Origin of the sequence: Leifsonia sp. Leaf336 (assembly GCF_001423695.1) — a bacterium.
In the GTDB taxonomy this organism is placed as follows: domain Bacteria; phylum Actinomycetota; class Actinomycetes; order Actinomycetales; family Microbacteriaceae; genus Leifsonia.
The window spans coordinates 1184609-1238557 of the sequence record NZ_LMOZ01000002.1; the positions used below are offsets into that span (position 1 = coordinate 1184609).

Annotated in this window: 59 protein-coding genes and 2 tRNA genes (2 of these 61 only partly in view); 38 read left to right on the top strand and 23 right to left on the bottom strand. The window is 70.4% G+C overall.

Annotated features, from left to right (window positions below; translation table 11 throughout):
- On the top strand, positions 1 to 433 hold the 3' portion of the coding sequence (locus ASF88_RS14495) for an RNA polymerase sigma factor (RefSeq protein ID WP_055919789.1). The gene continues 815 nt to the left of window position 1, outside the view; the window shows 433 of its 1248 coding nt (coding positions 816-1248); its start codon lies beyond the left edge, outside the window; it ends in the stop codon at positions 431 to 433.
- A gap of 4 nt (positions 434 to 437) precedes the next feature.
- Here ASF88_RS14495 and ASF88_RS14500 read toward each other — a convergent pair whose 3' ends face one another.
- On the bottom strand, positions 438 to 1022 hold the full coding sequence (locus tag ASF88_RS14500) for a TetR/AcrR family transcriptional regulator (protein WP_055919792.1): 585 nt from the start codon (positions 1020 to 1022) through the stop codon (positions 438 to 440).
- Between the two features lie 67 nt (positions 1023 to 1089).
- Here ASF88_RS14500 and ASF88_RS14505 point away from each other — a divergent pair, with 67 nt between their 5' ends.
- The 3 genes from ASF88_RS14505 (at position 1090) to ASF88_RS14515 (ending at position 4915) form a co-directional block, all read left to right on the top strand.
- Entirely contained in the window at positions 1090 to 2634 is a 1545-nt protein-coding gene (locus tag ASF88_RS14505) for an MFS transporter (protein ID WP_055919795.1), read from the top strand.
- 71 nt (positions 2635 to 2705) lie between these two features.
- Positions 2706 to 3761, top strand: a complete 1056-nt coding sequence (locus tag ASF88_RS14510; RefSeq protein ID WP_055919798.1) for a 3-isopropylmalate dehydrogenase — start codon at positions 2706 to 2708, stop codon at positions 3759 to 3761.
- 23 nt (positions 3762 to 3784) lie between these two features.
- Complete coding sequence (locus tag ASF88_RS14515) at positions 3785 to 4915, top strand: branched-chain amino acid aminotransferase (protein ID WP_055919801.1); 1131 nt, start codon at positions 3785 to 3787, stop codon at positions 4913 to 4915.
- Between the two features lie 102 nt (positions 4916 to 5017).
- On the opposite strand, the gene ASF88_RS14520 is transcribed toward ASF88_RS14515, so the two are convergent.
- Positions 5018 to 6091: an aminotransferase class V-fold PLP-dependent enzyme gene (locus ASF88_RS14520; RefSeq protein ID WP_055919804.1), complete on the bottom strand. Its 1074-nt coding sequence runs from the start codon at positions 6089 to 6091 to the stop codon at positions 5018 to 5020.
- 82 nt (positions 6092 to 6173) lie between these two features.
- On the opposite strand from ASF88_RS14520, the gene ASF88_RS14525 reads away from it, so the two are divergent.
- The 5 genes from ASF88_RS14525 to ASF88_RS14545 are packed head-to-tail and all read left to right on the top strand — an operon-like array spanning position 6174 to position 11300.
- Positions 6174 to 7115: a LysR family transcriptional regulator gene (locus ASF88_RS14525; protein ID WP_235493461.1), complete on the top strand. Its 942-nt coding sequence runs from the start codon at positions 6174 to 6176 to the stop codon at positions 7113 to 7115.
- Between the two features lie 20 nt (positions 7116 to 7135).
- Complete coding sequence (locus ASF88_RS14530; RefSeq protein WP_055919810.1) at positions 7136 to 8044, top strand: ketopantoate reductase family protein; 909 nt, start codon at positions 7136 to 7138, stop codon at positions 8042 to 8044.
- The gene (locus ASF88_RS14535; protein ID WP_055919813.1) at positions 8041 to 8808 is read left to right on the top strand and encodes a fumarylacetoacetate hydrolase family protein; all 768 of its coding nucleotides are present in this window, start codon (positions 8041 to 8043) and stop codon (positions 8806 to 8808) included. Before ASF88_RS14530 ends, ASF88_RS14535 begins: the two co-directional genes overlap by 4 nt.
- A gap of 12 nt (positions 8809 to 8820) precedes the next feature.
- Positions 8821 to 10353 (top strand): glutamate--tRNA ligase, encoded by a 1533-nt coding sequence (gltX, locus tag ASF88_RS14540; protein WP_055919817.1) that lies wholly within the window; start codon positions 8821 to 8823, stop codon positions 10351 to 10353.
- An 8-nt stretch (positions 10354 to 10361) separates the two neighbouring features.
- Positions 10362 to 11300 (top strand): NAD(P)/FAD-dependent oxidoreductase, encoded by a 939-nt coding sequence (locus ASF88_RS14545; protein ID WP_235493463.1) that lies wholly within the window; start codon positions 10362 to 10364, stop codon positions 11298 to 11300.
- 98 nt (positions 11301 to 11398) lie between these two features.
- Here ASF88_RS14545 and ASF88_RS14550 read toward each other — a convergent pair whose 3' ends face one another.
- Positions 11399 to 11845 carry a MarR family winged helix-turn-helix transcriptional regulator gene (locus ASF88_RS14550; protein ID WP_055919819.1) on the bottom strand — a complete coding sequence of 149 codons (447 nt, stop codon included), beginning with the start codon at positions 11843 to 11845 and terminating at the stop codon, positions 11399 to 11401.
- A gap of 92 nt (positions 11846 to 11937) precedes the next feature.
- On the opposite strand from ASF88_RS14550, the gene ASF88_RS14555 reads away from it, so the two are divergent.
- The 3 genes from ASF88_RS14555 to ASF88_RS20490 all read left to right on the top strand — a co-directional run bounded on the left by ASF88_RS14555 (position 11938) and on the right by ASF88_RS20490 (position 14106).
- The gene (locus ASF88_RS14555) at positions 11938 to 13017 is read left to right on the top strand and encodes a hypothetical protein (RefSeq protein ID WP_055919821.1); all 1080 of its coding nucleotides are present in this window, start codon (positions 11938 to 11940) and stop codon (positions 13015 to 13017) included.
- Positions 13018 to 13122: 105 nt separating this feature from the next.
- A tRNA-Gln gene (locus ASF88_RS14560) sits at positions 13123 to 13194 on the top strand.
- A 255-nt stretch (positions 13195 to 13449) separates the two neighbouring features.
- Positions 13450 to 14106, top strand: a complete 657-nt coding sequence (locus tag ASF88_RS20490; RefSeq protein ID WP_157498359.1) for a hypothetical protein — start codon at positions 13450 to 13452, stop codon at positions 14104 to 14106.
- 394 nt (positions 14107 to 14500) lie between these two features.
- On the opposite strand, the gene ASF88_RS14565 is transcribed toward ASF88_RS20490, so the two are convergent.
- Positions 14501 to 15307, bottom strand: coding sequence for a hypothetical protein (locus ASF88_RS14565; RefSeq protein ID WP_157498360.1), 807 nt, complete (start codon positions 15305 to 15307; stop codon positions 14501 to 14503).
- Positions 15308 to 15430: 123 nt separating this feature from the next.
- On the opposite strand from ASF88_RS14565, the gene ASF88_RS14570 reads away from it, so the two are divergent.
- Complete coding sequence (locus ASF88_RS14570; RefSeq protein WP_055919827.1) at positions 15431 to 15655, top strand: hypothetical protein; 225 nt, start codon at positions 15431 to 15433, stop codon at positions 15653 to 15655.
- A 135-nt stretch (positions 15656 to 15790) separates the two neighbouring features.
- Here the strand turns inward: ASF88_RS14570 and ASF88_RS20980 are convergent, their stop codons facing one another.
- Positions 15791 to 16720, bottom strand: a complete 930-nt coding sequence (locus ASF88_RS20980) for a hypothetical protein (RefSeq protein WP_235493465.1) — start codon at positions 16718 to 16720, stop codon at positions 15791 to 15793.
- 191 nt (positions 16721 to 16911) lie between these two features.
- On the opposite strand from ASF88_RS20980, the gene ASF88_RS14580 reads away from it, so the two are divergent.
- Positions 16912 to 17382 carry a hypothetical protein gene (locus ASF88_RS14580; protein ID WP_055919829.1) on the top strand — a complete coding sequence of 157 codons (471 nt, stop codon included), beginning with the start codon at positions 16912 to 16914 and terminating at the stop codon, positions 17380 to 17382.
- Positions 17383 to 17400: 18 nt separating this feature from the next.
- On the opposite strand, the gene ASF88_RS20495 is transcribed toward ASF88_RS14580, so the two are convergent.
- The 4 genes from ASF88_RS20495 to ASF88_RS14595 form a co-directional block, all read right to left on the bottom strand.
- Positions 17401 to 17538: a hypothetical protein gene (locus ASF88_RS20495; RefSeq protein WP_157498361.1), complete on the bottom strand. Its 138-nt coding sequence runs from the start codon at positions 17536 to 17538 to the stop codon at positions 17401 to 17403.
- Between the two features lie 116 nt (positions 17539 to 17654).
- A complete protein-coding gene (locus ASF88_RS14585; RefSeq protein WP_055919832.1) occupies positions 17655 to 19064 on the bottom strand; it encodes an MSCRAMM family protein in 1410 nt (469 codons plus the stop codon).
- Positions 19031 to 19606 (bottom strand): hypothetical protein, encoded by a 576-nt coding sequence (locus tag ASF88_RS20985; RefSeq protein WP_055919835.1) that lies wholly within the window; start codon positions 19604 to 19606, stop codon positions 19031 to 19033. Before ASF88_RS20985 ends, ASF88_RS14585 begins: the two co-directional genes overlap by 34 nt.
- 68 nt (positions 19607 to 19674) lie before the next feature.
- Complete coding sequence (locus tag ASF88_RS14595) at positions 19675 to 19872, bottom strand: hypothetical protein (RefSeq protein WP_055919838.1); 198 nt, start codon at positions 19870 to 19872, stop codon at positions 19675 to 19677.
- 104 nt (positions 19873 to 19976) lie between these two features.
- Between ASF88_RS14595 and ASF88_RS14600 the strand changes: the two genes are divergently transcribed.
- Together ASF88_RS14600 and sufU are read left to right on the top strand one after the other, a co-directional pair.
- Positions 19977 to 21257 carry a cysteine desulfurase gene (locus ASF88_RS14600; protein WP_055919841.1) on the top strand — a complete coding sequence of 427 codons (1281 nt, stop codon included), beginning with the start codon at positions 19977 to 19979 and terminating at the stop codon, positions 21255 to 21257.
- The gene (gene sufU, locus ASF88_RS14605) at positions 21254 to 21691 is read left to right on the top strand and encodes a Fe-S cluster assembly sulfur transfer protein SufU (RefSeq protein ID WP_055919844.1); all 438 of its coding nucleotides are present in this window, start codon (positions 21254 to 21256) and stop codon (positions 21689 to 21691) included. Before ASF88_RS14600 ends, sufU begins: the two co-directional genes overlap by 4 nt.
- Before the next feature lie 28 nt (positions 21692 to 21719).
- Here the strand turns inward: sufU and ASF88_RS14610 are convergent, their stop codons facing one another.
- Positions 21720 to 22040, bottom strand: coding sequence for a hypothetical protein (locus ASF88_RS14610; RefSeq protein ID WP_235493467.1), 321 nt, complete (start codon positions 22038 to 22040; stop codon positions 21720 to 21722).
- Positions 22041 to 22086: 46 nt separating this feature from the next.
- Complete coding sequence (locus ASF88_RS14615) at positions 22087 to 22584, bottom strand: MarR family winged helix-turn-helix transcriptional regulator (RefSeq protein WP_055919851.1); 498 nt, start codon at positions 22582 to 22584, stop codon at positions 22087 to 22089.
- 39 nt (positions 22585 to 22623) lie between these two features.
- Between ASF88_RS14615 and ASF88_RS14620 the strand changes: the two genes are divergently transcribed.
- Positions 22624 to 23574, top strand: coding sequence for a DMT family transporter (locus ASF88_RS14620; protein ID WP_200935283.1), 951 nt, complete (start codon positions 22624 to 22626; stop codon positions 23572 to 23574).
- Here ASF88_RS14620 and ASF88_RS14625 read toward each other — a convergent pair.
- On the bottom strand, positions 23484 to 24452 hold the full coding sequence (locus ASF88_RS14625) for a Dyp-type peroxidase (RefSeq protein ID WP_055919853.1): 969 nt from the start codon (positions 24450 to 24452) through the stop codon (positions 23484 to 23486). The two genes, ASF88_RS14620 and ASF88_RS14625, sit on opposite strands and share 91 nt — an antisense overlap.
- A 344-nt stretch (positions 24453 to 24796) precedes the next feature.
- On the opposite strand from ASF88_RS14625, the gene ASF88_RS14630 reads away from it, so the two are divergent.
- The 3 genes from ASF88_RS14630 (at position 24797) to ASF88_RS14640 (ending at position 28781) form a co-directional block, all read left to right on the top strand.
- The gene (locus ASF88_RS14630) at positions 24797 to 26110 is read left to right on the top strand and encodes a quaternary amine ABC transporter ATP-binding protein (RefSeq protein ID WP_055919856.1); all 1314 of its coding nucleotides are present in this window, start codon (positions 24797 to 24799) and stop codon (positions 26108 to 26110) included.
- Positions 26107 to 27837 (top strand): ABC transporter permease/substrate binding protein, encoded by a 1731-nt coding sequence (locus ASF88_RS21125; RefSeq protein ID WP_055919859.1) that lies wholly within the window; start codon positions 26107 to 26109, stop codon positions 27835 to 27837. The genes ASF88_RS14630 and ASF88_RS21125 overlap by 4 nt, the downstream gene beginning before the upstream one ends.
- A 77-nt stretch (positions 27838 to 27914) precedes the next feature.
- Entirely contained in the window at positions 27915 to 28781 is an 867-nt protein-coding gene (locus ASF88_RS14640; RefSeq protein ID WP_055919862.1) for a hypothetical protein, read from the top strand.
- A 9-nt stretch (positions 28782 to 28790) separates the two neighbouring features.
- Here the strand turns inward: ASF88_RS14640 and ASF88_RS14645 are convergent, their stop codons facing one another.
- The 3 genes from ASF88_RS14645 to ASF88_RS14655 all read right to left on the bottom strand — a co-directional run bounded on the left by ASF88_RS14645 (position 28791) and on the right by ASF88_RS14655 (position 30167).
- Positions 28791 to 29585: a nuclease-related domain-containing protein gene (locus ASF88_RS14645; RefSeq protein WP_235493470.1), complete on the bottom strand. Its 795-nt coding sequence runs from the start codon at positions 29583 to 29585 to the stop codon at positions 28791 to 28793.
- A gap of 64 nt (positions 29586 to 29649) precedes the next feature.
- The gene (locus ASF88_RS14650; protein WP_055919865.1) at positions 29650 to 29877 is read right to left on the bottom strand and encodes a hypothetical protein; all 228 of its coding nucleotides are present in this window, start codon (positions 29875 to 29877) and stop codon (positions 29650 to 29652) included.
- A gap of 41 nt (positions 29878 to 29918) precedes the next feature.
- Complete coding sequence (locus tag ASF88_RS14655; RefSeq protein ID WP_055919868.1) at positions 29919 to 30167, bottom strand: SCO4226 family nickel-binding protein; 249 nt, start codon at positions 30165 to 30167, stop codon at positions 29919 to 29921.
- 109 nt (positions 30168 to 30276) lie between these two features.
- Between ASF88_RS14655 and ASF88_RS14660 the strand changes: the two genes are divergently transcribed.
- On the top strand, positions 30277 to 33099 hold the full coding sequence (locus ASF88_RS14660; RefSeq protein WP_162242579.1) for an ATP-binding protein: 2823 nt from the start codon (positions 30277 to 30279) through the stop codon (positions 33097 to 33099).
- A gap of 19 nt (positions 33100 to 33118) precedes the next feature.
- A complete protein-coding gene (locus ASF88_RS14665) occupies positions 33119 to 33382 on the top strand; it encodes a hypothetical protein (protein WP_082518979.1) in 264 nt (87 codons plus the stop codon).
- Here ASF88_RS14665 and ASF88_RS14670 read toward each other — a convergent pair.
- On the bottom strand, positions 33370 to 34758 hold the full coding sequence (locus tag ASF88_RS14670; RefSeq protein WP_055919877.1) for a cryptochrome/photolyase family protein: 1389 nt from the start codon (positions 34756 to 34758) through the stop codon (positions 33370 to 33372). The genes ASF88_RS14665 and ASF88_RS14670 overlap by 13 nt on opposite strands.
- Positions 34755 to 35393, bottom strand: a complete 639-nt coding sequence (locus ASF88_RS14675; RefSeq protein WP_055919881.1) for an MBL fold metallo-hydrolase — start codon at positions 35391 to 35393, stop codon at positions 34755 to 34757. The genes ASF88_RS14670 and ASF88_RS14675 overlap by 4 nt, the downstream gene beginning before the upstream one ends.
- 38 nt (positions 35394 to 35431) lie before the next feature.
- Between ASF88_RS14675 and ASF88_RS14680 the strand changes: the two genes are divergently transcribed.
- From ASF88_RS14680 to ASF88_RS14690, 3 genes are all read left to right on the top strand, one after another.
- Complete coding sequence (locus ASF88_RS14680) at positions 35432 to 36346, top strand: diacylglycerol kinase family protein (RefSeq protein ID WP_055919884.1); 915 nt, start codon at positions 35432 to 35434, stop codon at positions 36344 to 36346.
- Between the two features lie 82 nt (positions 36347 to 36428).
- Positions 36429 to 36504: transfer RNA gene (locus tag ASF88_RS14685), tRNA-Glu, on the top strand.
- Positions 36505 to 36650: 146 nt separating this feature from the next.
- Positions 36651 to 36977 (top strand): hypothetical protein, encoded by a 327-nt coding sequence (locus tag ASF88_RS14690; RefSeq protein ID WP_157498362.1) that lies wholly within the window; start codon positions 36651 to 36653, stop codon positions 36975 to 36977.
- A 24-nt stretch (positions 36978 to 37001) separates the two neighbouring features.
- Here ASF88_RS14690 and ASF88_RS14695 read toward each other — a convergent pair whose 3' ends face one another.
- Both ASF88_RS14695 and ASF88_RS14700 read right to left on the bottom strand, forming a co-directional pair.
- Positions 37002 to 37271, bottom strand: coding sequence for a hypothetical protein (locus tag ASF88_RS14695; RefSeq protein ID WP_157498363.1), 270 nt, complete (start codon positions 37269 to 37271; stop codon positions 37002 to 37004).
- A gap of 818 nt (positions 37272 to 38089) precedes the next feature.
- Positions 38090 to 38854 (bottom strand): hypothetical protein, encoded by a 765-nt coding sequence (locus tag ASF88_RS14700; RefSeq protein WP_055919893.1) that lies wholly within the window; start codon positions 38852 to 38854, stop codon positions 38090 to 38092.
- A gap of 225 nt (positions 38855 to 39079) precedes the next feature.
- On the opposite strand from ASF88_RS14700, the gene ASF88_RS14705 reads away from it, so the two are divergent.
- Positions 39080 to 39517 carry a GNAT family N-acetyltransferase gene (locus ASF88_RS14705; protein ID WP_055919896.1) on the top strand — a complete coding sequence of 146 codons (438 nt, stop codon included), beginning with the start codon at positions 39080 to 39082 and terminating at the stop codon, positions 39515 to 39517.
- Between the two features lie 360 nt (positions 39518 to 39877).
- Here the strand turns inward: ASF88_RS14705 and ASF88_RS14710 are convergent, their stop codons facing one another.
- On the bottom strand, positions 39878 to 40675 hold the full coding sequence (locus ASF88_RS14710; protein WP_055919899.1) for a helix-turn-helix domain-containing protein: 798 nt from the start codon (positions 40673 to 40675) through the stop codon (positions 39878 to 39880).
- 76 nt (positions 40676 to 40751) lie between these two features.
- Here ASF88_RS14710 and ASF88_RS14715 point away from each other — a divergent pair, with 76 nt between their 5' ends.
- Positions 40752 to 41240, top strand: a complete 489-nt coding sequence (locus ASF88_RS14715) for a VOC family protein (RefSeq protein WP_055919902.1) — start codon at positions 40752 to 40754, stop codon at positions 41238 to 41240.
- A 10-nt stretch (positions 41241 to 41250) separates the two neighbouring features.
- Here ASF88_RS14715 and ASF88_RS14720 read toward each other — a convergent pair whose 3' ends face one another.
- A complete protein-coding gene (locus ASF88_RS14720) occupies positions 41251 to 41463 on the bottom strand; it encodes a KTSC domain-containing protein (protein ID WP_055919905.1) in 213 nt (70 codons plus the stop codon).
- Between the two features lie 184 nt (positions 41464 to 41647).
- On the opposite strand from ASF88_RS14720, the gene ASF88_RS14725 reads away from it, so the two are divergent.
- The 8 genes from ASF88_RS14725 (at position 41648) to ASF88_RS14760 (ending at position 50106) form a co-directional block, all read left to right on the top strand.
- Positions 41648 to 42754 (top strand): TerC family protein, encoded by a 1107-nt coding sequence (locus tag ASF88_RS14725; protein WP_055919909.1) that lies wholly within the window; start codon positions 41648 to 41650, stop codon positions 42752 to 42754.
- Positions 42751 to 43482, top strand: a complete 732-nt coding sequence (locus tag ASF88_RS14730; RefSeq protein ID WP_082518980.1) for a PP2C family protein-serine/threonine phosphatase — start codon at positions 42751 to 42753, stop codon at positions 43480 to 43482. The genes ASF88_RS14725 and ASF88_RS14730 overlap by 4 nt, the downstream gene beginning before the upstream one ends.
- 182 nt (positions 43483 to 43664) lie before the next feature.
- Entirely contained in the window at positions 43665 to 45179 is a 1515-nt protein-coding gene (gene leuC, locus ASF88_RS14735) for a 3-isopropylmalate dehydratase large subunit (protein ID WP_235493471.1), read from the top strand.
- Positions 45179 to 45778 (top strand): 3-isopropylmalate dehydratase small subunit, encoded by a 600-nt coding sequence (gene leuD, locus ASF88_RS14740; protein ID WP_055919912.1) that lies wholly within the window; start codon positions 45179 to 45181, stop codon positions 45776 to 45778. The genes leuC and leuD overlap by 1 nt, the downstream gene beginning before the upstream one ends.
- Entirely contained in the window at positions 45775 to 47145 is a 1371-nt protein-coding gene (gene murA / locus ASF88_RS14745; RefSeq protein WP_055919915.1) for a UDP-N-acetylglucosamine 1-carboxyvinyltransferase, read from the top strand. The genes leuD and murA overlap by 4 nt, the downstream gene beginning before the upstream one ends.
- A gap of 19 nt (positions 47146 to 47164) precedes the next feature.
- Complete coding sequence (locus ASF88_RS14750; protein ID WP_235493472.1) at positions 47165 to 47962, top strand: lysophospholipid acyltransferase family protein; 798 nt, start codon at positions 47165 to 47167, stop codon at positions 47960 to 47962.
- Positions 47955 to 49112 carry an NAD(P)H-dependent glycerol-3-phosphate dehydrogenase gene (locus ASF88_RS14755; RefSeq protein WP_055919921.1) on the top strand — a complete coding sequence of 386 codons (1158 nt, stop codon included), beginning with the start codon at positions 47955 to 47957 and terminating at the stop codon, positions 49110 to 49112. Before ASF88_RS14750 ends, ASF88_RS14755 begins: the two co-directional genes overlap by 8 nt.
- Positions 49009 to 50106, top strand: coding sequence for a D-alanine--D-alanine ligase family protein (locus ASF88_RS14760; protein ID WP_055919924.1), 1098 nt, complete (start codon positions 49009 to 49011; stop codon positions 50104 to 50106). Before ASF88_RS14755 ends, ASF88_RS14760 begins: the two co-directional genes overlap by 104 nt.
- A gap of 1 nt (position 50107) precedes the next feature.
- Here ASF88_RS14760 and ASF88_RS14765 read toward each other — a convergent pair whose 3' ends face one another.
- Positions 50108 to 50677: a DUF3515 family protein gene (locus ASF88_RS14765; protein ID WP_055919928.1), complete on the bottom strand. Its 570-nt coding sequence runs from the start codon at positions 50675 to 50677 to the stop codon at positions 50108 to 50110.
- Between the two features lie 26 nt (positions 50678 to 50703).
- On the opposite strand from ASF88_RS14765, the gene thiL reads away from it, so the two are divergent.
- Positions 50704 to 51699 (top strand): thiamine-phosphate kinase, encoded by a 996-nt coding sequence (gene thiL / locus ASF88_RS14770; protein ID WP_055919931.1) that lies wholly within the window; start codon positions 50704 to 50706, stop codon positions 51697 to 51699.
- A gap of 107 nt (positions 51700 to 51806) precedes the next feature.
- Here thiL and rsmD read toward each other — a convergent pair whose 3' ends face one another.
- Positions 51807 to 52397, bottom strand: a complete 591-nt coding sequence (gene rsmD / locus ASF88_RS14775; protein ID WP_055919934.1) for a 16S rRNA (guanine(966)-N(2))-methyltransferase RsmD — start codon at positions 52395 to 52397, stop codon at positions 51807 to 51809.
- An 83-nt stretch (positions 52398 to 52480) separates the two neighbouring features.
- On the opposite strand from rsmD, the gene ASF88_RS14780 reads away from it, so the two are divergent.
- Entirely contained in the window at positions 52481 to 53290 is an 810-nt protein-coding gene (locus tag ASF88_RS14780) for a tetratricopeptide repeat protein (protein WP_157498364.1), read from the top strand.
- Positions 53287 to 53949: the beginning of an ATP-dependent DNA helicase RecG gene (locus ASF88_RS14785; RefSeq protein ID WP_055919937.1), read on the top strand. 1551 nt of this gene lie beyond the right edge of the window; 663 of the gene's 2214 nt are visible here — the first part of the coding sequence; it begins with the start codon at positions 53287 to 53289; the stop codon falls past the right edge of the window. The genes ASF88_RS14780 and ASF88_RS14785 overlap by 4 nt, the downstream gene beginning before the upstream one ends.

The following is a 53949-nucleotide window of genomic DNA, read 5'->3' on the forward strand; positions in this document are numbered from 1 at the left end:
CGAGGGCCTCGCCACCGCGGCACTGAACCGTGGCGCTGCGAACGGCGACGGCCGGTACGCCCTGCAGGCGGCCATCGCGGGCGTGCACGCCATCTCCCCGTCGTGGGAGGCCACCAACTGGCCGGCGATCGTTCGCCTCTACGACGGGTTGGTGCGGGTGTGGCCGAGCGCTGCCGCACGTCTCGGCCGGCTGGTCGCGGTGGGCCACAGCCCGGACGCGGGGCCGGAGGTCGCGCTGGCCGGGCTCGACGCCGACCCCGAGCTGTTCCGGGGCCCGCTGGCGCCGCGGGCGCACGCCGCTCGCGCGGAGCTGCTCCGGCTCGCCGGCGCCACCACCGCGGCGGCGGTGGAGCTGCGCCGGGCGATCGCCGCCTCCGACGACGACCGCACGCGGCGATCGCTGCAGCGGCTGCTGGACGCCGGGGGAGTGTGATCGCTCAGTCGCGCGCCGACAGGCGTTCGACCAGCGCGACGAGCTGCTCCACGTCCGTCTCGTCGCGGAGGACCGCGTTGGCGGCGGGGAGCAGCGCGCTGTTGTAGTACATGCCGTCGCCGATCAGCATGATCGTGCGAGCGACCATCCGGTCGCCGACGACGGCCTCCAGTTCGCTGAGCCAGAGACGCTGCGCGTCGGCGAGGGCGTCGCTCGCACGGGCGTCCGACGCCTGCGCGAGCCGTGCGATGGCGACGATGACCCGCTCGAGGCGGTTGTCGGAGGGGATGGAGGTGCGCAGGAAGTACGACACCGGTCCGTCGGGGGCGGCGCGCATGTGCTCGATGTCCTGGGCGAGGTCGTCGGCGAAGCGCTCCAGGACGCCGTCGACCAGGGCGTCCTTGGAGGCGAAGTGGTAGAGCAGTCCGCCCTTCGAGACGCCGGCGCGGGCCGCGACGGCCTCCAGGGTGGCCGCACGCTCGCTCTGCTCGGCGAGGAGGTCTTCGAAGGCGTCGAGGATGCGGTCGCGCGCCGACCGGGCCGGTGCGGCGGGCGTCGCCGCGGATGCGGGAGCGGCGGGGGAGGGCATGGGGCCATGCTAGCCGCCGTCGGTCTCGATCTTGATTACTATACCGTCCAGACGGTACAGTAAACGTATGTCCGCGACCATCCGCCCTGCAACCGCACCCGTCACCGCTCCTGCCGCTCCGGCACGCGGGGGCGCCCGCGTCTGGGTGGCGCTGGGCGTGCTCATGCTCCCAGTGCTCCTGGTCTCTGTCGACAACACCGTCCTCGGGTTCGCGCTGCCGGCGATCACCGAGGCGCTGCGGCCCTCCGCCACGCAGATGCTCTGGATCGTCGACGTCTATCCGCTCGTGCTCGCGGGCCTCCTGGTCGCCATGGGCAGCCTCGGCGACCGCATCGGCCGCCGACGGGTGCTGCTCATCGGAGCAACCGGCTTCGCCGCGGTCTCGGCTGCCGCGGCGTTCGCGCCGACCGCGGAGCTGCTGATCGCCTCGCGCGCCGCCCTGGGGTTCTTCGGCGCCATGCTCATGCCGTCGACGCTGTCGCTGCTGCGCAGCGTGTTCCAGGACCGCGAGCAGCGCCGCCTCGCCATCGCGATCTGGGCCGCAGGGTTCGCCGCAGGCTCTGCGCTCGGCCCGATCGTGGGCGGCCTCCTGATCGAGCACTTCTGGTGGGGCTCGGTGTTCCTGCTGGCCGTGCCCGTCCTGATCCCGCTGCTCGTGCTCACCCCGCTGCTGGTGCGGGAGTCGCGCGACCCGAACCCGGGTCCCGTCGATGTCCTGTCGATCCTGCTCTCGCTGCTGACGATGGCGCCGATCGTGTACGGCATCAAGGAGTTCGCCGTGCACGGGCTCGCGCTCGTGCCGGTGCTGGCCGTGGCCGTCGGCGTCGCCGCCGGGGTGCTGTTCGTGCTGCGGCAGCTGCGGCGGCCGATCCCGATGCTCGACATGCGGCTGTTCCGCCGTGCCGCGTTCAGCGGAGCAGTGCTCATCAACCTGCTGAGCGTGATCGCCCTGGTCGGGTTCCTGTTCTTCGTGTCGCAGCACCTCCAGCTCGTTCTCGGGATGCCGCCGGTGCAGGCGGGGATGGTGCTGCTGCCGGGCCTGGCGACCATGATCGTCTCCGGGCTCGTCGTGGTGCCGGTCGCGCGGAGGCTCGCGCCCGGCTACGTGATCGCCGGTGGCCTCTGCGTCTCCGCGACCGGGTACCTCCTGGTCGCGCTGACCGGTGGTGACGCCTCGTGGGGTGTTCTGCTGGCGGCGTTCCTGCTCCTCGGTGCGGGCATCGGCGCAGCAGAGACGGTGTCCAACGAGCTCATCATCTCCACGGCGCCGTCCGACAAGGCGGGTGCCGCCTCCGCGGTCTCGGAGACGGCGTACGAGCTCGGCGCCGTGCTCGGCACGGCCACGCTCGGCAGCATCATCATCGCGTCGTACCGCGCCGCGATCGTGCTCCCGGCGGGCCTCAGCCCGGCGGACGCGACGGCGGCGGCCGACACGCTCGGCGGCGCGGTCACGGTCGCCGAGGGCCTCCCTGCGCGGGCGTCCGCCGAGCTGCTGGCGTCGGCGCGGCACGCGTTCGACAGCGGGATCGGGCTCACGGCCTCCATCGGCGTCGCCCTCATGCTGACCGCGGCCGTGCTCGCCGTGCTCACCCTCCGCCGCGTCCGCGGCTGAGCCGCTCTCGCGTTCGCGGGCGACGATAGGGTTAGGTGAACCGTCCGCCCACCGATCAGTGCAGGAGCGTCATGAGCACAACCGTCCAACTCGCCGTCATCCCCGGGGACGGAATCGGTCCGGAGGTGATCGCAGAGGCGGTCAAGGTGCTCGACGCGGTGACCGGCGGCAGCGACCTCGCCTTCGAGAAGACGCACTTCTCCCTCGGCGCAGACCGCTACCTGGCGACCGGCGACGTGCTCACCGACGACGATCTGGCCGCCATCGCGGGCCACGACGCCGTCCTACTCGGCGCAGTCGGCGGCAAGCCGGGCGACCCGCGGCTGGCCGGCGCCAACATCGAGCGCGGGCTGCTCCTGAAGCTGCGGTTCTCGCTCGACCACTACGTCAACCTCCGCCCGACCACGCTCTTCCCCGGCATCGCGAGCCCGCTCGCGAACCCGGGGGAGGTCGACTTCGTCGTCGTGCGCGAGGGCACGGAGGGCCCGTACGTCGGCAACGGGGGCGCCATCCGGCAGGGCACGCCGCACGAGATCGCCAACGAGGTCTCGGTCAACACCTCCTACGGCGTGGAGCGCGTGGTGCGCTACGCGTTCGAGCAGGCGGAGCAGCGCCGCAAGAAGCTGACCCTCGTGCACAAGACCAACGTGCTGACCTTCGCGGGAGGCCTCTGGAAGCGGATCGTCGACGCCGTCGCCGCCGAGCACCCCGACGTTGCGGTCGACTACCTCCACGTCGACGCTGCGACGATCTTCCTGGTCACGGATCCTGCTAGATTCGATGTGATCGTCACGGACAACCTCTTCGGCGACATCCTCACCGACCTCGCGGCCGCGATCAGCGGCGGCATCGGACTGGCCGCCTCGGGCAACATCAACCCCGCGGGCGAATTCCCGAGCATGTTCGAACCGGTTCACGGATCGGCTCCCGACATCGCCGGACAGCAGAAGGCCGACCCCACCGCCGCGATCCTCTCCGTCGCGCTCCTCCTGCGCCACCTCGGCGCCCGGGAGCTCGCGGAGCGCGTCGAGCAGGCGGTGACGTCCGACCTGGCCGCCCGCAGTGGCGACGCGCGCACGACCTCCGAGATCGGCGACGCGATCGCGGCCCGCGTGGCGCAGAATTGACGCATCGCAGCAAAGGACACTCCATGACCTCCACCAGCATCAACCTCACCTCCGGCCCCTCCGAGACCGCGGGGCTCCTCTGGAACGTCACTCGCAACGAGTCGGCACGCAGCGCGGCCGAACGTGAAGAGATCCTGGCGAACCCGGGCTTCGGCAACTACTTCACCGACCACATGGTCGACCTGTGCTGGTCGGCCAAGGGCGGCTGGCACCGGCCCAGGGTCTCCCCGTACGGGCCGATCCAGCTCGACCCGTCGGCGGCGGTGCTGCACTATGCGCAGGAGATCTTCGAAGGCCTCAAGGCCTACCGTCACGCGGACGGCTCGATCTGGAGCTTCCGGCCGGAGGCGAACGCGGCGCGCATGCAGCGCTCGGCCTACCGGCTGGCGCTTCCCGAGCTGCCGGTCGAGCACTTCCTCGACGCGCTCAAGCAGCTCGCGGCGGTGGACGGCGACTGGGTGCCCGAGCGCGAAGAGACCAGCCTCTACCTCCGGCCGTTCATGTTCGCCAAGGAGGCCTTCCTGGGCGTGCGTCCGGCCAACAAGGTGGCGTTCTACCTGATCGCCAGCCCGGCCGGCGCCTACTTCCCGAGCGGTGTCGCCCCGGTGTCGATCTGGCTGTCGGACCACTGGTCGCGTGCGGGCAAGGGCGGCACGGGAGCGGCCAAGACCGGCGGCAACTACGCGTCGAGCCTCCTGCCCCAGGCCGAGGCGTACGAGCACGGCTGCGCGCAGGTGCTGTTCCTCGACTCGGTGGAGGGCAAGTACATCGAGGAGCTCGGCGGCATGAACGTCGTGCTCGTGTACAAGGACGGCACGCTCGTCACGCCCGAGTCCGACAGCATCCTGGAGGGCATCACCCTCGACTCGGTGCTGCAGCTCGCGCGCGACCGCGGCCACAACGTGGAGCGTCGTCGCGTGACGATCGATGAGTGGCGCGACGGCGTGGAGTCCGGCGACATCGTCGAGGTGTTCGCCTGCGGCACCGCCGCGGTCATCACCCCGATCGGCGAACTGAAGTCCGACACGTTCACCGTCGGAGACATCACGGCGCCTCCCGGCGAGCTGACGATGTCGCTGCGCAAGGAGCTGACCGACATCCAGTACGGCCGTGAGCGGGACCGTCACAACTGGATGTTCCGCTTGGACGCCTGACGCACCTCGCCTGACGCAGGACGCCTGACGCACCTCCCGAGGGGCACGTTGTTGTCCCCTTCGCGCTCCGAAGGGGACAACAACGTGCCCCTCGCGCGTGCCTCAGCGTGCGAGCGCGGCGATGACGCGGTCGACGTCGTCGAGAGTGTTCCAGAGGTGGAAGGCGACGCGGGCGCGCCCGGCTCGACCTGACGCGCGGAGGCCCGCGTGCGTGAGTGCGGCGAGGTCCGCGCCCGAAGGGTCAGGCCAGGTGATGATCGCGCGCCCACGGCCGGGGAGCCCGAGCGCGTCGGCGAGTCGGTCGCCCAACCCGGTCGCGTGCTCGTGCACGGCGCGCGGGTCGAGCGACGCGAAGAACTCCAGCGCCGCCGCGGTTCCCGGCCAGACCGGCCACGCGGGGGAGACGTCGAAGCGTCGCGCCGACGCCGCCGGAGCGTCGAGCGGCCCGTAGCACGAGCTCCACGGATCCTCGCCCGCGAACCAGCCCGCGTGCACCGGGTTCAGGGTGTCGCGCACCTCCGGACGCACGGTGAGGAACGCACTGCCGCGCGGGGAGCACAGCCACTTGTACGCGTGCGTCACGGTGAGGTCGAAGCGGGAGGCCTCCACCGGGAGCCAGCCGAGCGCCTGCGTGAGGTCCGCGAAGCTCAGCGTGCCCGCGCGCGCGCACGCGGCGAGGATCGAGTCGGCGTCGGCGTGCTCGCCCGTCGCCGACTGGACGAGCGAGAAGGCGATCAGCCAGGTGCTGTCGTCGACGGCGTCGGCGAGCTCGGCGAGCGGTACCTCGATGACTCGGACGCCGCGATGCGCCTGCGCGTGGAACGGTGCGACCACCGACGCGAAGTCGCCCTCGGCGCACACCACCTCCGCGCCGTCGGGAGCGGACGCCGCCACCAGGGAGGCGAGCACCGAGACCTGCGAGCCGATGGCGATGTCGTCGGCGGCGACCCCCGCGATCCGTGCGAACGCGGCGCGCGATCGCGCGATCGCCGTGTCGTAGTCGCCGGGGGAGGCGTCGCCGCGTGCCCAGCGCTCGAGGTCGTCGCGCGTCGCGTCGACGGTCGAGCGGGTCGGGAGTCCCTGGGTGCAGGCGGCGAGGTAACCGGGCCCCGCCTCGAACGCATCGCCGAACGCCGGCGGCGTGGCGACGGCGTTCGGACGGACAGCTGAGTGCATGCCCTCAGCTTGCAAGAGCGCGGATGCATCACACCAGTGCAGGTGTTGAATCCAATGCATGCCAACCGGTTATGATTCACGCATGCTGCTCGACGACCTCGACTCCCACAGCCTCCGTGTCGTGCGCGCCATCGCCGACCTCGGCTCCATCACGCGGGCGGCGGAATCGCTCGGCTACAGCCAGCCGGCGATCAGCCAGCACCTGCGGCGGCTGGAGGGTCGCATCGGGATGCCCCTGGTCGCCCGCGCCGGCCGCGGCGTGCGCCTCACCGAAGCCGGGCGTGTGCTCGCCCGCCACGCGAGAGCGGTCACGACCGCTCTCGACGCCGCGGCCGGCGAGCTCGCCGATCTGCGCGGCCTGCGGACCGGCCGCGTGCGGCTTGCCGGGTTCCCGTCGGCGTCATCGTCACTGGTCCCGCGGCTGCTCAGCACGATGGAGGCCGACCATCCCGGGGTGCGCATCACGTATCTGGAGGCCGAGCCTCCGGAGGCAGTCGCCGCCGTGCGCACCCAGACGGCCGACCTGGCGATCACGTTCAGCTACCCCGGAGATCGCGCCGACCCGCACCGCGAGAGCACCAGAGGCCTGGCCGTCGTGCCGCTCTGGAAGGACGAGATGCTCGTCGCGCTCCCGGCCGGTCATCCGCTCGCCGCGGCCGAGCGGGTCGACCTCTCCGGGCTGGAGGCCGCATCGTGGATCGGCGGCTGCCCCCGCTGCCGCGGCCACCTCCTGGAGCTGACCGACGCGTCCGGATACGCGCCGCGCATCGCCTACGAGACCGACAACTTCATCGCGGTGCTGCGCATGGTGGCCGAGAGCGTCGGGGTCGCTCTCCTGCCGGCCCTCGCGGTCGGGTCGGCCGGCTCGGTGCCCGGCGTGGTGCTGCGGCCGACGGCCAATCGCGACCACCGCACCATCAACCTGGTCGCCGCCTCGGGCACCGACGCGGTGCCGGCGATCGCCGCGACCGCGGACGCGCTGCTCGCCCTCGACGGCGCCCCCTGGGGGCTGTCCGGGCTCTGATCGCTGGCTACGATCGAGCCATGAGCGATCCCGAACCCGCCGCTGCCGAACCTGTCTTCGCCGTCGTCGGCCCCGGTGCCGTGGGCGGTCTGCTCGCCTGGCTGCTGAGCCGGGCGGGGCACGAGGTGGTGGCGGTCGGCCGGCCGGCGACGGTGGAGGCCATCCTGGCAGACGGCATCGAGGTGCGCAGCGCCGCCTTCGGCGACGGCGTCGAGCGCGGCGCCGTCGAGCGGATTGCGGCCTCCACCGAGGTGCCGCAGGGTGCGAGCGTGATCGTCGCCACGAAGGCCTACGGGCTCGACGACGTCCTCCCGGGCATCGTCGCGTCGCGTCCCGCCGAGGTGCTGTCCGTGCTCAACGGCGTCGAGCACATGGCGTCGCTGCGGGCCGCGCTTCCGGGCGCCGCCGTCGCGGGCGGTTCAGTGACGGTCTCGGCCTTGCGGGCCTCCCGGACGGTGATCGACCACCGCAGCCCGTTCCTGAACGTCGAGGTGCCGGATGCCGCCGGCGACTTCGCGGTGGTGCGCGCACTGGCCGACGCGGGGCCGCGCGTGCGAACCGGCGGCACGGAGGCCGAGGTGCTGTGGGCCAAGTTCCGGCTGCTCTCCGCGCTCGCGCTGCTGACCTCCTATTGGCGGCAGTCCGCCGGTCCTGCGCTGAGCGAGGACCCGGAGCTGACCGAGGCGGTCGTCTCGGAGATCGTGGCGTGTTCGACCGACGAGGGCGTGCCGACCTCGTCGCTCGACCTCGTGCGCGCGCTGCACAGCGTTCCCGGCGGCTTGCGCACGTCGTTGCAGGAGGATCTCGCCGCCGACCGGCCGAGCGAGCTCGACGCGCTCGGCGGCGCGCTTCTGCGCGTCGGGGCCCGGCACGGCATCCCGACTCCGGCCATCGCGCGCATCGTCACGGCGCTAGGCTCGAACGCGTGAAGATCGCACGGTTCAGCCACGACGGGAAGATCGACTACGGGATCGTCGACGACGACGCACTGGTGGTGCTCGCCGGCGACCCGATGTTCACCGGGTTCGACACCACGGGGGAGCGGGTGCCGCTCGGCAAGGTGGGGGCGCTGCTGGCGCCGGTCATCCCGCGGTCCAAGGTCGTCGCGGTGGGCAAGAACTATCGTGATCACGCGGCCGAGATGGGCGGGGAGGCCCCCGAGGAGCCGTTGCTCTTCCTCAAGCCGAACACCTCCGTGATCGGCCTCGGCGACGCGATCGTCGTGCCGCCGCAGTCTGAGCGCGTCGACTTCGAGGGCGAGCTGGCGGTCGTGATCGGCACGATCGCGCGCAACGTGTCGGAGGCCGACGCGGCGAGCCACATCTTCGGCTACACGGTCGCCAACGACGTCACGGCCCGCGACCTCCAGCAGAAGGACGGCCAATGGACGCGGGCGAAGGGCTTCGACACCTTCTGCCCGCTCGGCCCGGTCATCGAGACCGACCTGCCCGCCGGGGCCGTGCTGCGCACGCGCCTCAACGGCGAGCTGAAGCAGGAGGCTCCGATCAGCGACATGGTGCACGACATCCCGTCGATCATCGCCTACGCCTCCAGCGTCTTCACGCTGCTGCCCGGCGACGTCATCCTCACCGGCACCCCGTCCGGCATCGGCCCCATGAAGCCCGGCGACACCGTCGAGGTGGAGATCGACGGCGTCGGCTCGCTGGTGAATCCGGTGCGCGCTCCCAAGTAGGATTCCAAGGGTATGTCTGACAACGATTCGCACCCCTTCACGACCGCGACCGGCGCCGATGTGCGCGTGCGGTTCTGCCCGTCGCCCACCGGCACGCCGCATGTCGGCCTGATCCGCACCGCCCTGTTCAACTGGGCGTACGCGCGGCACACCGGCGGCAAGCTCATCTTCCGCATCGAGGACACCGACGCGGCCCGCGACAGCGAAGAGAGCTACGCGATGATCCTCGACGCGCTGCGCTGGCTGCGCCTCGACTGGGACGAGGGGATCGACGTCGGCGGCCCGGACGGCCCGTACCGGCAGTCGCAGCGGTACGACATCTACCGCCACCTCATCGAGCGGCTCAAGGCCTCCGGCCACATCTACGAGAGCTTCGCCACCGGTGAGGAGATCGAGGCGCGCAACGTCTCGCTCGGCCGCGACCCGAAGCTCGGCTACGACAATTTCGAGCGCGACCTCACCGACGACCAGAAGGCCGCCTATCGCGCCGAGGGCCGCGAGCCCGCGCTGCGGCTGCGGGTTCCCGACACCGACCTGAGCTTCGACGACCTCGTGCGCGGCGAGATCACGTTCCCGGCCGGGTCGTTCAGCGACTTCGTGGTCGTCCGGCCCAACGGCCACCCGCTCTACACCTTCGTCAACCCGGTCGATGACGCGCTGATGGGCGTGACCCACGTGCTGCGCGGTGAGGACCTCCTCTCGTCGACCCCCCGGCAGATCGCGCTGTACCACGCGCTGATCGACGCCGGCGTGACGACCTTCGTCCCGCGCTTCGGCCACCTCCCGTACGTGATGGGCGAGGGCAACAAGAAGCTGTCCAAGCGCGACCCCGAGTCGAACCTCTTCCACCACCGCGACCGTGGCTTCATCCCCGAGGGGCTCGTCAACTACCTGGCGCTGCTCGGCTGGTCGCTGAGCCACGACCGCGACGTCTTCTCGATCGACGAGCTGGTGGCCGCGTTCGACGTCGCCGATGTGAACCCCAACCCGGCGCGGTTCGACCAGAAGAAGGCCGAGTCGATCAACGGCGACCACATCCGGCTGCTGGAGGTCGGCGACTTCACCGAGCGCACCATCCCGTACCTCGTCGCCGCCGGCGTGCTCGCCGAACCGCTCACCGACGGGCAGCGCACTGTGCTCGCACAGGCCGCCCCGCTGGTGCAGGAGCGCGTGCAGCTGCTCGGCGAGACGCCTGGAATGCTGGGCTTCCTCTTCACCGACTCCGCCTCGCTGATCGTCGAGGACGACGCGCGGGCCTCCCTGCCCGAGAACGCGGGCGAGGTGCTCGCGGCGTCGATCGGCGCGCTGGAGGTCGTCCCCGAGTCCGAATGGACGCACGACGCGATCGAGGCCGCCCTGCGCGACGCCCTGGTGGAGGCCCTCGGGCTGAAGCCGCGGGTCGCCTTCGGCCCGCTGCGTGTGGCCATCTCCGGGCGCCGGGTCTCGCCTCCGCTCTTCGAGTCGATGGAGATCCTCGGCAAGACCGAGTCGATCGCGCGTCTCGACGCGCTCTCGGCATCGCTCGCCGGCTCCTCCGGAGCATAGGGGCGGCGGTGGCGGCCAGCGTCGAAGTCATCGTCGTCGGGGGAGGCCCTGCCGGGCTGAGCGCCGCGCTGAACCTCGCTCGTGCCCGGCGCCGGGTGCTCGTGGTCGACGGCAACCGCCCGCGCCATGCGGCGACTCTGCAGGCGCATGGATTCCTCACGCGCGACGGAGTCGCCCCGTCCGAGCTGCGCCGGCTCGGGCGTGAGGAGGTCTCCGGCTACGACGACGCCGATGTGGTGTTCGCGCAGGTGAGCGCGGTCTCGATCGAAGACGACGGCTTCCGGGTGCGCGGCCGCGGCGTGCGCGGCGCCGCCGACGTGGATGTCCTCGCGTCGACGGTCGTGATCGCGACGGGCGTGACCGAGACGATGCCGGCCCTCCCGAGCCTGCGCGCCTTCTACGGGACGCAGCTGCACAGCTGCCTGGAGTGCGACGGCTTCGAGAAGGCGGGGGAGCCGCTCGCCCTCATCGGCGAGACGACCGACCTGGTCGAGCGTGCGCTGCTGCTCACCCAGTGGACCGACGACCTGATCGTCTTCACCAACGGCGTCGCGGCGGTGAGCGGCGACGAGGAGCGCGCGCTCGCACGACTCGGCGTGCGCGTCGAGCGGCGCGCCATCGACGACGTGGTGGGAGAGAAGGGCGTCATGACCGGCATCCGGCTCGCCGACGGCACGGTCATCGAGCGCGCGGGCGGTTTCGTCCGGCCGGTGTGGACGCCTGCCCTGTCGTTCGCCGACGACCTCGACCTCGACAGGGACTCCGACGGCTACCTGGTCACGGACGCCCAGGGCCGCACCTCCGTGCCCGGCGTCTACGCGGCGGGCGAGACGACCACGCCGGGGCCGCAGCAGCTCATCGTCGCGGCCGGGTCGGGTGCGGTGGTGGCCGCGGCCGTCAACCGCGACCTCATCGGCATCGCCGTGGACGACGCCGCCGTCCTCTGAGTCCGGCCTCGCCGGCGGGCCTACTCGTCGGCTCTACTCGGCGGCTCTACTCGTCGGCTCTACTCGTCGGCTCTACTCGTCGGCTCTACTCGGCGGCTCTACTCGTCGGAGGGGGAGTTGTAACGCTCGAGCATCCGCGCGAACGCCTCCAGGTCGGCGTGCGACCAGCCTTCGAGGCGGCGGGCGACCGAGTCCATCACCGCGCGCGACGACGTCTGGTACGCGGCGCTTCCCGCTTCGGTGAGCCGCAGCGCGATGCCCCGGGGACCTCCAGGCTGCTCCTCCTCGGCGGCCACGTAGCCGTGATCGAGGAGGGCGCCGAGCTGCCGTGAGACCGTGGACCGGTTGAGCTGAAAGTGGGTCGCGATGTCGACGGCACGGCAGCCGGGATGGTCCTCGATGTAGGTCAGCAGCGACCGGTCGACGACCGAGAGCACCTCGTCCTCCCGGCGCACGCGGGCGGTTCCGCGACGTCCGAGGGTGACGAGCTCGCGCTGCACGCGGGCGATCGGGTCGCCGCTGTCGGCGTGGCCGGAGGTCGTCATCCCCTCAGCCTAGCGACTGTGAGTTGCACAATACAACGATCCGTCGTATGTTGCTCTCTGCAACTCTGCGATCGAGAGGATCCCGCCGCCGCATGTCCGCGCACCGCATCACCCCCGTCCCCGCCGCTGCCCGAGAGCCGAGCGTCTGGCCGCCCGCGGCCTTCTGGAAGACCCTCGGCTCGCACATCGTCATCCCGCTGTTCCTGGCGGCGGGGATGGCGCTCGCGTATCTCGGCGCCTTCCACGCCGCCCAGCCCACCAACATCCCCGTCGGGATCGTCGGGGAGGGGCCGGCGGCGGAGGTATTCGCCCAGACGCTCAACGACAAGGCGCCCGACGCCCTCGACGTCCGCACGGTGGCGACCGTGAAGCAGGCCGAGCAGAAGGTCGCCGACGGCACGATCTCGGCCGCGTACGCGACCGACCCCTCGCACGCGACGATCATCCTGTCGACCGCGGCATCGCCCGCCGAAGCGAGTGCGGCGGAGGAGCTCCTGCTCCCGGTCGCATACCAGCAGCACCTCCCGGTGACCGTCGACGACGTGCATCCGGTTCCCGCCGACGACATGACCGGTCAGGGCCTGTTCTTCCTGATGGTCGCGATGAGCGTCGGAGGCTACTCGAGCGCGATCGCCATCGCCGCGGTGACAGCGAGTCTCGGCATCGGCTGGCGCATCGCGGTCTCCGCGGCGACCGCGGTCGTCGTCGCGGCGGTCGGCACCGTCGTCGCCTGCCCGCTCTTCCACGTGCTCACGGGCAACGAGTGGAGCATCGGCCTGCTCGGCGCGCTCTACACCTTCGGGATCATCACGATCGGGGTCGGCCTCCATCCGATGCTCGGCCGCTGGACCACGCCGGCGCTCGTCCTCCTGTTCGTCATGCTCAACGTGACGACCTCCGGAGGCATCTTCCCCACGAACATGATGCCGCCGTTCTTCGCCGGCCTCAGCACCTTCTGGACGGGCGCCGCCTGGCTCGACGCCGCCCGCGCACTCACCTACCTGCCCGGCCAGGCGTTCGGCTTCGACGGCCTCCGCCTGGCGCTCTGGGCGACGGCGGGCCTCGCGCTGATCGGCATCAGCCACCTCCTCACGCTGCGCCGTCGGCAGGCGGCCGACGACACTCTCGCCGCCACCGCGGAAGAGGAGGAGACGGCCGCGGTCGCCGCCTGACGCAAGGGCCGGGCGACGGCTCGCCCGGCCCCCGCCGCGTTTTGTGGAAGCGGCGACGCATAGGCTAGAGTTGTTACTCGTGCCCGGGCCTTGGCCCGAAGCCCTTGGGGTATGGTGTAATTGGCAACACGGCTGATTCTGGTTCAGTTGTTCTTGGTTCGAGTCCAGGTACCCCAGCTCAAGAGCCCCGGTTTTCCGGGGCTTTTTTGTTGGGCGGGTCATGACGATTTGATCCGCTCGATGTTTAGTCGATGAATAGGTTCCGACAACTAGCTGCGCATGACTCTGATGAACTGCGTTGGCGGCGATACGTCGACGAGCGCAAGCGGCGGAGCTGGATGAAGTCATCGGAATATTCAGACAGAAGGGACGGCGATCGGTCGGCTCCTCCCGCCAATGGCACGATTCGGCGCGGAAGCGGCCGTGCGCTGGATGACGAAGCGCAAGGCTGTCGTTGAAACTGCTCCGGACATACTTCGAACGATTCTTTTCGTCCGGGTAGTAAGGCTGGCGCGCCAGCGATATCCGAAGCAGAAATCCGTACCGCACTACTGTCGACCTGTGAGCTACCAGGAACTCGTTGCGCCGCCCTCCGACGAGGTTCAGAGTATTGAGGTTCTCTGGGCGGATAGTATCGCCACTTTGATCTGCCTTGGCCTTTTCATGTCGGGTCCTTTTGTCGTTGTCCGGCGCTTCGTCTCCTCTGTACACGCGAATGGTCACCTCTCCGCGAGCCTGCTAATCGAGGCCGCCCGAACCTACGTTTCCGGTCTAGGAGTGATTTGGCTGGCTGCCGCTGCGTTGTTGCTAGGAGCAGCCTTTGTCGTTAAAGACCAAGCCGGTAAGCGCAGCCGAAGAGCGTACGCGGGGGTCCTCAAGCGGAGGCTCAGCGGACCGGTGGCAGAGTCGAGTCGAAACCTCGCCGACTATGAACGGCTAGAGTCGCGAGCTGAAGAGCTTGCCGAAAAACGCGCTGCTGTTGTTAGTGCAGCGTGGGGTCGGTCTGGGCGTAGGTTCGAGCGGTTCTCGGTCGGTCTGGGGATTCTGGGCGCGCTATTCATCCTGGTCGGATGGTGGCTGTTCGGCTAGACGCGCCGGACTTGCGAGCTGCGAAAATCTGATTGAAGCCTCGAACTAAGGAGCGTTACAAAGCTCTCGACGAACGAGAACAGGTGCATCGCATTCACGAGTTTCCCCGCACCCGACGGCGACAAACGGGCCTGGAGTCGCTACGTGATCTTTCACACGAGCGCTGAGTCGATCCCGACGAGGTGCATCTGGACGCGGCTGGCACGCTCACCCACACAATTGCGAGACCCGCTCCCCAGCTGGGAGTTCGGGTCTCGCGGGTCATCAGCACGACGGCGGGCGACTTCGATCAGGCACAGAGGCCGGTACGGCTTCCGAAGGCGTTCACACTCGCGGGCCCCGCGAAATCCCGACCGAATTGATCCCGTGATCAAGCAGGCGGTGAAGTCGACTACTAACCTCTGAGGCTTGTGATGTAGCTGTCTAGCGCATTGTGGGCTAGATCCAGGCACCAGGCGATGGTGAAGAGGACTGTTGTTCCCACCAACAGCGCGGCGAACAAACCGAATGCGACCGGGTACCCCCAGTGGGCGAGGTGGGGCAGCCACGCGGCCTTCCTCTCGGAGCTGGGTTGCCGTCGGAAGGATTCCTCCAGCGCCGCTCGACGCCCTTCAGTCCTGGCGAGGAGCAGACGATAGGTGAGCCAGCCCGGGAGGACGTAAAGGACAAGGAAGGTGAAGAGGAGAAATGCCCCCACCATCCAGCTGTAGACCAGGTCGACCATCTGTATGTTCGCGGTGATCGCAGCGTTACTCAGCGGAGCCGGGACATACGCGGTAGGCGAGGGCGTGATCGATGGAGCGGATGCGACATACGTTTCGTTGATCGAGCCGATTTGGTAGGCGATCGCTCCACCAACGATCCCGGAGATGATCAAGAGAGCGGTGGCCCACGTAACTCGCGCCAGCCAGGTAACTCCGAACCACAGGACGTTTCGCTCGCGGAGCGGAACGGGCGGCGCCAGATGCAAGGTGATCCTGAGCGCAACGACGTAGACATATACGCACCAGAGCACCACCAGGAACGGCGGGACCAATCCGAGCGTCGCGAGCGCAATTCCGACCCCGATATCGGACCGACTCGCGGGTCCCGCAATAGTCGCAATCACCACGACACTGATCAGCGCAAGACCCGCAACCGCTCCACTGACCCAGCCGAGCCGCGTGAGGAACTGCCTGGGTCTCGATGCGTCGAGCCACACTCGCTCATCCGACATAGCCGCTCCCCTGCGTGGCCCCTCGGGTTGGGCCGCCGTAAGAGCACCCTAGGGGTGAGATGCAGCCAAAGCCACAATTGAAGCGCGTCGAGTATTGATGCGCGTCGCTTGGCGGGTGCGAATGCGACGATTCGCGATGTCACGGTCGTCGTCGACGAGGGTCGTGCGCGGGCCGACGGGGTCGACGAAGACGGAGGGAACGGCGAACTCTACCCGCACCTCTACGGAGCGATCCGGCCCGACTGGGTCATCGACGTCCGCCCGGCCGGCTTCGACAGCGAGGGCACGTTCCACTCTTCAGCCCTATCCCCGCCTCCGTTCACCCGCGCGTAACCCGCGCGGGGGACACTGATGCGACCGGTGTTCGCGGATCCGGGGGGTTCCGCCCGAGCCGAAGGTCGCCCCATGATGCGGGCGACAGTGCGGCCGGTCTCATCCACAGGACGGGGTGAGACCGGCCGCACCTGTTCAGCGGACCGTGCCCGCTGGGCCGGTGTCGACTCGCGTGCCGTCGGTGGTCGTGCGTGCGGGGGCGGTGCCGTCCGCCGCGTACGCCGGATCGGTCGAGAAGCCGACGCGGTCGACGCGGCGGTGGTAGCGCATGCCGGCGAGGCCTCCCAGCATGGCGGCGACCAGGCTGACGACAGCGACCACCACGGTCGTGATGACGCCGGTCAGGGTCAGAGAACCCTCGTCGAGCGGGATGCGCGGGAAGCTGTTGAGGTTGCCCAGGATGTTGTACTGGCTGCCCAGGATGAGGCTCAAGATCGCCACGACGACGGCGATGATCACGGCCCAGATCCACACCGCCACGCCCTGGCGCAGCCCGTTGAAGCGGGCCATGCGGCCCGCGACGTAGCCTCCGCAGAAGTACGAGAGGAACAGGATCACGACGAGGGCGATGGCGCCGGCGAGGCCGACGGTCGCGGCGTTCTTGTTCGCCTGATCGGCGGCGGCATTGGCACTGCCCGTCGCGCCGACGCCGACGGCGGCGCCCGCGGCCGCGACCAGAGCGGTGAGCAGAACGGCCATTCCGGTGGCGCTCAGCCAGCCGAAGAACGCGGCGCCGAACTTCATTCCGCCGAACTCGCTGCGCTCGCGCGCGACGACGTCCTCACGAAGAGCCCGGTTGTCGACGACCGGTTCGGCCGCGACAGTCTCGGCCGGATACCGAGGAGGGCGGGTCCCGTCGTCGACAGAACGCTCGTCGAGGGGTACGGCGCGGTCGCCCGCAACGGGCGCGTCGTGCGCGGGGCGTCCCGGCTCGAAAGCGCGGGTCTCAGCGTCGTCCGCGCGAGTCGACGGGGCGTACGACCCGGGCTCCCGTTCGTACGCCCGGGTCGCCCGGTCGGGTTCAGCAGCGGTCGGTTCATCCGCGGGGGGAGTGCGGTCGGTCATCTCGGAGCCTCCTGACGGTCCGCCCGCGGGATCGCGAGCGCGTGGGTCGATCTGCCTCAACGGAGGCTAGACGCGTCACTGCGCCGTGCCCAGGGCGTTGCATCGGGTGCCGGTCGGGTGTAAACGCGGCTGCGGATGCGGGTCCCCGAGGCGTACAATCGGTCCCACTTCGGCGGAGGGAGGGCGATCCGATGGGATGGTTCGTCCGCCAGAACAAGTCCGATCCTGCCCCGGATCCGCTCGAGGACGGACTCGGTGGCGTCACCTTACTGGCGGTGCTCGAAGAGGCCGTCTGCCAGCTCGACGCCGTCGAGGCCCTCCTGGAGCGGTGCGCGATCGCGGGCGATCCCGGTCACGCCGCCGGCGTCAGGTCGGCGGACCGGAGGCTGGGCGCGGCGGAGGCCCGCCAGGGACTCCGACTGCGCGTCACCTTCACCCAGCTCGCGCGCTGGCTCGACGGGATGGTCTGCGAGCCGGAACAGGAGCGCTTGCGCGCCGCCACCTCCCGGCTGTTGCGGTTCTACCTCTTGATGATCAGCTCGGCGCTCGACGCCGCCTTCACACCGACGTCGCGCCAGCACATCGCCGTGCGCGGAGGGCGCGGCGGCACGGCCGGTCGCCTCATCGAACTGCGCGACCTCGCGCGGGCGGCCGTCGAGTAGCCCTCGCGCGGAAGGCGCTCAGGGCGTCCTGTGCATGCCCGGCGATTGCGGCGCGCCCGAGAGCGAGTCGATCACGGCGACGGATCCGAAGCCGACCAGCGCGGCTGCGATCACCGACAGCAGGACAGCGACCAGCACGGACTGACGACGATTCATGTTCCCCCCATGAGCAGATGCTCGGAACCCAATGCTCGGTCAGGCTAGCACCTGGACGCGCGTAGGCAGAATCGCCGTTCCACCCCGGGCGATCTGCGCCTCCCAAAGAGCGTTGCTTACGCTCTCCGGCGGATCCGGGAGGCGATCAGGGCCAACACTCCGCCGGCGATCGCCGCCACAGCCGCCGCGAATCCGGCCGCGATCGCGAGGCCGTCGCCCCCGCCGGTGTCCGCCAGCTCGGTCGTGGTCAGCCCGGCGGTTCCTGTATCAGCGCCCGAGCCTCCCGTCGACGGAGGAGGGGGCGGTGGCGCGGTGACAGGCGCCAGCGCGAAGTCCTGCGCGCCGATGGTCTCGCCGGCGTCGGTGATCGTGATCGTCCGCGTCGCATTCCCGTCGACGACGAACCCCGGCGGAGGCGTCACGGTGATCGTGTACGTGCCGGAGGACAGGTCTCCCGTGGCGTACATCCCGTCCGCTTGCGTCGTCAGAGCGGTCGTTCCCGTCGGCCCCTGGATGCTGATCCCGACGTCAGCGACCGGCCCGGACGGCGACGTCACGGCTCCCTCGACGGCGCCCGTCCGCGCGAGCGCGAAGTCGACTCCGGTGACATCCGACATCCCGACGGTCTCGGCCCGGCTTGCGGCGCCGGTGACCGTGTAGCCCGGCGGCGCGGCCACCGAAATGGTGTAGGCGCCGGCGGCGAGACCGTGGAACAGGTAGCTGCCGTCCGCCTCGGTCACCACACTCTCCGTGCCTCCCGCCGACGTGGCGGTGACGACCACCCCCGCCACACCGCCGCCGGCGTCGAGGACCCGCCCGGACAGGTCGGGGTTCGCCCGCAGGGTGAAGTCCACGCCGACGATCGGCGTCTCCGAGCTCGCCGGCACGGTGACCGGCACCGGTCCGCCGATGACCGAGTATCCGGCTGGGACGCCGACGACCTGCACCTGGTACGTCCCGACCGCCGCCGTGTCGAACAGATACGTCCCGTCGGGGCCGGTGGTCGTCGTGATGCCGGGCGCCAGCTGGACGGTCGCGTTCGGCACGGGGGTGCCCTCGGTATCGCGAACGGTCCCACCGATGGCCACGGGGACGATCACGTGCATCCCGAAATCCACGACCGCGTCGGTCGCGGCCAGGTCGGCGGGTTTGGTGCGAGCGCCCTCGGCGATCATCCCGGCGGGAGGGCTGAGCGTCACGGTGTATCCGTCGCTCGCCTGCACCCCGGTGAACGCGTAGCTGCCGTCGGGCGCGGAGGTCGTGGTGGCCACGACGGCGCCCTCGGCATCGCGCAGCGTCAGGGTGGCGCCTCCCGGCGAGCCGGTCGTTGCGGCGACGGTGCCCGTGATGTCCCTCGCCAGGGAGGCGAACCAGGTCTGGTAGACCGGCAGCCCGGAACGCTGGGTGAACACGAAGGTCAGCGCTGAGATCGGCGCGTTCGGCTCGAACCAGCCGGCCGAGCCGTTGGTGTCGGTGGCGGCCGCGTTGCCCGTCAGCGTGAGGGAGGCCGGGTCCCACGCCGGCACATCCGCCGCGGAGCCTGTGCACGACGGCTTGCCGGCGATGCCCGGCGCGCAGTAGTTGAAGCCGCCGCGATAGCCGAGCTGAGCCGCCGACAGAAGGGCGCCGTCGGGGCCGATGCCCGCACCTGCACCTTGTCGGCGTCGATGTCGCCGAGCACGAACGTCCAGCCGGAGGTCGGAGTGGGAGCGGCGAACGAATATGTCGTCGTCGACGGCGCGGTCGGGGAGTCGGCCTTGGGGCGGAGGTTCAGGTACGGCCGGCCTTGGCTCGAGCCGTACTTCGCGCCGACGGGCGTACCGGCGGCCAGCCAGGTCGAGGCTCCGCTGATCACGCCGATCTGGCCCTGCCGCGAGTCGGTCCTCACGGTCGCGGTCATCGCCGGGAGGTTCGCGACCTGAACGCTGAACGCGTTGGTCCCCGTCGTCGCCCAGCCCGCCCAGAGCCCGGTCGTCGCCGCGCTGGCGGGAGAGGCGAGCACCGCGGGCATCGCGAGCGCCGCGAGCGCCACGACCAGCGCGACGGGCACGAGCGAACGGGAGCGCACCCGGAGAATCTACGCCGCTCGCGCGGACGCGTCCAGGGTCGACAGCCGCACGTGCGGAGGACCTCCGCTCAGCGACCGCGACGTCTCCGAAGGCCGAACCCGATCAGCACTCCGCCGCCGACGGCCACCAGCACGCCGACTCCGCGGACGATCCACTGCACCTCGCCGGTGGCCGCCTCGACCAGCAGGGGACCCGCGAGGCCGACGACCACGAGCAGGATGCCGACGACGAAGAACCAGGGGGAGCCGTTGGTGCGTTCGACCATGGCATCGAGCCTACCGGCGGGTCGGAGGCCCACCTCGAGCGTGACGTCACAGTTCCGTGATGCACGGCGGGATTGCAGCGAACCCCGGTAGCGTTGAACCCAGTATGCGCACCGACACCCTCGACCCGGTCCGGCTCCGCTCGGACTTCCCGATCCTCGCCCGCGAGGTCAACGGGCACCCCTTCGTCTACCTCGACTCGGGAGCCACCTCGCAGAAGCCGCGCCAGGTGCTCGACGCCGAGCGCGCGTTCGCCGAGCGCTACACGTCGGCCGTGCACCGCGGCGCGCACACCGTCGCCGGGGAGGCCACGGAGCTGTTCGAGGAGGCCCGAGCGCGCGTCGCCGGGTTCGTCGGAGCCCGGCCGGAGGAACTGGTCTGGACCTCCAACGCCACCGAGGGCATCAACCTGCTCGCCTACGGCATGTCGAACGCCTCGCTCGGGCGCGGCGGCACGGCGGCGGAGCGCTTCCGGCTCGGCGCGGGCGACGAGCTCGTCGTGACCGAGGCCGAGCATCACGCCAACCTCATCCCCTGGCAGGAGCTCGCGGCGCGCACCGGTGCGACCCTGCGCGTGATCGGGCTCACCGACGACGGGCAGCTGCGGCTCGACCAGGCGGCCGAGCTGATCGGCCCGCGCACGAAGGTCGTCGCCTTCAGCCATGTCTCCAACGTGCTCGGCGCGATCAACCCGGTCAGCCCGCTGGTCGAGCTGGCGCACGAGCACGGAGCGCTCGTCGTGCTCGACGCGTGCCAGTCGGTCCCGCACCTCGCGGTCGACTTCCCGGCGCTGGGCGTCGACTTCGCCGTCTTCTCCGGGCACAAGATGCTCGGCCCGACCGGCATCGGCGCGCTCTACGGCCGCACCGAGCTGCTGGACGCGCTGCCGCCGTTCCTCACCGGAGGGTCGATGATCACGACGGTCACGCTGGAGGGCGCCGAGTACCTGCCTGCTCCGCAGCGCTTCGAGGCGGGCACGCAGCGCGTGTCGCAGGCGGTGGCGCTGGCCGCCGCGGTCGACTACCTCGACGAGGTCGGCATGGCAGCGATCGAGGCGCACGAGGAGGAGCTGGGCGCCCGCCTCGTCGACGGGCTGTCCGCGATCCCGGGCGTGCGCGTGCTCGGCCCCGGTGCCGGCGCACCGCGGGTCGGCCTGGCGAGCTTCGTGGTGGAGGGCATCCATTCGCACGACGTCGGCCAGTTCCTCGACGACCGCGGCATCGCCGTGCGGGTCGGCCACCACTGCGCCCAGCCGGTGCACCGGCGCTTCGGGGCCACGGCCTCCACCCGCATCAGCACCTACCTCTACAACACCGCCGACGAAGTGGATGCGGCCATCGAGGCCGTCGCCGACGCGCGCGACTTCTTCGGGGTGATCGACCGATGAGCGACCTCCAGAACCTCTACCAGCAGGTCATCCTCGACCATGCTCGCGAGAAGCACGGCTTCGGCCTGCGCGACGACGCCGCGGCGAGCTCGCACCAGTACAACCCGACCTGCGGCGACGAGGTGACCGTTGGCGTGCACCCGGACGCCGACGGCCGCATCCACGCGATCAGCTGGGAGGGCCACGGCTGCTCGATCTCGACCGCGTCGGCCTCCCTGTTGAGCGACCTGGTGCACGACACCGACCGGGCGTCGCTGACGGCGTCGATCGGGGCGTTCCGCGAGCTGATGCAGTCCAAGGGCGCGCTGGAGGGTGACGAGGAGCTGCTCGGCGACGCCGTCGTGCTCTCGGGCGTCTCGCGGTACGTGACGCGCGTGAAGTGCGCGATGCTGCCGTGGGTCGCGCTCGAGGACGCTCTCCTCAAGTCCGCCTGACCGCGGCGTCCTGCGGCTCGGTGCGGTCTCAGGGGACGGGTGCGAGGTCGACCTCGTCGGCGATGGCCTCCAGGGCGGACGGCAGGGTCGGGAACGTCGTGCCGTAGATCAGGCCGGAGGGGCCGGCCGCGGTCCAGGTCTCCGTCTGCTTGGCGACCTTGCCCACGAGGTAGCGCTTGTGCCCGCCGAGCACCTGGCGCTGCGCGATGGGCAGCGTGAGCGGAAAGGCGTAGACATCGCCGCGCGGACTCACCACCAGCTCCCAGCGGGCGCGGCCCGGGTTGAACTTGCTCGTGAAGATGCGCGACATGATGGCCTTTTGTACCTCGCCGACGGTGTCCGTCGCCACGAAGATGACGGCCTGTTGCGGCGAGCGGGCGCGCAGGGCCCGCTCGTCAGTCGCCGAGGTGCGCGAGCCACGCCGTGAGGATGCGCTCCAGCGCTCGCGCGTCGGCGGGGGAGAGCTCGTCGAGCAGCCTCCGCTCGTTGGCGAAGTGTTCGGTGACGGCCGCGTCGATCCGCTCGACCCCCTCCGGCGTGAGCGCGACCACCCGGCTGCGGCCGTCGGAGGACGACGCCCGGCGCGAGACCAGCCCGGCCTGCTCGAGCCGGTCGATGCGCTTGCTCATGCCGCCGGTGGTGACCATGGTGTGCTGCGCGAGCTCGCCGGGCGTGCGTTCGTAGGGCGCGCCGGCGCGGCGGAGGGTCGCGAGGACGTCGAAGTCGCCCTCGGTGAGTCCGTGGCGGGCGTACACCGCGACGAGCTGCTCCGTCAGCAGTCCGGCGACGCGGTGGAGGCGGCCGATGACGCCCTGGGGCGCCGGGTCGAGGTCGGGGCGCTCGCGGCGCCATTCCTGCTGGATGCCGGCGACACGGTCGGATGCGGGGCTCATCTCTTCACAATACCTTCCATGGAAGCTAAAGTAGCTTCCATGGAAGATAAATGGCGCTGGATCGTCCTCACCGCGATCGCACCCGTGGCGTGGGGCTCGACCTACGTCGTGACGAGGGCGGTCCTCCCGGATCTCCCGCTCTGGGGAGCAGTGCTGCGCGCGCTCCCGGCAGGGCTCCTGCTGCTCGCCGTCGCACGCCGGCGTCCGCACGGGGCGTGGTGGTGGCGGGCGTTCCTGCTGGGCGCGCTGAACGCGGGCGGGTTCTTCGTGCTGGTGTACGCGGTCGCACAGCTGCTGCCCTCCGGCATCGCGTCCACGGTCATGGCGACCTCGCCGCTCGCCCTGATGGGATTCGGGTGGATGCTGCTGGGCCAGCGGCCACGATCGCTATCGCTCGCGGGGGCGCTCGCGGGTGTCGTCGGCGTCGCGGTCATGCTCTACGGAGGAGGCGACGCGGTCGATCCGCTCGGGCTGGTCGCCGCGGTCTCCGCGATGCTGCTCTCGGCGGTCGGCTACGTGCTGGCGACCCGGTGGCGCGATGTCGACGTGCTGTCCTCGACCGCGTGGCAGCTGGTGGCGGGCGGCATCCTCGTCGTCCCGTTCGCGGTGGCGGTGGAGGGCGCACCTCCCGCGCTCGATGCTGCGGCGATCGCCGGCTTCGCGTACGTGTCGTTGGTCGCGACGGCGCTGGCCTATCTCGTGTGGTTCGCCGGGATGCGGCGCCTCGGGCCGGCCATGACGGGGCTGATCGGGCTGCTCAACCCGGTGGCGGGCGTCGCGCTCGGAGCGCTGGTGGCGGGGGAGGCCCTCACCGCGCGGCAGTTCCTCGGCCTCGCGATCGTCCTCGTCGGCATCGGCGTCGGCCAGACCGCGCGTGGTGGCCGGGTCGCAGCCGACGGTCAGTCGGCGAGAGCCTCCAGGAAGCCGCGGGTCGGCACGAAGAACGTCGTGCCGGTGACCGCCGCCGAGAAGTCGAGGATGCGGTCGTGACTGCCGATCGGGTCGCCGACGAACATCCGCTCCACCATCTTCTCGATCACCCAGAGCCGGCGTGAGTAGCCGATGAAGTAGGTGCCGAACTCGCCCTGGCCCGGCCGTCCGAAGGGCATGTTGTCGCGGAGGATGTCGTGCTCGACGCCCTGGTCGTCGGTGATCGTCGTGAGCGTCTTGTGCGCCTTCTGCCCGTTCTCGACATCATCGAGTTCGATGTTCTCGACCTTCGTGCGGCCGATGACGCCCTCCTGCGACGGCACCGGCAGGCGGTTCCACGTGCCCAGGTCGTGGAGGTACTTCTGCACGACCACGTAGCTGCCCCCAGCGTGCTCGGGGTCTTCGTCGCCGACGATGGCGGCCTCCCGCATGTCGCCTCCGGTCGGGTTCGCGGTGCCGTCGACGAAGCCGAGGAGGTCGCGCGAGTCGAAGTAGCGGAACCCGCTGACCTCGTCGACCACGGCGACCGCGTCACCGAGCATGTCGAGCAGCTGCCGCTCGAACTCGAAGCAGAAGTCGCCGCGCTCGGCGCGGATGTGGAACAGCAGGTCACCGGGGGTGGACACCGCGGTGTGGACCGCTCCGCGGACCTCCGCGAAGGGGTGCAGCTCCTGCGGCGGCGCGACCGGTGTCAAGCGGCTCCAGAATCGCGCGCCGATGCCGATGTTGCACGACAAGTGCGCGTTCAGATCGCGGAAGCCGACGGTCTTCACGAGGTCGGAGATCCCCGAGACGATGTCGCGCACGTTCGCCAGGGCCTCCGGGGTGTCGGCCACCGTGACGACCAGGAAGACGGCTGCGCCGGAGAGCGGCGCATCCACGCTCTGCGGCTCGATCGGGACACGCTGCCACGGGTGATCTCCGGTGCTATTCGCCATGCGCCAACTCTGCCGGAATAGCGGCGCGGGCGGTAGCACCGCGGCGGCGGGAGCGTGTGGATGCTCGCAGGCTCGATTGGCGATCGCTGCGAGAACACTGATAGCGTCGAAGGCGCCCCGGCGTGCCGAACGGTATGGCGCACCGGGTGAACCAGCCCGCGATCCCGGGCCGTGTGGCCGCACAGGTGGCCCGGCGGGATCGTATGGTCGGCTGGCATGGGCGCACCCCGATGGTCGCGCCAGCGATGGCGATTCGCGTGGAGGGTCCGCGCTCGAGTCGTGCTGCCGTCGCCGCATGCCTCCGCCCCGGGCGCGACCACTGTGCGTGACTCGCGGGGGCGAGCATGCCTGGGAGTACAGAGTTGAGCGACACGATCGCCGTCGAGGCGAGGAACATCTTCAAGGTCTTCGGACGCAAACCGCAGGAGGCCGTGCGCCGTCTGCGGAACGGCGCGACGAGAGGCGAGGTCACGGGTCTCGGAACGGCCGCCGTCATCGATGCTGGGCTGACGGTCCGGCGCGGCGAGATCTTCGTCGTGATGGGGCTGTCCGGCTCGGGCAAATCGACCCTCATCCGGCTGCTGAACGGGTTGCTGGAGCCGACCGCCGGCGAGGTCGCGGTCATGGGCACGACCATCACCGGCCTCCCCGCGAAGCGTCTGCGGGCCGTGCGGAGGAAGCACGTCTCGATGGTGTTCCAGCACTTCGCGCTGCTGCCGCACCGTACGGTGCTCGACAACATCGCGTACGGGCTGGAGGTGCAGGGCATGCCGGCCGCCGAGCGTCGCGCCCGCGCCGCCGAGGTGCTCGAGCTGGTCGGGCTCGCCGGCTGGGGCGACAAGCTCCCCTCCGAGCTCTCGGGCGGGATGCAGCAGCGCGTCGGGCTCGGGAGGGCGCTGGCCGCCGACACCGACGTGCTGCTGATGGACGAGGCGTTCTCCGCGCTCGACCCGCTGATCCGGCGCGAGATGCAGGAGCAGCTCCTCGAGCTGCAGAGCTCGCTGGGCAAGACCATCGTGTTCATCACGCACGACCTGAACGAAGCGATGTTCCTCGGCGACCGGATCGCGGTCATGCGCGACGGCCGCGTCGTGCAGACCGGCACCCCGGAGGAGATCCTCACCGACCCCGCCAACGACTACGTGGCGAGCTTCGTGCAGGACGTCGACCGCGCCCGCGTGCTGACGGCCGCGAGCGTGATGGAGCCCGCACGTGCGCTGGTCACCGTGGCGGGAGGCCCGCGCGCGGCGATGCGCACGATGCGCGACCTCCAGACCTCCGCCGCCTTCGTCGTCGGCCAGGGCCGCCGGCTGCTCGGGGCGGTCCGCGACCGCGACGTGATGCGCCAGGTGCGCGACGGTCGCTCCGACCTCGCCGACGCGATCGACACAAACATCGCGATGGTGTCTCGCGACGAGGTGCTCAGCGAGCTCGTGGAGCCGTCCGTCGGCAGCGCCCTCCCGCTCGCGGTGGTCGACGACCAGCACCGCCTGCTCGGGGTGATCCCCCGGGTGACGCTCCTCGCGGCGCTCGGCAATGTCAGCAGCGATACGACCGAGATCCCGGTGGTGGTCGAGCCTCCGGCGACCGTTCCGGTTGACGCCATGACTCTGGCGCTGCGGGAGACCGCGGGCGACGAGGCGGAGGCGCTCGCATGACCGCCGTCGCACTCGCAACCGCCAAGGTCATCCCGCTCGGGGATGCGGCGACCCACGTCGTCGGCTTCGTGACGACGACCTTCGGCGGCCTGTTCGACGTCATCCGCATCGTCTTCACCGGCATGTACGACGGCGTCGACTGGGTGCTGCAGACGCCGCCGTTCTGGGGCGTCATCCTCATCTTCGCGATCCTCGGTGTCTGGCTGCGCGGCTGGGTGTTCGGCGCGGGGACCGTCGTCGGGCTCCTGCTCATCGCCGGTATCGACCAGTGGTCGAACGCGATGGACACCCTGGCGCTGGTGCTCGTCTCCGCGGCCATCGCGGTGGCGCTGAGCGTCCCGCTCGGCATCCTGGCCGCGCGGTCGAAGACGGCGTCGGCCATCGTTCGGCCAGTGCTCGACTTCATGCAGACGATGCCCGCGTTCGTGTACCTCATCCCCGCGCTGATCCTGTTCCGGGTCGGTGTGGTTCCGGGCATGGTCGCGACGATCGTCTTCGCCATGGCTCCAGGGGTCCGGCTCACCGAGCTGGGCATCCGCGGTGTCGACTCCGAGCTGGTGGAGGCCGGGAAGGCGTTCGGCTCGCCGCCCGGGCGAATCCTGCGCCAGATCCAGCTGCCGCTGGCGATGCCGTCGATCCTGGCGGGCGTCAACCAGGTGATCATGCTCTCGCTCTCGATGGTCGTCATCGCGGGCATGGTCGGCGGGGGAGGCCTCGGACGCGACATCGTGCAGGCGCTGAGCCGCGTGGATGTCGGCCTCGGCTTCGAGGCGGGCGTCGCCGTGGTGATCCTGGCGATCATCCTCGACCGGCTGACCGCGGCCGCCGGACGGGCGCGTCTCCGGATGCCGAAACGTGCGCTGGCCGTGCTCGGCGCGGCCCTGCTCGTCGTGATCGGCGGCACGGCCGTCACCGCGGCCTCCACCGCCGGCGGCGACAAGGGCACGGTGAAGGTCGCGGTCTTCAACGGCTGGCCGGAGGGCGAGGCGGCCTCCTACCTGTGGAAGCACGTGCTCGAGAAGGAGGGCTACACCGTCGACTTCGAGTACGCCGACGCCGGCCCCGCCTTCGCCGGCCTGAGCACGGGCGACTACGACATCGCCTTCGACGGCTGGCTGCCGACCACCCACGCGCAGTACCTGAAGACCTACGGCAAGAGCCTCACCGACCTCGGCGCCTGGAACGACGAGGCGAAGCTCACCATCGCCGTGAACAAGGACGCCCCGATCGACTCGCTCGACCAGTTGGCGTCGCACGCGTCGACGTTCGGCAACCGGCTGGTCGGGATCGAGCCGGGCGCGGGCCTGACGGAGGCGGTGCAGAAGAAGGTCATCCCGCAGTACGGCCTCCAGAAGCTGGACTTCGTGACCTCCTCGACGCCCGCGATGCTCGCCGAGCTGTCGAGCGCCATGAAGAAGGGCGACGACGTCGCGGTGACGCTCTGGCGCCCACACTGGGCCTACGACCAGTTCGACCTGAAGGACCTGAAAGACCCGAAAGGCACGCTGGGCGCGGCCGAGTCCATCCACTCCATCGCGAGCGCGGACTTCCCGAAGCAGCAGCCGCAGATCGCGGAGTGGGTGAAGAAGTTCCGGATGAAGTCCGACCTGCTCTACTCGCTCGAGAACGCGATGTTCAACGGCGGCGCCGACTCCGGCCAGTACGACCGCATCGTCGCGAAGTGGATGGACGAGCACGCCGCGTACGTGGACGGCCTCACGCGGTAGGAGGGGCTGGGCTGCGCGTAGACCGCCGCATCCCGGTGCGCCCCGACACGCCGTCAGCCTAGCCGTAGTCTGAGAGCATGAGCCTTCCCGCCCGCGACACCGTCGTCACCTATCCCGACGGCGACCTCGCCTCCACCGGAACCGTGCTGCACGTGCAGCCGCTCGGCGACGGACGCACCGCAGTGATCCTCGACCGCACGGCGTTCCACCCCGTCGACCCGGTCTGGCCCGACCAGCCGGCCGACACGGGCGTGCTCGTCGTCGACGGACGCCGCGTGCCTGTCATCGACGCGGTGGTCGGCGCGACCGACGGAGCCACCCTCCACGTGGGAGACGCCCCCGTGCGCACCGGCACTCCCGGGTGGGCCTTCGTCGTCTGCCACCTGGTGGAGGACGCCGCGGGCATCGAACCGGGCGCCACGGTCGGGGTGGAGGTCGACCCCGAGCTCCGACGCGCGCTGTCGACGGGCCACACGGCGTGCCACCTCGCCTCCCTTGCACTCGACGACGCGCTCGCCGCGCTGTGGACCAAGGAGGTCCCGCTCGACGGACGCGGCAAGTCGGCGTTCGATCAGCTCGCCATCGCGTCCTCCCGCATCTTCCCCGACGGCTCGGTCGACGAGTACCGCATCGGCAAGAGCCTGCGGAAGAAGGGCTTCGCCGCCGCAGAACTGCCCGTGGCGCTCGCCGGGGTGACGGACGCCGCCGACGCACTGCTCGCCGAGTGGGTGAGCGCCGACGTGGCCATCGCGATCGAGCGTGACAGCGACGGGCTGGGCGAACGCCGCCGCTGGCGCGCCGACCTCCCCGACGGCACTGTCGAGATCCCGTGCGGCGGAACGCACCTGCGGTCGCTGGCCGGTGTCGAGGCGATCCGCGTCGACCTCGCCTACGACGTCGACGCGGCCTCCCTCACGATGCGCACGACCGTCGAGCGCGCCTGACTCCGTCGCCTAGTGCGGGAGGAACGGCAGCGCCACGGCGATCGCGGCGAGCCCGACGGCGCAGGCCCACCCGGCGCGCACCAGCTGAGCCGAGCGCACCTCCCTCTCGATGAGAGCGAAACGCTCCAGGGTGTCCGCCGACGACTCCGCCGGCCGCCACGTCGACGGGTCGTCGAACAGCCGTGAGACGGCGGCAGTCGTCGCCGCGTCGATCACCGCGGGACGGCGGATCAGCCAGCGCAGCAGCGCCTCCGACCGGAGGACGCGCACGCGACGCGGCTGCTGGCGCACCGTGACCTCCTTCGTCCCGACGAGGACCACGAGCGCCGTCACCGGGGCGACGAGCCCCGCCTGGGCGAGAACGCCTCGCACGCGGGAGGCCTCCAGGTCGGAATTGCGCAGATACGGCTGCTTCTGACCGGCGACCAGGACCGCTCGCTCATGGACCCAGACGCGCTGGCCGCGATGGTGCTTGGTGTTGATGACGAAGACGCCCGCCGGACCGACGACCACGTGGTCGACGTCGGCGACCGCACCCGACTCGTCCGGCCGGGTGCCAACGGGAACGGCGTGGAAGACGCTCCAGCCGTCGGGGAGGCGGTCAAGGAGCGCGCCGACCTCCCGCTCGCCGAGAGCGCCGGCGAACCAGGGCTCCGTCTCGGCGCCCAGGGGTCGCGCCCCGAGCGCCCGCGCGAGCGGCGAACGCGGCGGAGACTGGGTGTGCAGTCGCACCACCTGCTCCATCACCGCGGCCCCGGGGGCGCGGTCGCGCATGCGTGCCGTGCGCCGTCCGTCGTCGTCCATCCCTGACAGCGTAAGGACCGCGAACGGGCCCTTGAAGTCCCCACAGAGGGACGAAATCCGTGGCCTACCCCTGGCCGGGTGCCCCCTCGCCGCGGGGTAGATCCTTCGTACCGCGGGCATCGGCGTCGGTGTCGGCGTCGCCGCCACCTTGGTCCGCACCCGGGAGGCGCTCCTCCAGCGACTCGTTCCGGCCGGCGACCTCCTCGAGGGCGTCCTCCGGGGTGTCGCCGAGCTCGGAGACCCGGTCGACCAGGTCGTGAGCGTCGCGCGGCTGATCCTGTCTGTCCGTCATGCCGGGAACTGTACGCCGGGCGCTCACGACCCGGGGCCCGGTCAGACCACGATGTCGACCGCGTACACCTGCTCGGTCGGGTGACCCGCCCGTTCGTGCACGCGCATCACCGCCTCCTTCGACGGACCGGTGGAGAGGCAGAACACCTTGCCGCTCTCCGGGTCGAGCCAGGCCTGCTCGAAATGCACGCCCTCCTCGCCCTCGATCGCCAGGTCGGCGTCGTGCGCCTCCGCCAGCTGGTCCCGCGTGACACCGACGAACCCGTCGTGCACATCCATGAATCGCGCCATGATCGGCTCCTTTCCCGACACCCAGCGTGACGGCGGCACGGCAGCCGGTGCATCGGTCATCCGACCGATCCCGGTGCTGCACGCGCGCCCCCGGCGCTATGCTGCGGCCATGGATGCAGGCGCCGCCTCATCGCACAGCCTCGAACGGGTGTGTCCCGTCTTCGTCGGCCGGGAGGACCTCCTCGCCCTCGCGGCCCGCCGCACGGCCGCAGCAGCCGATGGCCACGGGGGAGTGCTCCTCATCTCGGGCGAGGCGGGCATCGGCAAGTCCCGCCTGATGGACGAAGCGGTCGCGGGCGGCAGGGCCCGCCGCCTCCGCGCTGACACCTACGCCGACGACAGCGAGACGCCCGGCATGCTCATCCTCGACATCGCGACGGCGCTGGAGGACGCGGGCGACGCCGCAGCCGCAGCGCACATCCGCGACCTCGTCCTCGGCGGGACGCCGACCGGCACGCCGGCGCCGCGCACCGAGCGGCCGCGCCGGCTGGTGGTCGCGCAGCTCGCGTCGACGCTCGCCGCCGTGCTCGCGACGCCGACCCTGCTCACGCTCGAAGACCTGCACTGGGCCGACGAGCTCAGCCTCGACGTGCTGCGCCGGGTGGCCGTCGCCGTGCGCGAGCGCCCGAGCCTCGTCGTCGCCACATTCCGCACCGAGGACGCGGAGGTGTCGGCCGAGGCGACGGCCTGGCGGCTCGACCTGGTGGCGCACCGGCTGGCCGAGGAGGTGCGACCGGTCCGCCTCGACGCAGACGGGGTCGCGCAGATGATCGCGGCGATCCGCCGCAGCCCGGCCTCGGCCGACGAGGTCGCCCGCCTCGTCGCTGTGAGCGACGGAATCCCGCTGCACGTGGAGGAGCTGCTCGCCGCGGAGGCCGACGGCGCTCCCGACACCATCGCCGCCGCTGTGTTGGCGCGGATGGGTGGTCTTCCTGCGCAGACGATCGCGGTCCTGCAGGCGGCGGCCGTGATCGGCCGCGACTTCGACAGCAGGATGCTCGCTGTGGTCATCGGCGACGAGGTGGACCGCGGAGCCCGGGAGGCCGCCGTCGACGAGCTGGTCGCCCGGCACTTCCTGGTCAGCGCGCCGGCCGGATCGTTCGACTTCCGGCACGCGCTCATCCGCGACGCGGTGTACGCCGAGCTGCCGTCGGGTCGTCGGCGTGTGCTGCACGGGCGGGTGGTCGACGCGGGCGCAGGCCTCTCCGACGCCCTCCTGTCGCTGCACAGCGAGCGGGCGGGCCGTGCTCGCGAGGCCTACTCACTGGCCCGCCGTGCTGCCGCCAGAGCCTCGGCGCTCTCCGCCCATCGCGAGGCGGTCGATCTCTACCGGCGGGCGCAGCGTACCCTCCCGCTCGGAATGGACGTGCGGGAACGCGCCGACCTCCTGCGCAGGCTGGGAGCCGAGCTCGCGGCCGCTGACGCGAACGCGGAGGCCGAGAAGCAGCTGGCCCGCGCAGTCGAGCTCTATCGCACGGCGGGCGCCGAGGTGGAGGCCGCGGCCGTGGTCCCGGCGCTGGTCGCCTCCCGTCATCTGCTGGGCGCGGACTATGCGGCGCGCGTCGCCGCCATCCGCGCGGGGCTCGGCTGGATCGACGGCGACGACAGTGCGGAAGCGCGGCAGGCGCGCGGCCGGTTGCTGGCGGCGCACGCCGCTGCCGCCATGCTCGAACGGCGGCTCGACGACTCGCGACGCGTCGCCGAGGAGGCACGCGGTCTCCTCACCGCCGAGAGCGACCGCATCGCGATCGACGCGACCCTCGGCTCGGTGCTCGTGTTCGCCGGAGCGGGCGAGCCGGCCTGGGAACTGCTGCGTTCCGCGGCGGAGGACGGCGCCGCGCACGGTGAGGAGGAGGCCGCCGCCCGGGCGTACCGGATGCTCGGTTCGAGCGCGTCCGTGCTCCTGCAGTACGAGCGAGGGGCGGAGTGGCTGGCCGACGGGATCTCGTACGCCGAGCGCATCGAGCGCTGGAACGACGCGCACTACCTCGCCGCGCACCTGGCCCACGTGCGCTGGGCGACGGGCGACCTCCCGGGAGCGGAGAGCCTCGCCGGCCGCACCCTGGCCGACGGACGCGGCGGGATCACCACGGAGGTGACCGCGCTGCACGTGCTCGGCTACCGGGCTCTGTCGGCGGGCGAGCTGCCGCGCGCGCAGGAGCTGCTGACGCGCGCCCGCGAGATCGGCGAGCGGATGCAGGAGCTGCAGCGGCTGTCGCCGGCGCTCTGGGGTCTCGCCGAGGTGGCGCTGCGCTCGGGCGATCCGCGCACGGCCGTGCGGCTCAGCGAGCGCGGAGCGCAGGAGTCGCGCCGCGTGGAGGACTCGGCGTACGTCTTCCCGTTCGCGGTCACCGGCGTGCGGGCACACCTCGCCCTGGGCGACATCCCGGGGGCGCGAGCCTGGCTCGACGAGGTGACAGGGCTCGTCGAGCGGCGCGGCATCCACGGAACCGAGTTCGCGATCAGGCACGCAGCCGGCCTCCTCGCACTCCGCGAACGACGGCTGACGGAGGCGCGCGACCTGCTGGCCGAGGCCTCCGCCGGCTGGGACGCCATCGGGCGCTGGTGGGAGGGATCGCAGGCCCTGCTCGACCGCGCCGAGTGCGCCCGGCGCACGCGCAGCCCGCTGGAAGCGGCGCAGCTCGTCGACGCCGCCCGCGAACGCGTCGCTGGCACCGTCCTCCAGGCCACTGCGGACGAGCTCGCGGCGCGCCTGGCGGAGGGCGTCGCGCCGACCGTGCTGAGCGCCAGGGAGGAGGAGGTGGCCCGCCGGATCGCGACCGGCGCCACGAACCGGCAGATCGCGGAGGAGCTCCACATCACGCCGCGCACCGTCGCGACCCACGTCGAGCACATCCTCGTGAAGCTGGGGGCGTCGCGCCGCGCGGAGATCGCGGCGTGGGAGGCCGACCACGAGGTCGCGGCCGAGTGAGGGGACTACGATGCCGGACATGAGCCGCATCGAAGCCGGGATCGTCTCCTACACCCTCTCGTCGGACTACTACGCCCAGGTCGGGGCCGACTTCGACACCGAAGCGGTCGACGACGCCATCCTGGCCGAGCTCAACCGCATGCTGCCGTCGGGCATCGTCGTCGAGCGCAGCGGCAAGGTGCTGGCCGACGAAGATCTCGTGGATGTGGCGCGCTCGCTCGACTGGCCGGCCCTCCTTCAGCAGATCGACGTGGACCAGATCCTCGCCGATCACGCGCGCTGAGCCGACCCCTTCACCGTCTCGTAGGCGGCGAGCGCCGCCCGGCGGGTCTCGGCGAGATCGACGACCGGCTCCGGGTAGTCGTCGCCGTCCCACTCCGGCACCCAGCGCCGCACGTAGTCGCCGTGCGGATCGAACTTCGTGCGCTGCAGTTCGGGGTTGAAGACGCGGAAGTACGGTGCGGCGTCCGCGCCGGAGCCGGCGACCCACTGCCAGTTGAACGGGTTGCTGGCCGGGTCGGCGTCGACCAGGGTGTCCCAGAACCACTGCTCGCCGTGCCGCCAGTCGATGAGCAGGTTCTTGGTGAGGAACGACGCCGTGACCATCCGCACCCGGTTGTGCATGGTGCCCGTCGTCCACAGTTCGCGCATGCCCGCGTCCACGAGCGGGATGCCGGTGCGGCCCTGCTGCCAGGCTTCCAGTGCGCCGGGGTGCAGCCGCGGCCACGGGAAGGCGTCGTACTGACGGTGGATGTTGACCGTCGCGATGTCGGGGTGCTCGAAGAGCGTGTGATAGGCGAACTCGCGCCAGCCGAGCTCGGAGAGGAAGACGGCCGCGCTGTCGGCGAGGCCGCGGTGGCGGTCGCGCGCGGCGGAGGCGGCGTGCCAGACCTGGTGCGGGCTGAGCTCTCCCCAGCGCAGCCGCGGCGACAGCCGCGACGTCGCTGCGATCCCCGGTGCGTCGCGGTCCTCCCGGTACCGTTCGAGGTCGTCGGCGACGAAGCTCGCGAGGTCATCGTGCGCGGCGCGCTCTCCCGGCTCCCACGCGTCGCGGAGGCCGCCCGCCCAGTCGGGGTGCGTGGGCAGCAATGCGAGGTCGTCGATGCGGAGGCCGCGCGGCTGCCGCGCCGCCGACAGTGCGGTGGGAGCGGCGAGGGGCTTGCGGGGCGCAGGCGCCGACAGGCATGCCCGCCAGAACGGCGTGAACACCGAGAACGCGGTTCCCGCTCCGGTGCGGACCGTCCACGGCTCGAAGAGCAGGTTCGCCCCGAAACTCTGCGCGTCGATCCCGGCCTCCCGTGCGGCCGACTTGACCGCAGCGTCGATGCGGCGTTCAGCACCGCCGTAGCGGCGGTTCCAGAAAAGCGTGCCCGCGTCGAGCTCGGACGTGAGCGCCGACAGCTCGGTCTCGGCCGCTCCCCGTCGCACCAGGAGGCTCGCCCCGCGCACGCGGAGCTCGGCGTCCAGCGCGCCGAGGCTGTGGTGCAGCCACCAGCGGGCGGCGCCGCCGGGCGGCCGCAGGCCGGGGGAGGCGTCATCCCAGAGATAGACGCACACCACCGGCCTGCCGCTGCGCGCGGCGGCGTCGAGCGCGGGGTTGTCGGCGACCCGGAGGTCGTCGCGGAACCAGACGACCGCCGGCCGCGAGTCGGTGCTCACAGGTCGAGCGTGTCGCCAGGCTCCAGGGCGAAGAACTCGCCGCCGCCCTGCTCGGTGGCCCAGCCGATCCGGGCGTTCGCCATGTCCTTGCCCGCCCGCGAGAGCACCATCTCGTGCGTGGCGAAGCTGCGCTTCGGCTTGGTCGCGAGCACGTAGTCGATCGTCTCGGCGATCTTCAGCCACGGAGCGCCGGCGGGGACGGCCAGCACGTCGACCGCCACCCCCTCCGGGATGACGAACGAGTCTCCCGCGTAGTACAGCTCGTCGTTGATGAGCACGCCCAGGTTGTCGACGACCGGGATGCTCTCGTGGATGACGGCGTGACGGCCTCCGAAGAAGCGGAGGGTGAACGGGCCGGCCTCCACCGTGTCGCCGGCGTGGACGACGGTGACGTCGAAGTCGGCCGCTGCTTTGGCGACGCCCTCCGGCGCGAAGATCGGGACGTCGGGGTTCAGCTCGAGGATGCGGTTCAGCTGCTCGGGGGTCCAGTGGTCCGCGTGCTCGTGCGTGATCACGACGGCGGAGGTGTTCGCCGTGTCGGTCAGGGGCGACGTGAACGATCCGGGATCGAGGAACAGCTTCTTACCCGAGTCCTCGAGGAGCAGGGCGGCGTGTTCGAACTTGGTGAGTCTCATGGCTTCATCATCCTCCCGCTGTGTCATAGTCGTGGTCTATGCCTGTCACCCCTCGCACCGTCGTGGTAGCGGTCAACCCGATGGCGTCGTTCGGCCGGCGGCGAGACGTCGGACCCCGGGTCGTCGAACGGCTGCGCGCCGCCGGCCACACCGTGATCCCCGTGGACGAGGCCAACATCGAGCTGCTGCGGCGCGAGACGGCGCGGGCCGTGGAGGCCGGAGCGGACGCCCTGGTCGTCGTCGGGGGAGACGGGATGGCGAACCTCGGCATCAACATCGTCGCCCAGACGGACATCCCGCTCGGGATCGTGCCGAGCGGCACCGGCAACGACCTCGCCGACGGCCTGAGCATCCCGACCGACGACAGCGAGGCCGCCATCGACCTGCTGCTGGAGGCTCTGCAGCGGCCGCCGCGCGTGATCGACGCGGGCGTCATCCGCCATGGCGAGCTGCACGCCGAGCTCACGACCTGGTTCGGCTGCGTGCTGTCCGCCGGCTTCGACGCGACGGTGAACGAGCGTGCCAACCTGATGACGCGGCCGCGCGGCCGCAGCCGGTACGTCTTCGCGCTCCTCCGGGAGCTGGCGACGCTGCACGCGCGCCCGTACCGCATCGTGGCCGACGGCGAGCAGATCGCCGCGGACGCCATGCTGGTCTCGGTCGCCAACAACCGCTCGCTCGGCGGCGGGATGCGCATCGCGCCGCACGCCGCCCTCGACGACGGCCGCTTCGACCTCTTCGTCGTGACGGCGATGTCGCGCCCGCGCTTCCTGCGGCTCTTCCCCAAGGTGTTCCGCGGCGAGCACACGGGGCTTCCGGAGGTCTCCTTCCGCTCCCTGAGCACGGTGCGCATCGAGGCCGACGGCGTGATCGCCTACGCCGACGGGGAGCGGATCGGCCCTCTCCCGGTCGAGGTCGCCGTGGTGCCGGGCGCGCTCCGCGTCCTCGCCTGAACGGCGGTGCGACACTCCCGGGCTGACCCGCTCGTTTTGGAGGTCGGGGGCCATCTGTGGCATTATCGATGAGTTGCAAGACGGCCCCATCGTCTAGCGGCCTAGGACGTCGCCCTCTCACGGCGGTAACGCGGGTTCAAATCCCGCTGGGGTCACCATCGCCCGCTTCCCTTGATTTTCAAGGGAAGCGGGCTTTTTTATTACGCGGTCGTTGGCTGCGCGAACCTGGCGCGTGGGGAACTCTTTCGGCCAATGGTTGCGTGGATCTCAGATGACCGAGGTCTGTCGTCATAGAGTCGGGCACATGTCACTTGGAAGTGATCGACGTTGGAGGCTGTTGGACGAGGTCGAAGCCGTCCTCGCTGAGATGTATGGGTCACGAGGCGTCACCAGAACGAGGTTCGTCGGAGCCTTCCCGGAGCTTCCGGGTGCAGGCGTGTGGCTGTGTACGACAACCGACGTGGAACGGGACGCTCTCAGATCCGATCTAACGCTTGTCGACTCGGTGATGGCGGTTATGCGGAGCGTCGGCTTCTCATCCACCGATATCGCCCGAAGCGATGTGGTCGTCGAGTCTCAGGAATCCGTCGACAGAGAGACTGAAGGCAGTTGGTTCTTCAGGATGCGCTGACCCGCCGCACTTTCGGAGCTCGACTCACGGGTCGACCGGGCCGTCTGGCGCTTCCCACGAGTGGGACTGCGGCCAGTCGGGTGGGATCTTTCCCGTCGTGCGGCGATGTAGTCGGCCACCTTCGTCCACCCGTACATGCATCCGCCGGTAGACCGTCGGATACGTCGGTCCCAGGAGCCACGCCACTGGATTGAGGAACTCGATCAAGAGGCGCCAAGCGGGCGGCGTGACGAGGTGGCGCATCCGCATCTCTTCGGAGGAAATGTCGCCGTCGAGGTGCCAGCCGTCGTTCATGCGGCGCATCATCTCCTTACGGAGTCTCTGGATCGCCGTCGTGTGCACGCTGACAATGATGCCCGAAGCGGTCCACTTGGCTCCGCATGCTCACATTTCCACAAGACGCCTTGCCGTGGATTAGGGCTTACGCAATGCGCAACTGGATGACTCGTTTGCCTCCGAGGGAAGCGAAGTCCGAACAACCTCCCATGAACCGCGCCGCAGCAACCGATGCGATGTGCCCGCAGCGATTCCGGCTCGAGAGAATACTCGTCCCGGCGAGGCGGTCCGTTCTGCGGCCGAGCCTCAGCGAGCGTGTAGCGTTTAGCGCCCCTTCACCGGACATTTTCGCGGGACAGGTATGGGGGACTCCCATGCTCAATTAGCGGCTGATATCGTCGCCCTCGTTTTGCGGTTCGTGGGTAGTTCGCTGATGGACCGGCTTGCGGACGCCCGTGCCGATTCGGATCAAGCGTGAGCTGCGACGAGATAGACACACGGAGGAGGCACACACGCGCTTCATGACTGCGGTAAGCCTGGCGTAGCTTTGCGGGCGTGGAGAGCCATTCAGAGGGACACGACTTCGCCCTTCAAGCACGAAGTCTGCCGTCGGTTCGAGGATGCCGCCGCGGAGCGCTTCTTCTTGGAGCGGTCGGCGCGTGCGTCGCGCTTGTCTGGCCGCTGGTCGCTGGCCTTCTGGGACTCCCTGGGTGGGCGCTAGGGCTGGCCCTCCCAGGAGCGGGCGTAGTTATCTTCTCCGCGGGAGCATTACGGGTCGCTGCAGAGGGTCGCTGCAGAGGCTATTCAGCGTCGCGCGATCGCTACATGGGTTTCCGCTACGGACGCCGATCTAGCAGGTCGGGAGCAAAGACGCCCGGTGAGCGATCCCGGATTGCGTCCCGCGGGTCGGTCCCATCACCTCGAAGGCCGTGCGCCTCGGTGAAGTACTGCCAGCACACGCCCGCAAGAGCAGGCGCATCCAGCATCGGAGCCACCGCCGCGATCGCCTCGGTCAACGCTCGCCGGGTCCGATCCAGTTCGACGGTGAAATCGCTGAGTCGCGGCTCCCACCCTTTCTTCGCAACTGGTTTAGCCGCCCCGAGAGCCATGTACGCGTAGCCGCGGTCGTTGGTCGCGAAGTAGACGGTTTCCGAGGAGAGCTCGCCGAAGTCGAGCGCCCACAGAACGGGGATCCGTTCCGCGCTCCATTCGGGGACCGTCGCCTCCACGAGGTAATTGGTTGCGTGTCTGACCGGCTCGACTAGGCCGCAAAAGAAGCCATCCGCTTCGTCGCCCACCCAGAAGTCCCATCCGGGGTCGTCCACCGAAAGGGAGTAGGTCCGGCCGTGCTCGTTGCGGAACCTCGACATCGGCTGCTCTAAGAACTCTTTGGAACTGATGACGGAGAGGGCGGCCCGCAAGCCATCCTTCCTACCGACGAGCTTCGCCGGCTTGTCCTCGTCGAGGACGGAGACGAGTTCCATCCCGATGTGCACATTCGAACGGGCGAGCACTCGCACCGCGTCCACGTAGTTGGTTCTTGCTTCGAACTGCGACCGCTTCACCGCTTCCAGCATCCGCTCGCGATCCCTGATCTTCATCGTGTGCCTCCCGTGACTAACCAGGTCTACGCCCCGGGATTCGCGTGCGCCATATCGGGAAGACGACGGGCGCCGAACCGACCAGCGCCTGTCGTAGCCGGCACTGAGCGAACTGCGTTTCAGACTGCCGCAGACAACTCGGCGTGACTACCTCAACTCAGACCCGTCAGCCTTCACACTGTCCACTAGGGGATCCTGTTTCGGACACCGCGATAGGTTGGCGAGATGACTGAGCTGGTCGTTTCCGTTGATCTATTGACGTCGCTGTCAGACGAGGACGCCCGCGAGCTGGCGCACCTTCTGTCGCAGCTTTCAACAACCGCGAAGTTCGACAGATATCGTATAAACGCGTTGCTCGATCATGATGCGACCGAGCTGATCGTTGCGCGAGCCGGCGGCCGGATCGTGGGCATGGCGACTCTCGTCACCTTTCCTTTACCGTCGGGTCTTCGAGGGCATGTCGACGATGTGGTCGTCGACGCCTCCATGCGGGGCCGCGGGATCGCGCGACTTCTGCTCGAACGAATGACCGCACTCGCGTCTGAGCGAAGGTTGCGCACGCTCGACCTCACGTCGAGGCCGTCGCGGGAATCAGCGCTGCGACTTTACGAGTCCGTCGGCTTCGTTCGAAGAGACACGAACGTGCTTCGCTTCGTACCCTGACGAAGCACCTTCGCTAGAGGATCGTGTCGCGGGCGTCGCCGATTCAGCCGAGTAGCGTTGCTAGCTCGCGGAGAACCCGTGGCGCGGTTTCGGGGCCTGCTGCTCGATGCGAGAATCGGCAGATCCCACGTGCCGGATATTCTCCGCGAGGGTCGATTTTCCCGAAACCGGTCGACCGACGACGAGGATCACGACCTGCCGGCCAGCTACTTGGCTCACACTCCGAGCCTATGCGTCAAGACCTACCGCTCACGCGCCCGCACTGGATCCGCTTGCAGATCTCGATCCTGCGCTCGGTTCGCTTCTTGTCCTCGGACGGCGTCTGACGTCGGGGGTTTTTGTGTTTCTACCCGCCTGTGGCTACGTCGCCTGCGAGCGGCGGTAACTGCTCGGAGTGAAGCCGAGGGTGATTCGGAAGTCGTTCGTCAGGTGGGCGTGGTCGGCGTAGCCCAGCTCGTGCGCGAGCGGGGTGAGGTCGAGGGTCGGATCGTCCCGGAGTCGCTCCGCCGCCTCCTGGAGTCTTCGGCGTCGGATCAGCGCCGCCGGTGGCAGCCCGACATAGCGGGCGGAGAGGCGCTGCAACGTCCGGGTGGAGACGTTCAGACGGGCGGCGAGATCCGGCACAGTGAGCAGGGTCGTCTCGGCCTCCGCGAGCTCGACCATCCGGTTGGCGAGCAGCCCGTCCGAGCTCGGGGCGCCCAGCCGGTCCAGCAGCCACGCGCCGAAGGCCGCGATCGCCGAGCGGCGGCGCGCGTCGGGAGGGGCGCCGCTCGTCATGGCCGCGCGCACGGCGGCGGTCAGCTCGGGGAGGTCGACCTCCTGGTAGGCGTCGCGGAGCTCGGTCGCATCGCCGATCAGCGCCGGCACCGCAGCCGGTCGCAGCAACGCGCCGACGGCCCACCCGGCGCCGGACAGGTCGCGGTAGGAGGCCCGCGTCGTCGGACCGGAGATCCCCGTCGTGGCGTTCTCCACGACGAGGTTGCAGGCGGGGAAGCCCACGATGTGCTGACGCGATGAGCGACCGGGCTCGATCTCCCATTCCGGGATCCAGAACCAGCGGACGAACGCCGCGAGGTCGCCCACGACGGGCTCGCGATGAAAGGTCGGCAGCCTCGCCGGGTAGAGCACCCCGCGCGAGGAGGCCGGAACGGCGTTCACGCGTTCACCCTATCCGCGCCGGGAGCTGGCGCGAATCTTCAAGCCCCGCGCCCGCCTGAGCCGTAGGTTCGGACGCATGACCAGAGCAGCGCACGGCAGCCACACCGACAACGGCACCCCGCGGGGCGCCAGCAGCATCACCCCGTTCCTCGTGATCCCGGAGGCCCGCGAAGCCATCGCTTTCTACCGCGACGTGTTCGGAGCCCGCGTGGTAGACGTGACGGAGCTGGGCGGCGTCGTCGCGCACGCCGTCCTCGACTTCGGGCACGGGCTGCTCCAGCTCGGCGAGCCCATCCCCGACTACCATCTCGTGCCTCCACCTGCAGGAGACGACGACTGCTACTCGCTGGGCCTGTACGTGCCCGACGTGGATGCCGTCGTCGAAGCCGCCGAGGCCGCAGGGGCGACCGTCCGCGAGCCCGTCGCCGACTTCGTCTCCGGCGACCGTTACGCCAGCATCCGCGACCCGTACGGCATCCGCTGGTCGATCATGACCCGCGTCGAAGACCTCTCGGAGGAGGAGAGCGCGCGCCGCGTCGCCGAGTGGGCGGCGACCCTGGCGTGAGGGCCGCCGCTCACGGCATCCATTCCTCCGGATACCGGTCGCGGATGTTCTCGGCGAAATAGCGCCCGGCCGACTCCGCCTCCCGGAGGTCACGCCAGACGTGCGGCGGCACGAGTCGGTAGCGGTAGACGCCTCCGCCGGCGAACTCGATCTCCAGCACGGCGGTCGCCGCGTCGTAGCCGGCCGACACGATCGCCGTGCTGTCGAAGTCCACCCGCCGCATGGGGCGGACGATACTCCTCGACCCGCTAGACTGGGGGCCTGCGAAGGGGAGTATCCCGAAGGAGCCGAACGGCTCCGCGCTGTGGACGTCATCACGGTTCGTCTGAACCCGGGCACAGCGGCACCGAAGAGTGCGGGAGAGACTTTCGGGTCCGTCGTGTACGCCCTTCGAAAGGTCCTCCCCGGTGCATCTCGCCCTTCCCCTCTGGTTCGAGGTCGGCAGCTTCGTCGTCCTTCTGCTCATCCTCGCCTTCGACCTGCTCATCGTCTTCAAGAGGCCGCACATCCCGAGCCCGAAGGAGTCGGCGCTGTGGGTGTCGTTCTACGTGGCCCTGGCGCTGATCTTCGCGCTGCTGATGCTGCTGGTGGGCGACGCGGAGCACGCAGGCCAGTTCCTCGCCGGCTGGCTGACCGAATACAGCCTCAGCATCGACAACCTCTTTGTTTTCGTGATCATCATGAGCCGGTTCGCGGTGCCCAGGAAGTACCAGCAGGAGGTGCTCATGGTGGGCATCATCCTCGCGCTGATCTTCCGCGGCGTGTTCATCCTGCTCGGCGCGGGCCTCATCGCGAGCTTCAGCTGGATCTTCTACATCTTCGGAGCCTTCCTGCTCTGGACGGCGATCAACCAGGCGTTCGGCAACCACGACGAGGAGGGCGAGAACGACAGCTGGTTCATCCGCTTCGCGCGCAAGCGGCTGAAGGTCTCCGACCAGTACGAGGGCAACAAGCTGCGCACGATGGTGAACGGCCGACGCATGTTCACGCCGTTGATCATCGTCTTCCTCGCCCTCGGCACGACCGACCTGCTGTTCGCGCTCGACTCCATCCCCGCGATCTTCGGGATCACCCAGAGCCCGTTCATCGTGTTCACCGCCAACGTCTTCGCGCTGATGGGCCTGCGCCAGCTCTACTTCCTCCTGGGTCACCTGCTCGAGAAGCTCGTCTACCTCAAGTACGGCATCGCGTTCATCCTCGCGTTCATCGGCGTCAAGCTCGTCTTCCACGCCATGCACGAGAACGAGCTGCCGTTCATCAACGGCGGCGAGCACATCGAATGGGCGCCCGACATCAGCACCTGGACCTCCCTCGCCGTGATCGTCGGCGCTATGGCGGTCGCGACGGTCGCTAGTCTTGTCAAGCTGCGCATGAGCGGCAGCACCGTCGCCGACGCCATCCACGGGGATGACGACGCCACGGAGAACGACACGAGCGTCGAGACGTCGACGGCCGAGGCCCTGCCGCCCACGACCGCACCGACCGAGACCGGCACGGAGGACCCCCGCACATGACATCTGCCGTCGACGTGAGCGCCCGCAGCGATATCGGTGCGGTTCGGCAGGTCAACGAAGACAGCTATCTCTCGCAGGATCCGGTCTTCGTCGTGGCGGACGGGATGGGAGGTCACGCGCGCGGCGACGTCGCGAGCCGCACCGCCGTCGAGAGCCTCGCACGGACCCTCGCCCTCGGCACCACTCCCACCCCCGACGAGGTGATCACCGCCGTCGACGAGGCCAACGCCGCCGTCCGCGCGCTCTCCGATGCGGAGGAGACCGGGGCCGCGGTCGCCGGCACGACGCTCGCCGGTGTGGTCCGCGTGCGCGTGCCAGAGCGGGCGGCGGAGGAGTGGATGGTCATCAACGTCGGCGACTCCCGCGTCTATGGGTGGGACGGACGCCGCCTGGAGCGCCTGACCGTCGACCACTCGGCGGTGCAGGAGCTGCTCGACGCGGGACTCATCACGCCGGAGCAGGCCGAGGTGCACCCCGAGCGCAACGTGATCACGCGCGCGCTCGGTGCCGAGGACTTCGTCGACACCGACAGCTCGATGCTGCCGGCGGAGACGGCCCCGGCGTTCCTGATCTGCTCCGACGGGCTCACCCGCGAGCTGGGCGACGAGACCATCGCGGAGATCCTCGCCGGCGATCCGCACGACCCGGCAGCGGTGCTCGTGGAGGCCGCCGTCACGGCGGGCGGGCACGACAACGTCACCGTGCTGTTCGTCCGTCCGCGACCCTGACCGGTGAGCGCGCCTGCGAGTCCGGGCCCAGCTCGGGTGATACTCTGAACCCGTGTTCGCGGGTCTTCTCCTTAGCCGCCGCGGCGAGTCCTAGTTCCCGTATCTGATCGGGATGACGGCCACACTCGCCGCGGAGGCCGTCGACGGCTGATCCGTACACGAAGCTCAAGGAGTACACCGAGATGACGACGCAGTTCCCCGGGTCGGAGTCCCCGGCCCCGCAGTCCCTGCAGACCACGCCGCTGACGCTGGCGGAGAAGGTCTGGCGCGACCACCTGGTCGTGAAGGGCGAGGATGGCACGCCCGATCTGATCTACATCGACCTCCACCTGGTGCACGAGGTCACCAGCCCGCAGGCGTTCGACGGCCTGAGGATGGCCGGCCGGCCGGTCCGCCGCCCCGACCTCACCATCGCCACCGAGGACCACAACACGCCCACGATCGGAATCGACCGCCCGATCGCCGATCTCACCAGCCGCACCCAGATCGAGACCTTGCGCAGGAACGCCGAGGAGTTCGGAGTCCGCCTGCACTCGCTGGGCGACGTCGAGCAGGGCATCGTGCACGTCGTCGGCCCGCAGCTCGGCCTCACCATGCCGGGCATCACCGTCGTCTGCGGCGACTCGCACACCTCCACGCACGGCGCGTTCGGCGCGATGGCGTTCGGGATCGGCACCAGCGAGGTGGAGCACGTGCTCGCCACGCAGACGCTGCCGCTCAAGCCCTTCAAGACGATGGCCATCACCGTCGAGGGCGAACTGCGTCCCGGCGTGACGGCCAAAGACATCATCCTCGCGGTCATCGCGAAGATCGGCACCGGCGGCGGGCAGGGCTACGTGCTCGAGTACCGCGGCAGCGCCATCCGCGCGCTCTCGATGGAGGGCCGGATGACGATCTGCAACATGTCGATCGAGGCCGGCGCCCGCGCGGGCATGGTCGCCCCCGACGAGACCACGTACGCCTATCTGAAGGGCCGTCCGCACGCTCCGGAAGGCGCCGACTGGGACGACGCGGTCGCGTACTGGAACACGCTGGCGACGGACGACGACGCGGTGTTCGACGCCGAGGTCTACCTCGACGCCGCCGAGATCGAGCCGTTCGTCACCTGGGGCACGAACCCCGGCCAGGGCGTCTCGCTGAGCCAGGCCGTGCCCGACCCCGCCGCGATCGACGAGCCGAACGCGCGCGCCGCCGCCGAGCGGGCGCTGGAGTACATGGATCTGGCGCCGGGCACGCCGATGAAGAGCATCCCCGTCGACGCCGTGTTCATGGGCTCGTGCACCAATAGTCGCATCGAAGACCTCCGTGCCTTCGCCTCCGTCATCAAGGGCCGCACGAAGGCCGATGGCGTGCGCGTGATGGTCGTCCCCGGCAGTGCGCGCGTGCGCATCGAGGCCGAGGCGGAGGGCATCGACAAGATCGTCGAGGAGTTCGGGGCCGAGTGGCGGTTCGCCGGCTGCTCGATGTGCCTCGGCATGAACCCCGACCAGCTCGCGCCGGGGGAGCGCTGCGCCTCCACCTCCAACCGCAACTTCGAGGGCCGGCAGGGCAAGGGCGGACGCACGCACCTGGTGTCGCCGCTCGTCGCGGCCGCCACGGCGATCCGCGGCACGCTGTCGAGCCCGTGGGACCTCGAGCACGACGACGCGAACGATCCGGACGGCGCGGGCCGCACGGGAGAGAAGGTGGGCGCCTGATGGAGAAGTTCGAGACCGTCACCGGCGTGGCCGTTCCGTTCCGCCGGTCCAACGTCGACACCGACCAGATCATCCCCGCGGTCTTCCTCAAGCGCGTGACCAAGACCGGCTTCGACGACGCGCTCTTCCACGAGTGGCGCAAAGACCCCGCGTTCATCCTGAACCAGGAGGCCTACCAGGGCGCGAGCGTCCTCGTCGCGGGCTCCGACTTCGGTACGGGATCCTCCCGCGAGCACGCCGTCTGGGCGTTGCGCGACTACGGCTTCCGGGTCGTGCTCAGCCCTCGGTTCGCGGACATCTTCCGGGGCAACTCGGGAAAGCAGGGCCTTCTCACAGGAATCATCTCCGAGCAGGACGCCGAGCGTCTCTGGGCGGCCATCGAGGCCAGCCCGGGAATAGCGGCGACCGTCGATCTGGTTGCCAAGACTGCGACCGTCGGTGAAGTGCAGGTGTCTTTCGACATCGACGACTACACTCGCTGGCGTTTGCTCGAAGGGTTGGACGACATCGCTCTGACCCTGCGCGACGAGGCGCGCATCTCCGAATTCGAAGCCGCCCGCGCAAGCTGGCGGCCCAAGACCCTCCCGGTGAAACTTTGAACTCTCTTCTTCAGGACGCTCAGGCGGCCGGCGCACACGTCGGCCTCACGGCCGACCGCATCACCATCAACGGCGGCATCCCCCTGCGGGGCCGCATCGAGGTGCGCGGCGCCAAGAACTTCGTCACGAAGGCCATGGTCGCCGCCCTGCTGGGCGAAGGCCCGAGCGTGCTGCGGAACGTGCCGGACATCAGCGATGTGCGGGTCGTCCGCGGCCTCCTCGAGGTGCACGGCGTCAAGGTGACCGACGGCGCCGAGGAGGGCGAGCTGCTGCTCGACCCCAGCGCCGTCGAGTCCGCCCACATGGCCGACATCGACGCGCACGCGGGCTCCAGCCGCATCCCGATCCTGTTCTGCGGCCCGCTGCTGCACCGGCTGGGCGAGGCGTTCATCCCCGATCTCGGCGGCTGCCGCATCGGCGACCGTCCGATCGACTACCACCTCGAGGTGCTCCGCAAGTTCGGCGCGGTCGTCGACAAGCTCCCGAGCGGCATCCGCATGTCGGCTCCGGAGGGCCTCCACGGCGCCAAGCTCGAGCTCCCGTACCCGAGTGTCGGCGCCACCGAGCAGGTCCTGCTCACGGCCGTCCGCGCCGAGGGCATCACCGAGCTCAAGGGCGCGGCGATCGAGCCCGAGATCATGGATCTCATCAACGTGCTCCAGAAGATGGGCGCGATCATCTCGGTCGACACCGACCGCGTGATCCGCATCGAGGGCGTCGACAAGCTGGTCGGCTACAGCCACACCGCGCTGTTCGACCGCAACGAGGCCGCCAGCTGGGCGGCCGCCGCCCTCGCGACCTCCGGCGACATCTACGTCGGCGGTGCGCGCCAGCCCGAGATGCTCACCTTCCTCAACGTGTTCCGCAAGGTCGGTGGCGCGTTCGAGATCCACGACGACGGCATCCGCTTCTTCCACCCCGGAGGCGAGCTCAAGCCGGTCGTCATCGAGACCGACGTGCACCCGGGCTTCATGACCGACTGGCAGCAGCCGCTGGTGGTCGCGCTGACCAAGGCGAGCGGTGTGTCCATCGTGCACGAGACGGTGTACGAGCAGCGTTTCGGCTTTGTGGACGCGCTCATCGACATGGGCGCGAAGATCCAGGTGCACAAGGAGTGCCTCGGCGGACACGCCTGCCGGTTCGGCCAGCGCAACTTCAACCACTCCGCGGTGATCATGGGCCCGGTCGACCTGAGGGGCGCCGACATCGAGATCCCCGACCTGCGCGGCGGGTTCAGCCACCTCATCGCGGCCCTGACCGCAGAGGGACGCTCGACCGTCAGCAACGTCGGGATCATCAGCCGCGGCTACGAGAGGTTCATCACCAAGCTGCAGCAGCTCGGAGCGGACTTCGTCCTCGAGGGCTGAGGCCCGCGATAATGGGACGGTGCCCCATCCCGAAGAACCCGTGAACCCCGATACCGAGCGCTCCGGCGCGGCCCGCCGGCGGTCCGAGAAGAGCAGACCATCGGTCTTCTGGGTCCTGGCCGGGCTCATCATCCCGCCCGCGAGCCTCCTGGCCCGGTTCACGATCACCGACGGCGACAAGCTGCCGCGGCACGGCGCGTACATCATCGCGCCGAACCATTACAGCGAGATCGACCCGGTGATGATGGGCATGGTGGTCTGGAAGCTCGGCAGGCTGCCGCGGTTCCTGGCGAAAGAGAGCCTGTTCCGCATCCCGGTCGTCGGTTGGTTCCTGCGCAGGTCGGGGCAGGTGCCGGTGGCCCGTGGCGGATCGGGCAGGGGGTCCGCCCCGCTCGACGAGGCGCAGAAGATCATCGACGACGGCAAGGTCGTCATCATCTACCCCGAGGGCTCGCTCACGCGCGATCCCGACATGTGGCCGATGCGCGGCAAGACCGGCGCCGCCCGGATGGCGCTGGAGCACGACCTCCCCGTCATCCCGATGGCGCACTGGGGCACCCAGCAGGTCATGGCGCGTTACGCCAAGAAGATCAGCTTCTTCCCGCGCAAGACCATCCAGGTGAAGGTCGGCGACCCGGTCGACCTGTCGGCGTTCCGGGGGCGCAGCCTCGACCAGGCCACTCTTACCGAAGCGACCGACGTCATCATGAACGCGATCACCGCCCTGCTGGCGGATCTGCGCGGTGAGAAGGCCCCGGAGGTCCGGTGGGACCCGTCGGCACACAACCAGAAGGAGACCGGCCGCTTCGATGGCTGACAAGAAGGCCCACGCGGCCAGACGATCGACCACGCCCGGGCGCCGGATCGCCGTTCTCGGCGCCGGCAGCTGGGGAACTACCTTCGCCAAGATCCTCGCCGACGGCGGAAACGATGTCGTGCTGTGGGCCCGGCGACCGGAGCTGGCGCGCGAGATCAACGAGGTGAAGCGCAACAGCGACTACCTCGAAGGCATCAACCTGCCGCGCAACCTGCGCGCGACCTCCCATCTCGCGGAGGCGATGCAGGACGCCGAGCAGGTGTTCGTGTCGATCCCGAGCCAGACGCTGCGCTCGAACCTCGACGCGATCGCACCGCACCTCGGGCCGTCGACGATCGTCGTCAGTCTGATGAAGGGTGTCGAGAAAGGCACCGGTCTGCGCATGAGCGAGGTGCTCGCGCAGGGCCTCCCGGTCGAGGAGGAGCGCATCGCCGTCGCCTCCGGCCCCAACCTGGCGCTCGAGATCGCGCGTGAGCAGCCGACCGCGGCCGTGGTGTCGTCGATCAGCCTGGAGACCGCCCAGGCGGTCGCGATGGCCGCCACCAACCGCTACTTCCGCAGCTTCGTGAACACCGACGTGATCGGCACGGAGTTCGGCGGCGTGCTCAAGAACCTGATCGCGGTCGCGATCGGGATCGTCGACGGCGTCGGCTACGGCGAGAACACGAAGGCCTCCATCATCACGCGCGGTCTGGTCGAGATGACCGACTTCGCGGTCGCGTACGGCGCGGACGCCCTGACGCTCTCGGGCCTGGCCGGCCTCGGCGATCTCATCGCGACGTGCGAGTCGCCGCTCAGCCGCAACAACACCGCCGGGCGCCTGCTCGGCCAGGGCTACAGCTTCAACGACGTGGTGAAGCAGATGAACCAGACCGCGGAGGGACTCGCCTCGGTGGCGCCGATCCTCCGGCTCGCCGCGGAGCGCGGGGTGGAGATGCCGATCGTCCAGCAGGTGAGTCAGGTGCTCGCAGGCACGCTGGATCCGAAGGACATCGCGCCGCACCTCACCACCGACGATGACGAACCGCAGGGAGAAAGGACAACGGATGACGGACAAGGTCGTAGTCGCACTTCTGTTTGGAGGTCGCTCAAGCGAGCATTCGATCAGCTGCGCGACGGCGGCGGGAGTGCTGGCGGCGATCGATCGTGACCGCTACGACGTCATCCCCGTCGGCATCACCCACGAGGGCGCGTTCACGCTGCAGCCGGACGACGCCGCCCGCTTCGCACTGAACGCGGAGGCGCTCCCCGAAGTCGACGACAACGGCTCACGGATCGTGTGGCCCGACTCGGTCGCGTCTCGTGAGCTGTCGGTCGTGGCCGCCGACGGCACCCGGTCGTCGCTCGGCGCCGTCGACGTCGTGTTCCCGATCCTCCACGGCCCCTGGGGCGAGGACGGCACGGTGCAGGGCATGCTCGAACTCGTCGGCCTGCCGTACGTCGGCAGCGGCGTGCTCGCGAGCGCGCTCGGGATGGACAAGCACTTCACCAAGACGGTACTGCAGCAGGCCGGAATCCCCGTCGCCCCCTGGGAGACGGTGACCGCCTACCAGTGGCGCACGGAGCCCGACACGGTGCGCGCATCCGCGGAGGCGCTCGGCCTCCCGGCATTCGTGAAGCCGGCACGCGCCGGTTCGAGCGTCGGTGTGTCGAAGGTGTCGTCGTGGGAGGACCTCCCCGCGGCGATCGACACGGCGCTGGCCGAGGACGACCGGGTGCTGATCGAGTCGTCGGTCGCCGGTCGCGAGGTGGAGATCGCCGTTCTGGGCGGCCGCCCCGGCGAGCCGACCCGTGCCTCCGTCGCCGGCGAGATCGTCATCAGCGGCCGCGACTTCTACGACTTCGCAGCCAAGTACCTCGACGCTCCGGGCATCGAGCTCGTCTGCCCCGCGGCGCTGACCGACGCCGAGCTCGCCGAGATGCGCGACCTCGGCGTGCGCGCGTTCGACGCGATCGGGGGCGAGGGGCTCGCGCGCGTGGACTTCTTCCTCACGCCGGAGGGATTCGTCGTCAACGAGATCAACACCATGCCGGGCTTCACCCCGATCTCGATGTTCCCGCGGTGCTGGCAGGAGTCCGGACTGGCGTACCCCGACCTGATCGACGAGCTCATCCAGGTCGCCCTGGCGCGGGCGGCGGCGTAGCTCAGCGCGAGGGCGTCGGCGTCGGCGTGCTGGTCGGCGTCGGCGTGGCGGTCGGCGGGGTGAGGGACGTGTCGAGCGTCGACAGGCACTTCTCGGTCTGCTTGATGCTGCCGATGGCCGAGGCGAACTCCGGCAGCACGGCGGCGTCGGAGGCGCCTGACACGTGGTCGATGACGACCTCCGTCGCTGGCGTGCGGCCGAACGTCTGGTAGACGACCTGCTTGGCGGCCGGGTCGGACATCAGCACCCAGTCGATGCCGTTCACGTCGACGCACGGCTTGGTGGTCGGGCCGAGAGGCGGCACTCCGCAGCGCAGCAGCACAGCGGCGGGGTCGCCCCACGCGCCGGTGGCCTGCGCGTCGGTCTGCCGACGGTCCTTGTCGGCGACCGAGTCGGGCAGCCGCACGGAGATCTCGGCGCAGCCGGGGTCGTTCGCGTCCGCTCCAGGGTCGAGCGAGACCGTCTGCGCACAGCCCGTCAAAGCGAGGGCGGCGGCGGCGATCGTGACGGCGAGAACGACCTGGCGGGGAGATCGGCGAGGAGATCGGCGGAGTGAGCGGCGTGCGGACATCAGGATTCAGGCTACCGTTGGGAGTCATGGTGGATTCTGGGAGCGCGGTCGACACGGTCGCGGCGGTGTCCGAGCGGGAGGCGTTGAAGCGCATCTTCCCCCGTCTTCCGGAGTCGAAAGCGACCCTCGTCGGCCCGGGCGACGACGCCGCCGTGCTCGCAGCGCCCGACGGCCGCTACGTCGTCACGACCGACATGATGGTGCACGGCCCGGACTTCCGGCTGGCGTGGTCGTCGCCGGAGGACCTCGGCTGGAAGGCGGCGGCGACCAACCTGTCCGATGTCGCGGCGATGGGCGCTGTGCCGACCGCGCTGGTCGTCGCCATCGCCGCGCCTGCCTCGTTCCCGGTCGCCTCGCTGGAGGCGTTCGCGGACGGCCTCCGTGCCGCCTGCGACGCTCTCGCGCCGGGATGCGGAGTCGTGGGAGGCGACCTGTCGGTGTCCGACACGCTCACTATCGCGGTGACCGCGTTCGGCGATCTGGAGGGCCGCGCTCCGGTGCTGCGCAGCGGCGCGCGACCGGGCGACGTGGTGGCCGTGTCGGGGCGGCTCGGGGCGGCGGCCTCCGGCCTCCGCCTGCTGTTCGCGGAGGCGGTGGACGGCGAGGGCACGCCCGACCCCGACGCCTTCGCCCGGGTGCTCGCCGCGCATCCCGAATTGATCGACGCGCAGTTGCGGCCGCGGCCTCCCATCGCCGACGGGCCGCTCGCGGCGGACGCCGGCGCGACGGCCATGCTCGACCTGAGCGACGGCCTCGCCCTCGACGCGCGGCGTATCGCGGAGGCGAGCGGGGTCGCCCTCGACATCGACCCGGCCGCCCTGGGCGACGACCCGGTCACGGCGCTGACCGGGGGAGAGGACCACGGCCTCCTCGCGTGCTTCCCGGCGGCGGCCGTCCTCCCCGGCGGTTTCCGCCCGCTCGGCGTCGTGCGCGCCGGAGGCGGTCTGCTGGTCGGTGGCCGCCCCTTCGACGAGCGCGGAGGCTGGGACCCGTACCAGGAGTGGGACGGCGCAGCCGGCTGAAGCAGGCAGCGGGATCCGCAGGCGGCGGGATGCGCAGCCAGCGGAGGAGATACGGCCCGAATCCGGTCGGATGTCCTCCGTCAGCTGCGGTAGAGCACCGGGAGCGGCTAGAAATCCTCCGTTGCCGACGGCGTCAGATAGTGCACAGCGGTCTCCCCGTACGCGCGCGTGCGGTCGAGGACGAGCCCGTCCGGCACGGTCGGCGCCCCGTCGCGCGTGCTGCGTTCGACGCACACCACCGCATCCTCCGTCAGCAGCGGCACGAGTGCGGTCAGTGCGGCCAGCAGCTCGGCGTCCGGGAGGTCGTACGGCGGATCGACGAAGACGAGGTCGAACCGCGACGCGGACGCCGACGCGGCCGACAGAAACGGCTGAACGGCCGTCGCGCGCACATCGACGGTCGGGCGGGCGTCCTTCGGCGCCGCACGCACCACCGCCTCGGCGTTGCGGCGGCAGATCGCGGCCGCGGCCGACGACTTCTCCACGAGGACGACGCGCGAAGCGCCACGGCTGGCCGCCTCCAGCCCGAGCGCGCCGGAGCCGGCGAAGAGATCGAGGACGCGCGCCCCCCGAACGGCGTCCCGCGCTTCCAAGCCCGAGAACACGGCCTCCCTGACGCGGTCGCTCGTCGGCCGGGTGCCGCTCTTGGGGACCTGCAGCGCGAGCGAACCGGCGAAACCGGAGACGATTCGGGTCATAGCCATCCGAGCCTAGGGCATGCACTCGACCCGACTGCCGTGATGCCCTAGCGGCGCCGCGCCTCCGTCAGCAGAATAGGAGGATGGACGAACGCCTCCAGCAGGCGGAACTCGACGCCCTGTGGCGGTTCGACGACCCGGTCGCATCCGCCGAACGCTTCGCGATAGCCGCCGCCGAACCCGACCGCTCCGAACTGGTGCGCGCCGAGATCGAGACGCAGCGCGCCCGCGCGTTCGGACTGCAGGGCCGGTTCGCCGAGGCGGAGGGCCTTCTCGACTCCCTCGAACCGGCCATCGGCACGCTCGCCGTGCGCATCCTTCTGGAGCGCGGCCGGCTGCGGAACACGGCCGGCCGCGCGGATGAGGCCGTGCCGCTGTTCGAGGAGGCGCTGCTCGCCGCGCGCCGCGACGGGGACGGCTTCCTCGCCGTCGATGCGGCGCACATGCTCGCCATCGCCGATCCGCTCCGCTCGGAGCAGTGGACCGAGGAGGGCCTCGCCGAGCTCCAGTCCACCTCCGACGCCCGTACGCTGCGGTGGGGCGTGGCGCTGCACAACAACCGCGGCTGGGCGCTCTTCGACGCCGGTGACGTGCACGCGGCGGTCGGCGAGTTCGAGGCCGCGCGGGAGGCCGCCGACCGCTACGGCACCGTCGACCAGCAGTTCGCGGCGCAGTGGTCGCTGGCGCGCGCGCTGCGCGAGGTCGGGCGCTGGCAGGAGGCGCTCGCGATCCAGCGCAGGCTGGTCACCGAGCGACCGGGCGAGAGCGACGTGGAGGCCGAGCTCGCCGCCCTGACGGCCGTGGAGGAGCACGCCCGAGCGGCCGGTCAGGAGCCGGGGCACGACGCGGCGCACGAGCCGGCGACGGAGGCCGCCCCTACGATCGAACCATGACCTCCAGCACCGCCCCGGCCGCAGACGGCGCCGTCTCGCTCGAGTCCCGGCTCACCGGCGTGCTCGGCGGACGCACCGCCTCCGCGTTCGAGAAGGCGTTCGGGATGCGCACGGTCGCCGACCTGCTCTCGCACTATCCGCGCCGCTACGCGACCCGGGGCGAGCTGACGGCACTGGCGAACCTGCCGCTCGATGAGAACGTCACCATCATCGCCGAGGTGCTGCGTGTGCAGGAGCGACCGATGCGTGCCCGACGCGGCTCCATCCTGGAGGTCAAGATCTCCGACGGCGAGGGCATCCTCACGCTCACCTTCTTCAATCAGGCCTGGCGGTCGCGGGAGCTCGTCCCCGGGGTTCGCGGCATCTTCGCCGGCAAGGTGTCGGCCTACCGGGGAGCGCTCCAGCTCGCCCACCCCGACTACGAGCTCTTCGAGGAGGACGCCGAGAACGCGGTCGCCCCAGGCAGCGCCGCGGCGAAGGAGTGGGCGCAGACGCCGATCCCGATCTACCCGGCGACCGGCACCGTGGCCAGCTGGCAGGTGCAGAAGGCTGTCGGCCTGGCGCTCGACGCACTGGGCCCGTGCCCCGATCCCGTGCCGGCGTCGATCGTCGCCGAGCGCGGGCTGCTGGGCTTCCGCGACGCGCTCGAGGGCATCCAC

Coding starts and splice junctions, on each gene's coding strand:
- ASF88_RS14555 (WP_055919821.1), top strand. CDS start 11,938: ATGTCCGCGCACCGCATCACCCCCGTCCCCGCCGCTGCCCGAGAGCCG.
- ASF88_RS14600 (WP_055919841.1), top strand. CDS start 19,977: ATGCGCACCGACACCCTCGACCCGGTCCGGCTCCGCTCGGACTTCCCG.
- ASF88_RS14530 (WP_055919810.1), top strand. CDS start 7,136: ATGAGCGATCCCGAACCCGCCGCTGCCGAACCTGTCTTCGCCGTCGTC.
- sufU (WP_055919844.1), top strand. CDS start 21,254: ATGAGCGACCTCCAGAACCTCTACCAGCAGGTCATCCTCGACCATGCT.
- ASF88_RS14640 (WP_055919862.1), top strand. CDS start 27,915: ATGAGCCTTCCCGCCCGCGACACCGTCGTCACCTATCCCGACGGCGAC.
- ASF88_RS14760 (WP_055919924.1), top strand. CDS start 49,009: ATGACGGACAAGGTCGTAGTCGCACTTCTGTTTGGAGGTCGCTCAAGC.
- ASF88_RS14700 (WP_055919893.1), bottom strand. CDS start 38,854: ATGAAGATCAGGGATCGCGAGCGGATGCTGGAAGCGGTGAAGCGGTCG.
- ASF88_RS14580 (WP_055919829.1), top strand. CDS start 16,912: ATGGGATGGTTCGTCCGCCAGAACAAGTCCGATCCTGCCCCGGATCCG.
- rsmD (WP_055919934.1), bottom strand. CDS start 52,397: ATGACCCGAATCGTCTCCGGTTTCGCCGGTTCGCTCGCGCTGCAGGTC.
- leuD (WP_055919912.1), top strand. CDS start 45,179: ATGGAGAAGTTCGAGACCGTCACCGGCGTGGCCGTTCCGTTCCGCCGG.
- ASF88_RS14550 (WP_055919819.1), bottom strand. CDS start 11,845: ATGACGACCTCCGGCCACGCCGACAGCGGCGACCCGATCGCCCGCGTG.
- ASF88_RS14625 (WP_055919853.1), bottom strand. CDS start 24,452: ATGGCGAATAGCACCGGAGATCACCCGTGGCAGCGTGTCCCGATCGAG.
- ASF88_RS14645 (WP_235493470.1), bottom strand. CDS start 29,585: ATGGACGACGACGGACGGCGCACGGCACGCATGCGCGACCGCGCCCCC.
- ASF88_RS14690 (WP_157498362.1), top strand. CDS start 36,651: ATGTCACTTGGAAGTGATCGACGTTGGAGGCTGTTGGACGAGGTCGAA.
- ASF88_RS14695 (WP_157498363.1), bottom strand. CDS start 37,271: ATGAACGACGGCTGGCACCTCGACGGCGACATTTCCTCCGAAGAGATG.
- ASF88_RS14515 (WP_055919801.1), top strand. CDS start 3,785: ATGACCTCCACCAGCATCAACCTCACCTCCGGCCCCTCCGAGACCGCG.
- ASF88_RS14630 (WP_055919856.1), top strand. CDS start 24,797: ATGCCTGGGAGTACAGAGTTGAGCGACACGATCGCCGTCGAGGCGAGG.
- ASF88_RS14520 (WP_055919804.1), bottom strand. CDS start 6,091: ATGCACTCAGCTGTCCGTCCGAACGCCGTCGCCACGCCGCCGGCGTTC.
- ASF88_RS14615 (WP_055919851.1), bottom strand. CDS start 22,584: ATGAGCCCCGCATCCGACCGTGTCGCCGGCATCCAGCAGGAATGGCGC.
- ASF88_RS14620 (WP_200935283.1), top strand. CDS start 22,624: ATGGAAGATAAATGGCGCTGGATCGTCCTCACCGCGATCGCACCCGTG.
- ASF88_RS14705 (WP_055919896.1), top strand. CDS start 39,080: ATGACTGAGCTGGTCGTTTCCGTTGATCTATTGACGTCGCTGTCAGAC.
- ASF88_RS14675 (WP_055919881.1), bottom strand. CDS start 35,393: ATGAGACTCACCAAGTTCGAACACGCCGCCCTGCTCCTCGAGGACTCG.
- ASF88_RS20980 (WP_235493465.1), bottom strand. CDS start 16,720: ATGACCGACCGCACTCCCCCCGCGGATGAACCGACCGCTGCTGAACCC.
- ASF88_RS20490 (WP_157498359.1), top strand. CDS start 13,450: ATGACGAAGCGCAAGGCTGTCGTTGAAACTGCTCCGGACATACTTCGA.
- ASF88_RS20495 (WP_157498361.1), bottom strand. CDS start 17,538: ATGAATCGTCGTCAGTCCGTGCTGGTCGCTGTCCTGCTGTCGGTGATC.
- ASF88_RS14665 (WP_082518979.1), top strand. CDS start 33,119: ATGAGCCGCATCGAAGCCGGGATCGTCTCCTACACCCTCTCGTCGGAC.
- gltX (WP_055919817.1), top strand. CDS start 8,821: ATGTCTGACAACGATTCGCACCCCTTCACGACCGCGACCGGCGCCGAT.
- ASF88_RS14680 (WP_055919884.1), top strand. CDS start 35,432: ATGCCTGTCACCCCTCGCACCGTCGTGGTAGCGGTCAACCCGATGGCG.
- ASF88_RS14500 (WP_055919792.1), bottom strand. CDS start 1,022: ATGCCCTCCCCCGCCGCTCCCGCATCCGCGGCGACGCCCGCCGCACCG.
- ASF88_RS14505 (WP_055919795.1), top strand. CDS start 1,090: ATGTCCGCGACCATCCGCCCTGCAACCGCACCCGTCACCGCTCCTGCC.
- thiL (WP_055919931.1), top strand. CDS start 50,704: ATGGTGGATTCTGGGAGCGCGGTCGACACGGTCGCGGCGGTGTCCGAG.
- ASF88_RS14650 (WP_055919865.1), bottom strand. CDS start 29,877: ATGACGGACAGACAGGATCAGCCGCGCGACGCTCACGACCTGGTCGAC.
- leuC (WP_235493471.1), top strand. CDS start 43,665: ATGACGACGCAGTTCCCCGGGTCGGAGTCCCCGGCCCCGCAGTCCCTG.
- ASF88_RS14525 (WP_235493461.1), top strand. CDS start 6,174: ATGCTGCTCGACGACCTCGACTCCCACAGCCTCCGTGTCGTGCGCGCC.
- ASF88_RS21125 (WP_055919859.1), top strand. CDS start 26,107: ATGACCGCCGTCGCACTCGCAACCGCCAAGGTCATCCCGCTCGGGGAT.
- ASF88_RS14655 (WP_055919868.1), bottom strand. CDS start 30,167: ATGGCGCGATTCATGGATGTGCACGACGGGTTCGTCGGTGTCACGCGG.
- ASF88_RS14510 (WP_055919798.1), top strand. CDS start 2,706: ATGAGCACAACCGTCCAACTCGCCGTCATCCCCGGGGACGGAATCGGT.
- ASF88_RS14780 (WP_157498364.1), top strand. CDS start 52,481: ATGGACGAACGCCTCCAGCAGGCGGAACTCGACGCCCTGTGGCGGTTC.
- ASF88_RS14660 (WP_162242579.1), top strand. CDS start 30,277: ATGGATGCAGGCGCCGCCTCATCGCACAGCCTCGAACGGGTGTGTCCC.
- ASF88_RS14755 (WP_055919921.1), top strand. CDS start 47,955: ATGGCTGACAAGAAGGCCCACGCGGCCAGACGATCGACCACGCCCGGG.
- ASF88_RS14765 (WP_055919928.1), bottom strand. CDS start 50,677: ATGTCCGCACGCCGCTCACTCCGCCGATCTCCTCGCCGATCTCCCCGC.
- ASF88_RS14720 (WP_055919905.1), bottom strand. CDS start 41,463: ATGCGGCGGGTGGACTTCGACAGCACGGCGATCGTGTCGGCCGGCTAC.
- ASF88_RS14595 (WP_055919838.1), bottom strand. CDS start 19,872: ATGGTCGAACGCACCAACGGCTCCCCCTGGTTCTTCGTCGTCGGCATC.
- ASF88_RS14715 (WP_055919902.1), top strand. CDS start 40,752: ATGACCAGAGCAGCGCACGGCAGCCACACCGACAACGGCACCCCGCGG.
- ASF88_RS14730 (WP_082518980.1), top strand. CDS start 42,751: ATGACATCTGCCGTCGACGTGAGCGCCCGCAGCGATATCGGTGCGGTT.